The organism is Chryseobacterium sp. BGA-UO-ETr-SB22 (assembly GCF_059567885.1).
In genome coordinates this window covers 57,672-115,342 of record NZ_JCAQOV010000005.1, presented here as the reverse complement: position 1 = coordinate 115,342, position 57,671 = coordinate 57,672, and the positions used below count along the sequence as shown (strand labels likewise).

56 protein-coding genes and 4 tRNA genes (1 of these 60 only partly in view) are annotated in these 57,671 nt (G+C 35.6%); 21 read left to right on the top strand and 39 right to left on the bottom strand.

All coding sequences use genetic code 11. The features are described from left to right. From AC57AW_RS07770 to AC57AW_RS07640, 27 genes are all read right to left on the bottom strand, one after another. Positions 1–844: the 5' portion of a nucleotide sugar dehydrogenase gene (locus AC57AW_RS07770; protein ID WP_496351426.1), read on the bottom strand. 449 nt of this gene lie to the left of the window's left edge; 844 of the gene's 1,293 nt are visible here — the first part of the coding sequence; the start codon lies at positions 842–844; its stop codon lies beyond the left edge, outside the window. 21 nt (positions 845–865) lie between these two features. Next, a complete protein-coding gene (locus tag AC57AW_RS07765) occupies positions 866–1,834 on the bottom strand; it encodes an SDR family oxidoreductase (RefSeq protein ID WP_496351425.1) in 969 nt (322 codons plus the stop codon). Between the two features lie 2 nt (positions 1,835–1,836). Beyond that, a complete protein-coding gene (locus AC57AW_RS07760) occupies positions 1,837–4,173 on the bottom strand; it encodes a GumC family protein (protein WP_496351424.1) in 2,337 nt (778 codons plus the stop codon). Positions 4,174–4,176: 3 nt separating this feature from the next. Then, complete coding sequence (locus tag AC57AW_RS07755; protein WP_496351423.1) at positions 4,177–4,887, bottom strand: polysaccharide biosynthesis/export family protein; 711 nt, start codon at positions 4,885–4,887, stop codon at positions 4,177–4,179. A gap of 319 nt (positions 4,888–5,206) precedes the next feature. Continuing rightward, complete coding sequence (locus AC57AW_RS07750; RefSeq protein WP_496351422.1) at positions 5,207–7,120, bottom strand: polysaccharide biosynthesis protein; 1,914 nt, start codon at positions 7,118–7,120, stop codon at positions 5,207–5,209. A gap of 333 nt (positions 7,121–7,453) precedes the next feature. Further along, positions 7,454–7,527 (bottom strand) — tRNA-Asp (locus tag AC57AW_RS07745). A 33-nt stretch (positions 7,528–7,560) separates the two neighbouring features. Next, positions 7,561–7,634, bottom strand: a tRNA-Asp gene (locus AC57AW_RS07740). A 33-nt stretch (positions 7,635–7,667) separates the two neighbouring features. Next, a tRNA-Asp gene (locus AC57AW_RS07735) sits at positions 7,668–7,741 on the bottom strand. A 124-nt stretch (positions 7,742–7,865) separates the two neighbouring features. Continuing rightward, positions 7,866–8,183 (bottom strand): thioredoxin, encoded by a 318-nt coding sequence (trxA, locus tag AC57AW_RS07730; protein ID WP_047380983.1) that lies wholly within the window; start codon positions 8,181–8,183, stop codon positions 7,866–7,868. An 84-nt stretch (positions 8,184–8,267) separates the two neighbouring features. Next, complete coding sequence (locus AC57AW_RS07725) at positions 8,268–9,443, bottom strand: cysteine desulfurase family protein (RefSeq protein ID WP_318848868.1); 1,176 nt, start codon at positions 9,441–9,443, stop codon at positions 8,268–8,270. A gap of 2 nt (positions 9,444–9,445) precedes the next feature. Further along, a complete protein-coding gene (locus tag AC57AW_RS07720; protein ID WP_496351421.1) occupies positions 9,446–9,913 on the bottom strand; it encodes a hypothetical protein in 468 nt (155 codons plus the stop codon). 24 nt (positions 9,914–9,937) lie between these two features. Then, a complete protein-coding gene (locus tag AC57AW_RS07715; protein ID WP_496351420.1) occupies positions 9,938–10,525 on the bottom strand; it encodes an HAD family hydrolase in 588 nt (195 codons plus the stop codon). 6 nt (positions 10,526–10,531) lie between these two features. Beyond that, a complete protein-coding gene (locus AC57AW_RS07710) occupies positions 10,532–11,257 on the bottom strand; it encodes an SDR family NAD(P)-dependent oxidoreductase (protein WP_077415689.1) in 726 nt (241 codons plus the stop codon). Beyond that, a complete protein-coding gene (locus AC57AW_RS07705) occupies positions 11,257–12,576 on the bottom strand; it encodes an FAD-binding oxidoreductase (protein ID WP_496351419.1) in 1,320 nt (439 codons plus the stop codon). Before AC57AW_RS07705 ends, AC57AW_RS07710 begins: the two co-directional genes overlap by 1 nt. After that, positions 12,573–13,460 (bottom strand): decaprenyl-phosphate phosphoribosyltransferase, encoded by an 888-nt coding sequence (locus AC57AW_RS07700; RefSeq protein ID WP_318848873.1) that lies wholly within the window; start codon positions 13,458–13,460, stop codon positions 12,573–12,575. The genes AC57AW_RS07705 and AC57AW_RS07700 overlap by 4 nt, the downstream gene beginning before the upstream one ends. A gap of 107 nt (positions 13,461–13,567) precedes the next feature. Then, on the bottom strand, positions 13,568–14,257 hold the full coding sequence (locus AC57AW_RS07695; protein ID WP_318848874.1) for a YiaD family glycine zipper/OmpA-like lipoprotein: 690 nt from the start codon (positions 14,255–14,257) through the stop codon (positions 13,568–13,570). Positions 14,258–14,282: 25 nt separating this feature from the next. After that, complete coding sequence (locus AC57AW_RS07690; protein WP_318848875.1) at positions 14,283–14,774, bottom strand: lipocalin family protein; 492 nt, start codon at positions 14,772–14,774, stop codon at positions 14,283–14,285. A gap of 125 nt (positions 14,775–14,899) precedes the next feature. Beyond that, positions 14,900–16,582: a S8 family serine peptidase gene (locus AC57AW_RS07685; RefSeq protein ID WP_496351418.1), complete on the bottom strand. Its 1,683-nt coding sequence runs from the start codon at positions 16,580–16,582 to the stop codon at positions 14,900–14,902. Positions 16,583–16,671: 89 nt separating this feature from the next. Continuing rightward, complete coding sequence (locus tag AC57AW_RS07680; RefSeq protein ID WP_496351417.1) at positions 16,672–17,295, bottom strand: WbqC family protein; 624 nt, start codon at positions 17,293–17,295, stop codon at positions 16,672–16,674. Between the two features lie 60 nt (positions 17,296–17,355). Next, complete coding sequence (gene lepB / locus AC57AW_RS07675) at positions 17,356–19,002, bottom strand: signal peptidase I (RefSeq protein ID WP_496351416.1); 1,647 nt, start codon at positions 19,000–19,002, stop codon at positions 17,356–17,358. A 135-nt stretch (positions 19,003–19,137) separates the two neighbouring features. Then, positions 19,138–19,839, bottom strand: coding sequence for a 4-hydroxy-tetrahydrodipicolinate reductase (dapB, locus tag AC57AW_RS07670; RefSeq protein WP_496351415.1), 702 nt, complete (start codon positions 19,837–19,839; stop codon positions 19,138–19,140). Positions 19,840–19,917: 78 nt separating this feature from the next. Next, on the bottom strand, positions 19,918–20,556 hold the full coding sequence (locus AC57AW_RS07665) for a DUF5683 domain-containing protein (RefSeq protein ID WP_496351414.1): 639 nt from the start codon (positions 20,554–20,556) through the stop codon (positions 19,918–19,920). Further along, entirely contained in the window at positions 20,556–21,446 is an 891-nt protein-coding gene (locus AC57AW_RS07660) for a ParB/RepB/Spo0J family partition protein (protein WP_496351413.1), read from the bottom strand. The genes AC57AW_RS07665 and AC57AW_RS07660 overlap by 1 nt, the downstream gene beginning before the upstream one ends. A 69-nt stretch (positions 21,447–21,515) precedes the next feature. Further along, positions 21,516–22,289, bottom strand: a complete 774-nt coding sequence (locus tag AC57AW_RS07655; protein ID WP_103231733.1) for a ParA family protein — start codon at positions 22,287–22,289, stop codon at positions 21,516–21,518. Between the two features lie 164 nt (positions 22,290–22,453). Next, positions 22,454–23,299 carry an energy transducer TonB gene (locus AC57AW_RS07650; RefSeq protein WP_496351412.1) on the bottom strand — a complete coding sequence of 282 codons (846 nt, stop codon included), beginning with the start codon at positions 23,297–23,299 and terminating at the stop codon, positions 22,454–22,456. A gap of 253 nt (positions 23,300–23,552) precedes the next feature. After that, positions 23,553–23,873, bottom strand: a complete 321-nt coding sequence (locus AC57AW_RS07645; RefSeq protein WP_496351411.1) for a hypothetical protein — start codon at positions 23,871–23,873, stop codon at positions 23,553–23,555. A 138-nt stretch (positions 23,874–24,011) separates the two neighbouring features. Beyond that, positions 24,012–25,298 (bottom strand): adenylosuccinate synthase, encoded by a 1,287-nt coding sequence (locus tag AC57AW_RS07640; RefSeq protein WP_318848885.1) that lies wholly within the window; start codon positions 25,296–25,298, stop codon positions 24,012–24,014. 152 nt (positions 25,299–25,450) lie between these two features. Between AC57AW_RS07640 and AC57AW_RS07635 the strand changes: the two genes are divergently transcribed. The 6 genes from AC57AW_RS07635 to AC57AW_RS07610 all read left to right on the top strand — a co-directional run bounded on the left by AC57AW_RS07635 (position 25,451) and on the right by AC57AW_RS07610 (position 29,331). Further along, positions 25,451–25,852 (top strand): hypothetical protein, encoded by a 402-nt coding sequence (locus AC57AW_RS07635; RefSeq protein ID WP_496351410.1) that lies wholly within the window; start codon positions 25,451–25,453, stop codon positions 25,850–25,852. A gap of 2 nt (positions 25,853–25,854) precedes the next feature. Then, a complete protein-coding gene (locus tag AC57AW_RS07630; RefSeq protein ID WP_496351409.1) occupies positions 25,855–26,529 on the top strand; it encodes a hypothetical protein in 675 nt (224 codons plus the stop codon). 215 nt (positions 26,530–26,744) lie between these two features. Further along, a complete protein-coding gene (locus AC57AW_RS07625; protein WP_496351408.1) occupies positions 26,745–27,143 on the top strand; it encodes a hypothetical protein in 399 nt (132 codons plus the stop codon). 61 nt (positions 27,144–27,204) lie between these two features. After that, entirely contained in the window at positions 27,205–28,131 is a 927-nt protein-coding gene (locus tag AC57AW_RS07620; RefSeq protein WP_496351407.1) for an alpha/beta fold hydrolase, read from the top strand. Between the two features lie 32 nt (positions 28,132–28,163). Continuing rightward, a complete protein-coding gene (locus AC57AW_RS07615) occupies positions 28,164–28,721 on the top strand; it encodes an AAA family ATPase (RefSeq protein ID WP_496351406.1) in 558 nt (185 codons plus the stop codon). Between the two features lie 91 nt (positions 28,722–28,812). Continuing rightward, positions 28,813–29,331, top strand: coding sequence for a HEAT repeat domain-containing protein (locus AC57AW_RS07610; protein WP_496351405.1), 519 nt, complete (start codon positions 28,813–28,815; stop codon positions 29,329–29,331). A gap of 149 nt (positions 29,332–29,480) precedes the next feature. Here the strand turns inward: AC57AW_RS07610 and AC57AW_RS07605 are convergent, their stop codons facing one another. Next, the gene (locus AC57AW_RS07605) at positions 29,481–31,070 is read right to left on the bottom strand and encodes an ABC-F family ATP-binding cassette domain-containing protein (RefSeq protein ID WP_496351404.1); all 1,590 of its coding nucleotides are present in this window, start codon (positions 31,068–31,070) and stop codon (positions 29,481–29,483) included. A gap of 398 nt (positions 31,071–31,468) precedes the next feature. Here AC57AW_RS07605 and AC57AW_RS07600 point away from each other — a divergent pair, with 398 nt between their 5' ends. The 6 genes from AC57AW_RS07600 to AC57AW_RS07575 all read left to right on the top strand — a co-directional run bounded on the left by AC57AW_RS07600 (position 31,469) and on the right by AC57AW_RS07575 (position 36,745). Next, the gene (locus AC57AW_RS07600) at positions 31,469–32,023 is read left to right on the top strand and encodes a phosphoribosyltransferase (RefSeq protein ID WP_496351403.1); all 555 of its coding nucleotides are present in this window, start codon (positions 31,469–31,471) and stop codon (positions 32,021–32,023) included. Between the two features lie 137 nt (positions 32,024–32,160). Beyond that, entirely contained in the window at positions 32,161–32,739 is a 579-nt protein-coding gene (locus AC57AW_RS07595; RefSeq protein ID WP_318848892.1) for an adenylate kinase, read from the top strand. 62 nt (positions 32,740–32,801) lie between these two features. Beyond that, a complete protein-coding gene (obgE, locus tag AC57AW_RS07590; protein WP_318848893.1) occupies positions 32,802–33,785 on the top strand; it encodes a GTPase ObgE in 984 nt (327 codons plus the stop codon). 261 nt (positions 33,786–34,046) lie between these two features. Continuing rightward, on the top strand, positions 34,047–34,535 hold the full coding sequence (locus AC57AW_RS07585) for a DUF6438 domain-containing protein (protein ID WP_496351402.1): 489 nt from the start codon (positions 34,047–34,049) through the stop codon (positions 34,533–34,535). A 96-nt stretch (positions 34,536–34,631) separates the two neighbouring features. Further along, positions 34,632–35,270 (top strand): porin family protein, encoded by a 639-nt coding sequence (locus AC57AW_RS07580; protein WP_496351401.1) that lies wholly within the window; start codon positions 34,632–34,634, stop codon positions 35,268–35,270. A gap of 179 nt (positions 35,271–35,449) precedes the next feature. After that, positions 35,450–36,745 carry a DEAD/DEAH box helicase gene (locus tag AC57AW_RS07575; protein ID WP_496351400.1) on the top strand — a complete coding sequence of 432 codons (1,296 nt, stop codon included), beginning with the start codon at positions 35,450–35,452 and terminating at the stop codon, positions 36,743–36,745. Between the two features lie 57 nt (positions 36,746–36,802). Here AC57AW_RS07575 and AC57AW_RS07570 read toward each other — a convergent pair whose 3' ends face one another. The 7 genes from AC57AW_RS07570 to AC57AW_RS07540 all read right to left on the bottom strand — a co-directional run bounded on the left by AC57AW_RS07570 (position 36,803) and on the right by AC57AW_RS07540 (position 43,862). Next, the gene (locus tag AC57AW_RS07570; protein ID WP_496351399.1) at positions 36,803–37,567 is read right to left on the bottom strand and encodes a TatD family hydrolase; all 765 of its coding nucleotides are present in this window, start codon (positions 37,565–37,567) and stop codon (positions 36,803–36,805) included. Positions 37,568–37,572: 5 nt separating this feature from the next. After that, on the bottom strand, positions 37,573–38,094 hold the full coding sequence (locus tag AC57AW_RS07565) for a DUF4269 domain-containing protein (RefSeq protein WP_496351398.1): 522 nt from the start codon (positions 38,092–38,094) through the stop codon (positions 37,573–37,575). Further along, entirely contained in the window at positions 38,095–39,045 is a 951-nt protein-coding gene (locus tag AC57AW_RS07560; RefSeq protein WP_496351397.1) for a GSCFA domain-containing protein, read from the bottom strand. A 76-nt stretch (positions 39,046–39,121) separates the two neighbouring features. Beyond that, positions 39,122–40,093: a polyprenyl synthetase family protein gene (locus AC57AW_RS07555; RefSeq protein ID WP_047374128.1), complete on the bottom strand. Its 972-nt coding sequence runs from the start codon at positions 40,091–40,093 to the stop codon at positions 39,122–39,124. Between the two features lie 100 nt (positions 40,094–40,193). After that, positions 40,194–41,336 (bottom strand): inorganic phosphate transporter, encoded by a 1,143-nt coding sequence (locus AC57AW_RS07550; RefSeq protein WP_318848900.1) that lies wholly within the window; start codon positions 41,334–41,336, stop codon positions 40,194–40,196. Between the two features lie 20 nt (positions 41,337–41,356). After that, on the bottom strand, positions 41,357–41,995 hold the full coding sequence (locus tag AC57AW_RS07545; protein WP_042723220.1) for a DUF47 domain-containing protein: 639 nt from the start codon (positions 41,993–41,995) through the stop codon (positions 41,357–41,359). A gap of 151 nt (positions 41,996–42,146) precedes the next feature. Then, entirely contained in the window at positions 42,147–43,862 is a 1,716-nt protein-coding gene (locus tag AC57AW_RS07540; RefSeq protein ID WP_318848901.1) for a DEAD/DEAH box helicase, read from the bottom strand. 227 nt (positions 43,863–44,089) lie between these two features. Between AC57AW_RS07540 and AC57AW_RS07535 the strand changes: the two genes are divergently transcribed. The 8 genes from AC57AW_RS07535 to AC57AW_RS07500 all read left to right on the top strand — a co-directional run bounded on the left by AC57AW_RS07535 (position 44,090) and on the right by AC57AW_RS07500 (position 52,864). Then, positions 44,090–45,400: a TolC family protein gene (locus AC57AW_RS07535; protein WP_496351396.1), complete on the top strand. Its 1,311-nt coding sequence runs from the start codon at positions 44,090–44,092 to the stop codon at positions 45,398–45,400. 3 nt (positions 45,401–45,403) lie between these two features. Then, a complete protein-coding gene (locus tag AC57AW_RS07530; RefSeq protein ID WP_496351395.1) occupies positions 45,404–46,669 on the top strand; it encodes an efflux RND transporter periplasmic adaptor subunit in 1,266 nt (421 codons plus the stop codon). A gap of 94 nt (positions 46,670–46,763) precedes the next feature. Then, the gene (locus AC57AW_RS07525) at positions 46,764–47,513 is read left to right on the top strand and encodes an ABC transporter ATP-binding protein (RefSeq protein ID WP_496351394.1); all 750 of its coding nucleotides are present in this window, start codon (positions 46,764–46,766) and stop codon (positions 47,511–47,513) included. A gap of 23 nt (positions 47,514–47,536) precedes the next feature. Beyond that, the gene (locus tag AC57AW_RS07520) at positions 47,537–48,766 is read left to right on the top strand and encodes an ABC transporter permease (RefSeq protein WP_496351393.1); all 1,230 of its coding nucleotides are present in this window, start codon (positions 47,537–47,539) and stop codon (positions 48,764–48,766) included. 96 nt (positions 48,767–48,862) lie between these two features. Next, a complete protein-coding gene (locus AC57AW_RS07515) occupies positions 48,863–49,528 on the top strand; it encodes a DUF2461 domain-containing protein (protein WP_318848906.1) in 666 nt (221 codons plus the stop codon). Between the two features lie 285 nt (positions 49,529–49,813). Beyond that, a complete protein-coding gene (locus AC57AW_RS07510; RefSeq protein ID WP_496351392.1) occupies positions 49,814–50,608 on the top strand; it encodes an FkbM family methyltransferase in 795 nt (264 codons plus the stop codon). 8 nt (positions 50,609–50,616) lie between these two features. Further along, positions 50,617–52,116, top strand: a complete 1,500-nt coding sequence (locus AC57AW_RS07505; RefSeq protein ID WP_496351391.1) for a lipopolysaccharide biosynthesis protein — start codon at positions 50,617–50,619, stop codon at positions 52,114–52,116. A gap of 67 nt (positions 52,117–52,183) precedes the next feature. Then, a complete protein-coding gene (locus AC57AW_RS07500; RefSeq protein WP_496351390.1) occupies positions 52,184–52,864 on the top strand; it encodes a TMEM175 family protein in 681 nt (226 codons plus the stop codon). On the opposite strand, the gene AC57AW_RS07495 is transcribed toward AC57AW_RS07500, so the two are convergent. From AC57AW_RS07495 to AC57AW_RS07480, 4 genes are all read right to left on the bottom strand, one after another. Continuing rightward, complete coding sequence (locus AC57AW_RS07495) at positions 52,865–53,908, bottom strand: hypothetical protein (RefSeq protein ID WP_496351389.1); 1,044 nt, start codon at positions 53,906–53,908, stop codon at positions 52,865–52,867. A 92-nt stretch (positions 53,909–54,000) separates the two neighbouring features. Then, a complete protein-coding gene (locus AC57AW_RS07490; protein WP_496351388.1) occupies positions 54,001–54,855 on the bottom strand; it encodes a glycosyltransferase family 2 protein in 855 nt (284 codons plus the stop codon). Between the two features lie 81 nt (positions 54,856–54,936). Further along, positions 54,937–56,337, bottom strand: a complete 1,401-nt coding sequence (aspA, locus tag AC57AW_RS07485; protein ID WP_496351387.1) for an aspartate ammonia-lyase — start codon at positions 56,335–56,337, stop codon at positions 54,937–54,939. A gap of 72 nt (positions 56,338–56,409) precedes the next feature. Then, positions 56,410–57,435: an N-acetylmuramoyl-L-alanine amidase gene (locus AC57AW_RS07480; RefSeq protein WP_318848913.1), complete on the bottom strand. Its 1,026-nt coding sequence runs from the start codon at positions 57,433–57,435 to the stop codon at positions 56,410–56,412. Positions 57,436–57,570: 135 nt separating this feature from the next. On the opposite strand from AC57AW_RS07480, the gene AC57AW_RS07475 reads away from it, so the two are divergent. Further along, a tRNA-Ser gene (locus tag AC57AW_RS07475) sits at positions 57,571–57,655 on the top strand. Positions 57,656–57,671: the final 16 nt, after the last annotated feature.

Genomic DNA, 57,671 nt, shown 5'->3' with positions numbered 1-57,671 from the left:
TCTGAGCAAGGTAATATGGATCTACTCCAATACAGTGGCCACCTACCAATCCTGGTTTGAACGGTAAAAAGTTCCATTTGGTTCCTGCTGCTTCCAATACAGCATGCGTATCAATTTCCAAAAGGTTAAAAATCTTAGCCAGCTCATTCACAAAAGCAATATTGATATCTCTCTGTGAGTTTTCAATTACTTTGGCAGCTTCTGCAATTTTGATGGTCGGAGCCAGATGGGTTCCTGCCACAATCACAGATTTATACAGACTATCTACTACTTTTCCAATTTCCGGTGTAGAACCTGCGGTAACTTTCAGAATTTTCTCTACGGTATGCTCTTTATCACCTGGATTGATTCTTTCAGGCGAATACCCTGCAAAGAAATCCTGATTGAATTTCAGTCCTGAAACCTGTTCCAGAACAGGGATACATTCTTCTTCAGTAGCTCCGGGATATACAGTAGATTCGTAAATCACAATATCTCCTTTGGATAATACTTTCCCTACAGTTCCTGAAGATTTATATAATGGGGTCAGATCTGGACGGTTATGTTTATCAACAGGTGTGGGAACCGTTACGATATAGATGTTTGCATCTTGAATATCATTGATATCCGCAGAGCAGTACAATCCGTTCTCAGTAATCTGATTAAAAGGGTTCTGGTGCTTTAAGACCGCCTTTAGTATATCGTTTTCTACTTCCAGGGTACTATCTGTTCCTGTATTTAATTCCTCAATCCTTTTCTGATTGATATCGAAACCTACAACTGGATATTTTGTTGCAAATAATCGTGCTAATGGCAGACCTACATATCCTAATCCAATTACGGCAATTTTATATTGTTTTTCCACAAAGAATTGATTTAAACTTGTTTATTTTAAATTTTCCCAATACCAGTTGATAGCTTCTTTTAATCCTTTTTCTATCGTATGGCTTGGCTGATAACCTAATAATTTTCCGGCTTTTTCAACGGATGCTAGTGAGTGAGGAATATCTCCTACACGGTTCGGACCATAGATAACATCTACTTCGCCAATCTTTTCATCGAATTCGCTTAAATATTTTTTAAGATATCCCACCAGATCATTCAATGTGGTGCGGTCTCCTACTGCTGTATTATAAACGGTATTCACTGCATCAGGGTTTTCAGTAAGCATAGCCAGCTCATTCATCTGAATAACATTGTCAATATATGTAAAATCACGTGAATAATCGCCTGTTCCGTTTATTACAGGAGATTCATGGTTGATTAACTGTTTTACAAATAAAGGAATTACAGCAGCATAAGCTCCGTTTGGATCCTGTCTGCGACCGAATACATTAAAGTACCTCAGACCAACACACTTCATTCCATAAGTTTTCCCAAATACGTCAGCATATAATTCATTTACATACTTAGTGATAGCATAAGGCGACAATGGCTTTCCAATCACGTCTTCCACTTTAGGTAATGACTCAGAGTCTCCATAAGTAGAAGATGAAGCAGCGTATACAAAACGTTTTACGTTAGCATCACGAGCTGCGACAAGCATGTTCAGAAATCCTGACACATTCACTTCATTACTTGTAATAGGGTCCTTAATAGATCTTGGAACTGAGCCAAGTGCAGCCTGATGCAGAATATAATCTACATTTTCCACTGCCTTCTGACAAACTTCCAAATCACGGATATCTCCTTCAATGAGTTTATAGTTTGGGTTTTCAAGGAAAGATGCAATATTATGACGGTGTCCTGTTGCAAAGTTGTCTAAGCACACTACATTATAACCTTTACTCAAAAAATACTCCGTTAAGTTAGAGCCAATAAAGCCCGCTCCACCTGTAATTAAAATTCTATTCATTTTTATGATTTGAAAATTTTGCTCCACCAACTTTTCTTTTCCTTCGTTTGGCTGTAACCATAACCATAGCTATAGTTGTATCCATATCCACCTGCACGTCTTGAAACATCATTAATAACAAAGGATACATTGGAAAGTTTTGAATCTCTCACCAGATCATTGGCGAAATCTATCAGTATATTTTTAGACACTCCTGATCTTACCACATACAGTGCCGCATCTGCCGTATCTGCAATACTTAATGTATCCGAAACCAGCATCAGTGGCGCAGAGTCAATAATAATATAGGTATATTGAGAAGACATTTGCTCAATAAGCTTTTGGTAACGTCCGTTAGACAACAACTCCTGAGGATTGGGAGGAATAGCTCCGGCATAGATAACGTCACATGAAGGGTTGGTTGTTGAGGTATGAATAAGCTCTTCTACCTTTACTGACTCATCATATAAAAACTCTGTAAGACCTTTTCTTTTAACAGGTTCACTGTCATATCTCTGAATCTGAGGGTTCCTGATATCTGAACCAATCAGAAGCGCTCTAGCATTTTTATTGGCAATGGTAAGAGCAAGATTTACTGATACCAGGGTTTTTCCTTCTCCTTTTACGGAAGAGGTAACCATAACCACTTTAGCTGTATCCTTTACTGGTAATACAAATTTCAAATTGGAAACAAGTACTCTAAAGGCTTCTGCCAACTCAGAGAAGTCATTTTTCTGTACCAAATGATTTTCCGAATCTGTAAGTGAAGGGATATCTACCAATACACCCAGTCCGGAACGTTCTTTAATATCCTCTCTGCTATATATTTTATCATCAAGAAGGAACAACAGATAGAAAATGGCAAAAGGAATTAATATTCCCAGCAATAAAGCACCGGGAAGAATGATCTCCTTTTTAGGCGATACAGCGATATCTTCTGTAAATGCAGGGTTTACAATTTTGGCTTTCGGAACATCTACTGAAAGATTGATCGCATTTTCCTCTCTTTTTTGAAGAAGGAATAAGAATAACTGTTCTTTAAGATTCTGCTGACGTTCAATTCCTCTGTATACTTTAGACTGCCCCGGAACCTTTTCAATTACATTATTATTAGTCTTGATTTGACTCTGGAGTTGAGAAATACCAGTCTGTACCGTTTGTTTCTGTTCGCGGATATTATCACGGATTACTTCCTTCAAAGAAGCAATTTCCCTGTTCATTTCTATAATAGCAGGGTTTTCATTAGTAGCTTGCTTAAGCGTTTTATTTCTACTAATAATCAATGAATTATACTGAGAAATAGTTTGTTCAAGTGAAGGATTCAGCCCAAGATTGGATGGCATAAGCTGATTATTACCTTTTGAAGCCTCCCCTGAAAGGGAATTCAGAAGATCCAGCTGAGCCTGTTGCTGAAGAAGAACTTTAGTATTTTCACTTGTATTCTGCAATGCCAGTTCTGCCTGCGCCTGCAAATCTACAATACGGTTACGATTCTGAAAATCCTCTTTCTGGTTTTCTACCCCGGAAAGATCTTTGGTAATCACTTCAAGTCTTTTATCAATGAATTCCTGCGTATTCTGAGCCTGTAAATTTTTATCTCTCTGACCATCCAGGTTATACTGCTTGGTTACTTCATTAAGAATAGCTTCAGATTTTTCAGGAAGAGATCCTATAAGACTGATTTCCATCAACATCGCTTTTTCATCCGGAATATTGATTTGGATCGTTTTCTCAAGTTTTTTTACTCTTTCAATTGGACTCCAAAAAATAATTTTATATTTCGCCCCCAAAGCAAGAGCAGGATTTCTCTGTAATATCACTGTTCCAAATTCCAGCTTTAAAGGAGTATTAAATTTTCCGACAATTTCTTTTTTCTTCCCACTGTGAAGGGTAAACTGATCTCCCTTTAAATCTCCTAAAATGTATTCAACAGAAACAAATTTTTCTCTAGTATAATCCAGAACTTTTGCAGTAATAGGAGTTAAGCCAAATAGTTGTGAATCTTTAATATCACCAGCACTGAAATATTCTACATTAAGGTTAAGATTTTGCACCACCTGCATCAATAATGGCCGCGAATTAACAATTGCGGCTTCACCTTTCAGTTCATCAGAATTACCCAAACCTATCCCCAAATTATCTAGATCAGCAAGAGCAGAAGTAAGGTCATTTTGTTTTTTATCGAATTTAAGGGTAGTTTTTGACTGATATTTAGGAATACTATATCTTAGATAAATAAAAGCAACGGCTACACAAATTATAATGGAGGCTACAAACCATGGCCATTTGTAAAGGTATTTTAAAATAGCTTTCTTTAAATTTAATTTTTCCTCCTTTGGTTGAAGTTCTTTCTGCTGCATATTTTATCGTCGTGTTAAAGCAATAATAAGTGTACCAGCTGTCAGTAATGCACCAATGATCTGGAATGTAAGGGCTCTGTTTGGATTCGAGTTAGCCTGGACCTGTTTATTTTTGTCTGGTTGTACATATAATATGTCGTTCTGCTTCATATAATAGTATGGTGAACTTACGATATCTGATCTGGTAAGGTCTATCTGAACAATCTGGTCTGTCCCATCACCATCAGTACGTATGAGCTTTACATTTGTACGGTCTCCAAAATCTGTCATATCACCTGCAAGGCCAAGAGCCTGAAAAATATTGATTTTCTGAGAAACACTTTCTTTCTGTCCTGGTACCTTTACTTCACCTAAAATGCTTACGTTGAAATTCTTCAGAGTAATAGTCACCAATGGGTCTGTAAGATATCGCTTCAGACGGGATTCAAGCTCCTGTTTTAGCTGTATCTGAGTCATTCCTTTAGTATATATATTCCCTAAAACCGGAAAAGAAATATATCCTTCTTCATTCACAAGATATTCACTTGGCTGAGAATACTGATTAGACCCGGTATTGGACACACTTCCTACTTTATTTACAGTATTGAGATTGAAAGGTTTTACGGCAATTTCGTCAAGTGCAGAAACAAGAATTAGAAGTACATCTCCTTCCTGAATATGTAATCCCTGAAACTTTGCTTTAGCAACTTCCTCTTCCATATTATGTTTTGACATATATACCATATTCTGCTTCGGTCTGCATGATAATAAAATAACCGATAACAGTACTATATATGTAATAATAGTTTTATTCATATGTTATTTGTTCTAAGTCTACTTGTGTTAATTTCAATTTTATTTGTGATACTTATTATAAGAAAGTTAGCTACCCATATTTTTCTATATTATTAGAAGTTTTTATTTATGTGAAGCGTATTTTAATCCCTATATTTTAGATCAATCCTTTTTCTAGCAATTTTCATTCCGTTTGAAATCAAAATAGCGAAAAATTATTATTTTCAACTAACTTTTTTATTAATTTCATTCATGTACTTTACTCATATACTTCATGTTCAGATATTTTATCTAAAATTTCAAATTCTGAATTATTACTTATAAATTCCGGTACAATGGTTTTTAATATTTTCACAATTTGTAAACTGTCTTTATTCATTGCCGACAAAATAATTTGCTGACACAAAATTTCTATATCTTCAAACTCCATCAATGGATCTCTCGATATCATAATTTTCTCATGATGGGTAGGAATCGTCGTTGAATTATCCGTTAAAAGTTCTTCATATAATTTCTCACCAGGTCTTAAACCTATAAAATCGATTTTAATATCAACACCTGGAGTATATCCTGATAATTTTATCATTCTTTCAGCCAGATCCAGGATTTTAACTGGTTTACCCATATCAAAAACATAGATCTCACCCCCTTGTCCCATTGTTCCTGCCTGAAGCACTAATTCGCAAGCTTCCGGAATAGTCATAAAATAACGAATAATATCAGGATGAGTAATTGTAACCGGACCTCCTTTTTCAATTTGTTTTTTAAAATGTGGTATTACAGAACCGTTAGAGCCCAGTACATTTCCAAAACGTGTAGTAATAAATTTTGTTGTGTTCTCGGGGGAATTTTGTAAAGACTGCACAAAGAGTTCAGCAGCCCGTTTGGAAGCTCCCATTACGTTGGTAGGGTTTACAGCTTTATCTGTAGATACCATAACAAAACGATTAACGTTATATCTTTTTGATAAAAGAGCTAAATTTTTAGTTCCTCCAATATTCACAAATATAGCTTCATGTGGATTATCTTCTATTAAAGGTACATGTTTGTATGCCGCAGCATGATAAACTATTGAAAACTGATGATTATCAAACAGCTTTTCAATCCTGGAATAGTTTGAAATATCCGCTAATACAAATTTAAACTTTTGATATGGAAATTTCTCTAATAACTCCAGCTGTAGTTCATATAAAGGAGATTCAGCCTGATCAACTATAACAATAAGCGATGAATTCAATTGAGCAACCTGCCTTACAATTTCGCTTCCTATAGACCCGGCCCCTCCGGTTACCAAAATAGTTTTATTAACATGGTAACTTTTCACCTCCTCGCCTTCTATTTTAATGGCCGGACGATTAAGTAAATCTTCAATCTTAAGCGGGCGAATACCCCTTACAACATCATCTTCTTTTATGATACTGGCTATAGGTGCTTTTAATACTTTCAATCCATTATCCAATGCGAGAGCCGTCCATTCTTCCATTTCCCGCTTTGTCATCATATCCTTGATCAAAACTGCATCAAACTGTTCTCTGAGAGTATCACTTTTAAGAAACTGCTTTTTATTATAAATTTTATGACCTAGCAGCATAGCTTTCTTAGAATCTGACCTGGCACTAAGAAATCCTGCCAACTGGTAAGGATGATCGGGATTATGAATAATAGCATTCGCTAATGAAATAGAAACACCCTCTACTCCTACAACTGCAACCCTTGCTTTAGTTGAAACATCCTTAGGATTCGTAAGTATACCAAAAATTTGTTTGGTTATCATTCTGAAAAAGAACATCAGAAAAATAGAAATCAAAAAAAATAAAAAAAGAACAGGGTATAAAAAAACAGGCTTACCCAATGTCAAATCTGAGATAAAATTGAGTACTAACAATGCAATAAGAGTACTACCCGAAGACCACATAATTTTACAAAAATCAAAAAAACTTGAGTGTCTTATAATTCCTGCATATGTTTTGAACAAGAGTATAAACAGAATATTAACAATAATGACTGAAAATATTTTTTCATTCTGATACTCAATAAAGTTAAGTTTTACCTCCAGACTTTTTAAGAACAAGTATGAAACTAAAACAGAAAAGAAAATAACTGAAATGTCGATAAAAAAAACCGACCACCTGGGTATATACCTTAACTCCCTGATTTTAAAAATGTCCCCCATAATACAAATAGCCTAAAATATCATTTTCATTAATTCAACATTCAGTGGCTTTTATTATTGGGCGAAGGTAACAATTATTATTAATATTTTTAGTACCACATATTAATTTTTATTCAAAATATAAATTAACATATCGGAAACATTTTAAAACAAAATCCCCAAATTAAAACTATTAAAAGGCCAAAAAATCAGTTGGAATATGCGGATTTTATTTCCACCTTCAACTGTTCTGCTTATTAATTTTGTGTATTTTTTTTGAAATACGATAAACAAAAAAAAATACTGTAAAACATATATTTTACAGTATTCTATACTACTCTCCTATAGTAGTTGCGATCCGGACGGGACTCGAACCCGCGACCTCCGCCGTGACAGGGCGGCATTCTAACCAGCTGAACTACCGGATCAATTTTTTTAAAGTAAATTGAGAAAAACTTCTGCGATCCGGACGGGACTCGAACCCGCGACCTCCGCCGTGACAGGGCGGCATTCTAACCAGCTGAACTACCGGATCAATTTTTTTAAAGTAAATTGAGAAAAACTTCTGCGATCCGGACGGGACTCGAACCCGCGACCTCCGCCGTGACAGGGCGGCATTCTAACCAGCTGAACTACCGGATCATTTTTTAAAGAACGTCGTTTCTTTTTCGTGGTTGCAAAATTACACCTTTTTTTGTTATCTGCAAATTATTTTAGAAAAAATGCCTCCCAATACTGGAAGGCATTCATTATCAAACTTATTTTTTTATAAGTGAGCGCTTAATTTTTCAGCGATTACCTCTTTTGGAGCCACACCTACTAATTTATCTACTACTTCTCCGTTCTTAAAAATAAGAACTGTAGGGATATTTCTGATACCATACTGCATAGAAATCTCCTGGTTGTTATCAACATCCACTTTCCCAACGATTGCTTTTCCTTCAAAATCTGATGCTACTTCTTCGATGATTGGTCCCAACGTTCTGCAAGGTCCGCACCATACTGCCCAGAAGTCTACTAATACCGGTTTGTCAGATTTTAAAACCGTATCCTGAAATGAGCTGTCTGTAATTTCTAAAGCCATTTTTGTTTCTTTTATTTTAATTAATATTATTTTCTTTTTAATCCTCTATTGGATGTTCAAAATTACGATTTTTAGAGCACAAGACTATCTATGCTCAACATTAGTTTTTTCTATAGTATAGTCACTTGAAATTTCTTTCAAAGCATTTGCCAATGCGTCTATATCGGATTTTGTCGTTAAATGGCTGAAAGAGATGCGTAATGGTGTACAGTGATCCATTTCATCTTCAGAAAGCACCATCATCATCACCATTGAAGGTTTTGAAGCTCCTGATGAGCATGCGCTTCCCTGAGAGATTGCAATTCCTTTCATATCCAGCTGAAGTCCTATCAATGGATTTTTGTATGGAAGCAATACGCTTAAAACACTGTCAACACTATTCTCCATTTCCCCGCTTCTTCCATTAAACTTAATATTAGGAACCTCTGCAGATAATTTTTCAATAGCGTATTCTTTAATTTCTCTGATATGGGCAGCATAAGACTCCATATTGTTGATGCAAAGTTCTAAAGCCTTACCTAAACCTACGATACCGGCAACATTTTCAGTTCCTGCTCTTAGGCTTCTTTCCTGAGGTCCACCAGTGATGATCCCTTTCAAGCCCGTAGCTTTTCTAATAAAAGCAAAACCTACTCCTTTTGGACCGTGGAATTTATGAGCACTGCAAGAAGCAAAATCTACCAGAGTATCTGAGAAATCAAATTTCATGTGGGCCATTGTCTTCACAGTATCGGAATGGTAAAGAGCATTGTGCGCTTTACATATTGCTGCAATTTTTTTAATATCAACAATATTTCCGATTTCGTTATTGGCATGCATTAAGCTTACCAGTGTTTTTTTATCTGAAGCTTTTAACAGCTCTTCTAATTTTGTAAGGTCAATATCTCCTTTTTCATTCGGACGGATGTAGTTTACTTCTACTCCTTTTCTGCTTTTCATGTCCAGAATACTTTCGGAAACACATTTATGTTCCAGAGGAGAGCTGATGATTCTTTCTACTCCAAGGTGTTCTACCGAGGATTTGATGATCATATTGTTGGATTCGGTTCCACAGGAAGTGAAAATAATTTCAGCAGGAGTTACATGAAGATAGTCTGCAACCTGTCTTCTTACATTTTCAATAAGTATTTTTGCTTCCTGGCCAAAGCTGTGCGTTGAAGAAGGGTTTCCGAAATTCATCTTCATAGTGCCTACCATTGCATCTATAACTTCATCTGCAAGCGGAGTGGTTGCGGCATTATCTAAATATACTTTATCCATTATTATTTTGAATATTTTAATTCTACGGAGGTAAATTGGTAATCTGTGGGAACAGTAAAAATAAACCACGGACTGGACATCACCTGAATTTCCATTCCACCAGAAGGTTCTCCGGCCGGAACTTCTACATAGAGAATCTGATTTTTCACAGATACTCCTTTAACTTCTTCAATTTTGTGACTTCCTGATCTGAAGGTTCCCAAATTGTATAAAACGACTTTCTTATTTTTCGGGAATTGAGGGTATTTGATATAAGATTCTTTTCCCAGATCTGCGATGCCAAAACTTCCTCTGATAATAGTACGAAATTCTTTTTCGTCTTCAATTATCTTAAAGCCAGGTTGATCAGTTCCTCCCTGAGATTCAGAAACAAGGAGTTCCGCATTTCCCTGTACGGCAGAAGACTTCTGAGATGGTGCGCTAGCACAGCTCATGAAGATTACCGCACATGCAATTAACAGGCTTTTCATTTTTTACAATTTTATCTCCCAAAATTAATGAAAAAATTGGTAATGTCCCTCATTTGCCCATTTCAACATTGGCCGATCTCCTGAAGTATCCCCAAATGCAATAATTTTATCGTATCTGGAATCGCTAATTTCCGCTTTAATTCTTACCAATTTTTCTTTCCCATTGCAGTTTTTTCCCACAAAATTTCCTGTGAAAATACCGTTCTTAAACTCTGCCCGCGTAGAAATAAGCTCCATTTTAAGTTCCTCAGCGAAAGGCTTTACCCAGATATCCAGAGAAGCCGTCACCAATAAACTCTGTGTATTATTCCTATCGATATTTTTTATAAAGTCTAATGCATTTTCCCTCACAATTTTAGGATAATGCAGCTCAAAAAATTGTTTAGACTTCATTTCGATCTTTTCCTGAGTCTGTCCTTTTAAAATAGACCCAATAAAACTTTTCTTTACTTTTTCCGTTTCGGCCAGCTTCAGTTTCAACAGAATAAAGAGGGGTACATGTCTTAAAAATTGTATCCGGTATTTTGTAGAATCGTAGAATTTAAGATACATAAACATCGTATCCTTATAGGTCAAAGTTCCGTCAAAATCAAAACAATACAATTTTTTCATTTCTCTTTAAAGCTTTAATTTTTTGAATATAAATTCAGGGATATTCCTGATAATCATCATGATAATACTCCAAACTGGCAAAACATATGCCACATTTTTCTCCTTTTTGAAGGCTTTATAAATACAGGCAGCTGCTTGTTTCGGTGTTGCTGTCAGTTTCGGATTTAAAGGCAGACCTTCTGTCATTTTGGTTGCCATAAACCCAGGTTTTATGGTAAGAACATGTACTTTTTTATCAAAAAGGTAGTTTCTCAGACCACTCAAATAGGCTGTAAACGCTGCTTTTGCACTTCCGTAGATAAAATTACTCTGTCTTCCTCTGTCTCCTGCTACCGATGAAAGCCCAATGATCGTTCCTGATCTTCTGTTTTCAAATTTATGAGCAAAATAGTTCATTACAGGAACCAGTTTTGAATAATTAATGTCTATGATGCGCTCCGTATTCCTATTATCATACAATCCTTCTTCTGTTCCTTCACCTAAATATCCTACGGCACAAAATAATACATTTGAATTGATATTATCAAATCTATTGTAATCAATTTCTTTAGTCAGATCCAGTTCAATGACTTCCGCCTGCTGCAGAAACTTTACATCAATGTGTCTTGCAAACCGTTCTGTAGTTTCTTTATTTGAGGTAAAAAGGTAGATTTTTTCAAACTTTTCTCCTTCCTGAAGTGCTTTTTCCACAAAAGCCTGTGCCACTTCAGATGTGCTTCCCAGAACTATCATTATGAGTTGTTGTTTATGATTCTTTTGTGCTGTAAAGACACAAATTTAGGATTTTGAATATTTTTCAGATAATTGGTAAGTGATGATCTGCTCATACTATCTTTGGTAAGATAAATTCTTCCTCCGAACTCCTGAACAATTGCATCAAGCTGATCTACCAGTTTTTTCAGTTTTGAATTGACTTTAAAATCCAGGGCCAGCGTATACCCTTCCACCGGGAATGAGTTGTAAGCCTCCGGGTTGTGTTTTCCAAAAAGTTTTAAAACCGCCAGGAATGATCCGTTTCCGCTTTTCGCAATCGTTTCAAGGATTCTTTTCATCCCATCTTTTCCTGCTTCCTTAGGGATTACCATCTGATACTGTATAAACCCGGATTTCCCGTAGATTTTGTTCCAATTATTAATAGCGTCCAAAGGATAGAAAAATGTTTCGTAATCAATAAAATTCTTAACTTCCTTCTTAGATTGCTTTTTATAGTATAACCAGTTGAATATTTTTACGGTAAGTGCATTCAGTACAAATCCCGGAAAATAAAAAGGAACTGTAGGTGATAATTTTTTCTTTAATCTTAAAGGAGTCTTCGAAAAACTCTGGGGAAGCTCATGCTGGAAGGCATGCTCTCCTCTCATCAGAATACTTCTTCCAATGTTTTTCCCTTTCTGAAGGCAATCGATCCATGCAACGGTATAAGTCCAGTTTTCACTTTCGTCAAACAGCTTAAAGATTTCGTCCAGATTTTCTGCTTTGATGCTCTCCTGACGAATGTATGCAGATTCTATATTTTTAAGCTTAAATTTTGCTGTAAGAATAATTCCAGTAAGTCCCATTCCACCAATGGTAGCCCAGAACTTCTCTGAATTCTCTTCTCTGGAACAGGTAATAATTTCCCCGCTCTCAGTCATTAGCTTAAATTCAATCACATATTCTGAAAAGCACCCTTCTGCATGATGATTTTTTCCGTGAACATCAGAAGCAATAGCTCCTCCTACGGATATAAATTTTGTACCAGGAGTAACGTACAGAAAGTATCCCTGCGGAACAGCAATTTCCAGAACATCTGAAAGCAGTACTCCGGATTCGCATTCTATCACTCCGTTTAAACGGTCAAAATTGATGAATTTATTTAGTTTTTTTGTTGAAAATATAGATTCTCCCAACGAAGCATCTCCATAACATCTCCCGTTTCCTCTGGCAATAATCTCGTTGTGATTGAGTACAAATTCTTTTATTTTTTTGAAACTGTCCTCTGATCTCATTTCTTTCTCCACTACCGGGAAATTACCCCAGTTTGTAACTTTCTGTGTGAAATTCGGCTTCATTTCTTAAAATAAATTTGAATTAAAAATGCAGCTACCCAAAGCAATAGGGTAACCTGTATGTAGCGGTCTCTGTAGACAATTTTTGTAGGAGATTCCGTTCTGTTGTAAACCAAGGTCTGCTGAAGGTATCTCAATAAGGCAAAAACCACGAAGATAACCGTATAAAAAACCCTTTCATGAAATCTTTCCTGAACTTCCGGTGACAGGGTAAACATTAGGTAGCACACAATAGCCAGTGTAATAGAAATGGATAGTGCAATATCTGCAAACTGAACGTTATACCCATCCAATGCCTTTCTTGTTTTTCCTGAAACCTGTGCATTGATCAATTCTCCCCTTCTTTTTCCAATTGCCAGTACGAGTGCCAATACAAACGTTAAGAGAATAGCCCATTGTGAGATACTAATTCCTGTAATATAGCCTCCAGCCAATACACGAAGAACAAATCCTATAGCAATAATAAAAATATCGATGATGGGAACATGTTTCAATCTAAATGTATATGCCAGATTCATCACCACATAGAAACCTATGATGATGGCAAACTTCCAAAGCAATTCATGGAAATAGAATCGTGTAAAAAATACAAGAACAATATCTGTGATGATCAGACCGATAAGAATTCCTATAGCTGTTGCTTTTGAAATAGCTCCACTGGCTAAGGGTCTTCTCCTTTTTTCAGGATGTTTTCTGTCTGCTTCAATATCATTGTAATCATTCAGAATATACACAACACTTGCCGCAAGCGAAAATATGACAAATGCGAAGATGCTTTTGGTAAGCAGATCTATGTTGGTAATATTACCTGAAAAGAAAAGAGGGACAAATACAAAAAGGTTTTTCACCCATTGCTCTACACGGAGCAGCTTTAAATATTTCTTCATTTATGTTATTTCAAGTACAAAAATAATAAATTCAAAATTCCTAGCATAAAAATACAAAAAAAACCGCCGGGGCGGTCTTTTACGAAAATATTTATATGTAAAATTAATTACTGCCCTTGCTTGGCATCATTAATCATTTTTTCATTTGCAGTGATAGCAAACTCAACTCTTCTGTTTTTAGCTCTTCCTTCATCTGTATCATTGCTTGCAACCGGCATATTTTTACCTTCTCCTTTTGAGAACATTCTGCTTGATGCAATTCCTTTCCCTACTAAGTAAGCTTTTACAGCATCAGCTCTTCTTTGAGAAAGTGCCATATTATAAGCATCTTTACCTACGCTGTCTGTATATCCGTAGATATTGATATTTGTATCTGCGTTATTCACCAATACTGTAGCTAATTTATCTAAGTTTGTCTGTGCAACAGAAGTAAGGTTTGAAGAGTCAAATGCAAAGTTAACAATACTTTCATTCATTGTTACTTTAATACCATCTCCTACTCTTTCTACCTGAGCTCCTGGTAAAGTTTCTTTAATATCTTTAGCCTGCTTATCCATTTTGTTACCGATAACATTACCAGCTACACCACCGATAATACCTCCCAATACAGCCCCAATAGCTCCATTTCCTCCTTTTCCTACATTGTTACCCAAGATACCTCCAAGTACTGCTCCTGAAGCAACACCTACTGCTGTACCTCTTTGTTGGTGATTTGAATTCTGAACCGCTTCACAGCTTGTCAATAATAATGCTGATGACAAGAAAAGGGCTCCTACGTATGTTTTATTAAAATTCATTTTTTTGATCTTTTATGTTGATAAATTATTTCATTCCCGCTCTCTGGAAGTTGTAAACTACTTTTACATTACCTCCTTCAAAAGGAACATCTTGCTGAAGTGAAAACTGGTCAGTAGTCTGACTCATTAATGTCATTGTATAACCGGCTGTATTTTGTTTTGCTTTAGTACCTTGAGCAATTTTTTTAAACATAAACGTGTTACCGTCTTTTACTTCAAACTTGATAGGTTGTGTAATTGCCGGGCAATCTCCACCTCCATTCAAAGTATACGCTCCTGTCCAGTTGTTAGGAATCAGTCTCCAGTGGCTTCCTACGAAACACTGTGCATCTGCCCCTTCGTCAAAAGGTTTGATTTTATAGCCTTTTTCGTAATCTACGCTCACGATCTGCCAATCTCCTTTTAATTTAAGGAAGTCTGCTCTTTGATTTTGAGATGTAGCTGCTTTGTTAACAGAGGAACACGACACTGCAAAAAGTGATGTTCCCAACATCCCTGCAAGTAGTAACTTTTTCATTTTGTTGTTTATTATTTTGTTATTATAAAGTTACAAAAAACCGTGCCAAAATTTAAAATAAAAAATAAAAAGTCCGAAAAAAATTCGGACTCTTTATGGTTTCTCCTTAAACACAGGGAGATAAATTATTTTTTAACAGCCTTTTTTACGGATTTCGAAGGCTTAGCAGTACTTGACGGCTTTCCTTTGTAGAAATTGGTATAAGCGTATTCTGCTGCCTTTTTCAAGTCTATAACTCCTCCTGCCTGCGATTGATCAGTAAATCCGTTTATAGTACTTGGATTACTGCTTTTCACAAGCGCTTCAATGATCTGATAAGGTTTCAGATCTGGCATATATGCTAATAAAACAGCGGCTCCTCCAGCTACCACAGGGGAAGCCATAGAAGTTCCCTGAAGGTATTTGTATTCATTTTTAGGAACGGTAGAATAAATTTCTTCTCCCGGAGCAAAAACATTCACCATTTTTTTATTGTAGTTAGAAAAATCGGCTCTCAATGCGCTATTCTTATTGGTACTTGCTCCTACTACAAGAACGTTGCTTACAAATGGTTTTTCATCAGTAACGTTTTTAAAGTTGGTAGGAAATGCCAAATGTTCTGCTACATCTTCATTTTCATTACCTGCAGCTTTTACTAAAAGAACACCTTTATCTTCGGCATATTTAAAAGCATCCCAAACCACATTCTTACCTGGGGAAACAGGTTTCCCGAAGCTCATATTTAACACTTTAGCCCCGTTATCTACGGCATATCTGATGGCATTGGCTACATCTTTATCTCTTTCATCCCCGTTTGGAACTGTTCTTACAGACATGATTTTAGCCACTTTGGAGGCTACACCATACTGAATTTCTTTTCCTTGCGGAAGTCCTGCGATAATTCCTGCTACGTGAGTTCCGTGTTCTGCATCTGCGCCTTCATAATGATTGTTACCATAACTCTTTTCAGAATAGTCATCATAATTATCTCCTACAATTTCTTTTCTAGGGTCATATGAAAGATCATATTGTTTTGCTGCCGGAGCAAAATGGTCTATTGCTTCCTTCATCTCTTCCTTCATCTTTTTTTCAAATTCAGCGGAAGATTTCCCTTTGAATTCAGGGCTTTGAGAAATCTGACCCAGAAACTCCAATGCAATTGCATCTTTCTGATCTGTAGGTGCTTTAATTGCTGAAATAGTTTCACCAGTAACTGGCTTACCTCCCAATAATTTTACCATATTAGGAATCAGCTCATTCAGCATAGAATAGGTTTTGAAATTCTGCTGAGCCTCGATACTTTTTTTATTGAACATATCTTTGGCCTTCATATACATATCAAACTCGTCTTTCATTTGAGCCTGATTTGCTTTATTCTTAGTAGAATCACTTCCTTCGAAAACAGGTTTATATTTGGCAACCACTCTTGTCACTTCCATGTTATCGATATCAATATCACCGTTTTTACCTCCTATGAAGTTCCAGCCGTGTATATCGTCAATATATCCGTTTCCATCATCATCTTTTCCATTTCCTGGAATTTCGTTAGGGTTTGACCAAAGGTTTTTTACCAACCCAGGGTGGTCTACCTGTACTCCACTATCCAAAACTCCTACCACAACGGTTTTAGGCTTCAGTCCTTTAGATTCTAAATATTTATAAGCATTTGCCGTATTTACTCCATATACTTTTGAAGTTGCAAAATCCTTATGATACCATGTCATAAGATCTTTATCTTCGTTTGGATCAATATTTTTAACTTTAGATTCCTGTGCAAAAGAGAAACTAAAACCTGCTAAAAAAACTGCAGCTAATAATACCTTTTTCATATGTTGAAATTTATTTTTTTTTAAAGACATATACCAATCGCCAGATTCATCTGCTGTATGCTGAAAATTTCATTAATAGCGATTGTATGCTAATATGATTGTTTTATATTTTTCATATATACCAGTGATTCGGGACCTTTGTTGCAAATAAGATCCAAAACCGACAAGTCTTCTAAAAACCCGAATTTATCAGAAAACGTCTGGTAATATTCTTCCATTTGAAATTCAGAAGGAAGCTTTGCCGAAAACTTTTCTCTGAAATTGATGCCTTCAGGATTTTTGATATATTCTTCATTCAAAGAGTGTGCCTTTTCTGTTTTCAATATCTGTTGGATCACTTCTATCCCTTTAAGGTTAAAATCAAGAAGGTACTTTTCCTGAAGTTCAAATATTTTTCTGAACTTATCTTCATAGTATTCAAAATAAGGAGAACTCTGGTATGCTGTCTTGATTGATTTCCAATGAAGAGCTCTCCAATCTTCACGGTAAGAGATCTCAACATCTTTAAATTCTCTTTTTCCATTATGATGGATAGGGATTATTAAGGACAATTTTCCGTTGGCTCCATAGATGTTTGTTCTGTTTCTATAGGTTTGCTTGGGAAAGCTCTCAAATTGTTCCAATGTAATTTCATTCTCAGGATTTAAAAACACTGAAAACCATGAAATTGGGGGCAAATAAAATGCCGGCAATAATACATTCTTCATATTCATAATACAAAAATGAAGTATTTTTTCAAATACTTCATTCTATTTTAAGTTTAATTTTATTTATTAATCGTCTTCAGTTTTTTTCTTTCTGAACAATTTCACGAAATATTCCCATCCAAAGAACAGTATCAGAATCATCGCTGCAATCCACCAGTAAGAGGTTTTATTGGCTTCTCCTGTATTGGTTGCTTTAAACATCCTGTCCCAACGGATTTTGAACGGTGCCTGATAGGTAGAGCTGCTGTCCGCAAAAGCACCCTGAAGGCTCATCCATGTAAACATCGGTTTTCCTACAATATTTTCTTCCGGAACGAAACCAAAGAATCTTGCGTCTAATGAAGCATCTCTGTTGTCCCCTATCATCATATAATAATCCTGTTGAATAGTATACTGAGTTGCTTCTTTTCCGTTGATAAAGATTTTTCCGTTCTTTTTCTCTAAGCTGTTGTGCTCATATTCAGAAATGATCCACTGATAGGTTGGAAGTGTTTCTTGATTGATGGCTACCACATCTCCTTTTTTAGGAATTCTTAGTGGGCCATACCAATCCTGATTCCAAGGTTTGTTGATTGGGAAGATAGATTGTGTGGTATCAATTTTCGTTTTTGCTTCGTCTCTGTAATATACTGCAGCTTCACCTTTTGTTGAAACCTCTTCTTTCATATCAAGAACATGAGGAAGTTCTTTAATTTCTTTAGCAGTCTTATCTGTTAAGCCCTGAAAACCATAAATAAATCCTCCGTTATCCTGTTGAAACTCCTGAACCGGTAAAAATCCATAAGCTTTGTATAAAGTTGGGATATCTAATTGAGCATCCGTTGTTACAATATATCTGTGCTGTACTTCCTGATCTCCTAAAACAGCTTCAGGTTTTCCGTTTACGAAAAGTCTTCCGGCTCTCATTTCAAAAGTATCACCTGCTGTAGCAACACAACGTTTTACGTAAGGATCTTTTCTATCGATTGCTGTATGTACGGAATCCTGAGGATAGTTGAAAACAACTACATCATTTTTCTGTGGCTTGTTGAATTGTAAAATTCTTGTGTAAGGAAGCTTTACTCCATCTACGTAAGATTTTGGATCATCTTTTGGATTTCCCTTCTGTCCTGTATCCATAATTGTCCCCTGAAGGAAAGGTATTGCTACCGGACGCATCGGAAGTCTGTAACCGTAGCTCCATTTGTTTACAAAAAGGAAGTCACCCACCAGTAATGTTCTTTCCATGGATCCTGTAGGAATCCCGAACGGCTGTGTTATAAAAACGTGGATGATAGTGGCAAAAACTACCGCGAAGGTAATTGAACCCACAAATGTATCTTTCTTTTTATCATTCTTTTCTTCGTCTGTAAGAAAGAGATCATTTGCATTTTCATCTTCTAACTCTACATCTTTAGAATAGTTGATCACTGCCATATAGATAAACGGCAAAATCACGGTAAGAATCTGATCTTTGAAAAGGGTTTTCCCAAACTTTTTCACCAAATAAAGGTGGAAAACAGACATCATGATTGGCCCTACAATCGGAAGATAAGATAGGATCGCCCACCATTTCGGATATTTTGTTTCTTTCAGAATGATGAAATAGTTGTAGAAAGGGATAAAAGCAAATAAAGGGCTATAGCCCATTTTCTTGAACAGTTTCCAAGATGAAATCCCCATCAATACGGATAGTATGAGGACATATACTGTATAAGTTAAAAAATAATTCATAAATTTTTGTGCCTATTCTTATGATATAAATGATAAAAATGATGAGTAATAAATGATAAAAGCAGTCCGCTGTTTACAATTCACTATTCATCATTTTCTGTTTATTTGTCTGCAATTTACAGAATTTGTTACAAATTAAAGCCCCAAAACGTCTTTCATTGCGAAGTTTCCTTTTTTATCTTTAATCCATTCGGCAGCTACTACAGCTCCCAATGCAAAACCGTTTCTGTTGAAAGCGGTATGTTTGATCTCGATTTCGTCTACTTCACTTTTGTAATATACGCTGTGGGTTCCCGGAACTTCATCTTCACGTACTGCAAAAATTCCAAGCTGTTTACCTTCTGTTTCTTCCAGTTTCCAGGCATCGAACTTAGGATTATTTTGAATGATTCCTTCTGCAATGGAAATAGCGGTTCCACTTGGAGCATCTATTTTATGAATGTGGTGAATCTCTTCCAACTGGCAAGAGTATTCATCTACATTTTTCATCAGATCCGCAAGTTTTTCGTTTAAAGCAAAAAATAAATTAACTCCTAAACTAAAGTTAGAACCATATAGAAATGCTGTTCCGTTTTCTACAGCCAGTTTTTCTATTTCATCTTTTTGATCCAGCCAGCCTGTAGTTCCACAGATCACCGGGATTTTATTTTCAAGACAAGCTTTGATATTCTCAAATGCAACTTCCGGCAATGAGAATTCAATCACAACATCCGGATTATTAAGATTCTCAGCAGTTGGGGTTTCTTTAAGGCGGGCAACTACTTCATGACCTCTTTTCTGTGCGATCTCATCAATGATCTTACCCATTTTACCATAACCAACTAATGCTATTTTCATATAATCTTTTTTATTTTCATATAATCTTTTTTATTTTTAAATACTGCCTTCAACCGGAGTCTTTTGCAGATATATTGTCTAAAATCTATAACTTAAACTGAACCCGGTTTTTGGAGCACTATAGCCATACTGATCCTGAATAACTGATGGTTTAAAAACCAAATCCGGGTCATGGCGGCTTTCATAAAGGTGTGCATCTACTACAGCATCTACAATATTCAGAATATAAATAAGTCCTGTAATTGCAATAGCGTAATCCCTTTGTCTCTTTGCCCTGTCCTGAGCGTTCCCCAATGCTTTTTTATCTAAAAACGGGTGGCTGTCCACAAATTCGTTTGGAGTACCGTTAAGTTTAGCGATATAGTATTCACGATATTTCTTGTATTGATTATCATTCCATACAGCAATCCCCACTCCGGCTCCTACCGCTCCCCAAACAATGGGAATCTTCCAGTATTTTTTGTTGTAAAACTGTCCTAATCCCGGTAAAACAGCAGAATACAAACCTGCTCTGGTAGGATTCAGCTTTATGGTTTTTACGGTGGGACCATTGGCTTTTTCGAGATCTTCAATGATCTTTGCTTCTGTTTTGCCTGGTTTTACCACACGGGATTCCTCTTTCGGAAGAGTCTGCATCCGAACGGTATCAATAGGTTTTACTTGTGAATAGGCCAGTGCAGCGATACACAAGAAAAATGTGAAAAATATTTTCTTCATTATTTAATATGGGATAAAATATATTCCAGCTCTTCTTCGTTTTTGAAATCCAGAACAATTTTACCTTTTTTACCATTTCCAGAAGCTTTAATCTCCACCTTTATGTCTAAAATATCAGCGATGGTCTTCTGGGCTTTTTTATAGTTATTGGAAAGCTCTACATTTGCTTTTTTAGCAGCGGGAGACTTTGGATTCTTCAATGCAGCAGCAGCCTGCTCTGCCTGACGAACGTTTAATTTTTCTTTGATGATAAGGTCAAATAAAACCTGCTGATCTTCTTCACCTTCAAGACTGATGATTGCTCTACCGTGTCCTGCAGAAATCTCACCGCTTCTGATGGCATTCTGAATATCCGGGTTTAATCTTAACAGCCTGATAGAATTGGTAATGGTACTTCTGTCTTTTCCTATTCTCTGGCTCAGGTTTTCCTGTGTAAGACCTATTTCCTCTAAAAGCCTATGGTAAGTAAGTGCAATTTCGATGGCATCAAGATCTTCTCTCTGAATATTTTCAACAAGAGCCATCTCAAGAAGCTCCTGATCATTTACTAAACGAATATAAGCCGGAATAGTCGTTAACCCGGCAATTTTAGTTGCTCTGTAACGTCTTTCCCCGGAAATGATTTCAAACCTTTCACCGTCTTTCCTCAGGGTAATCGGTTGAATTACGCCTAAGTTTTTGATTGACTGCGCGAGTTCATTTAATGCTTTTTCATCAAAATAAGTTCTCGGCTGCGTCGGGTTCGGATAAATATCTTCAAGTGCAACTTCCACAATATTTCCCACAAACTTATCAGCCCCTTCGTCAGTGGCTGAATTTACAGTTGCTTTAGATTCTGCACTTAAAATGGCGCCCAAGCCGCGTCCCATAGCTCTTTTTTTGTCCTTCATAGATATAATTGATAAATGATGTTTGATAAGTGGTGGCTAGCATCCACCTATTGGCCATTTATTATTAATTTAATTCTTTATTAAGTTTTCATTTCTCAAAAGAACTTCTTCAGCTAATTGAATATACTGAACAGCTCCTTTACTTTCTGCATCATAGTTCAGGATACTTTCCCCAAAACTTGGTGCTTCACTCAATCTTACGTTTCTGCTAATAATGGTTTCAAAAACCATTTCCGGGAAATGTAGGTTTACTTCCTCCACTACCTGATTGGATAATCTCAATCGGCTGTCATACATCGTAAGAAGAAGACCTTCAATTCCAAGGTCTTTATTGTGGATCTTCTGAACATTTTTAACGGTATTCAAGAGTTTCCCAAGTCCTTCTAATGCAAAATATTCACATTGAATCGGAATGATTACAGAGTCTGCTGCTGTAAGTGCATTGACTGTAATAAGTCCTAAACTCGGTGCACAGTCGATGATAATATAGTCATAATCATCTCTTACACTGGCTAATGCTTTTTTCAGCATATACTCACGGTCTTCCTTGTCTACCAATTCAATTTCCGCAGCTACCAGGTCAATATGTGACGGGATAATATCCAGGTTCGGAGTTGCTGTCCTTTTGATACAGACTCTTGTGTCTGCACTATGCTCCAGTAGATTATATGTAGAATACTGAACATCTTCAACACCCAGACCAGATGTAGCATTCGCCTGAGGATCAGCATCAATGATTAATATTTTTTTTTCCAATACTCCTAATGCTGCCGCCAAATTTACAGCGGTGGTAGTTTTACCAACACCTCCTTTTTGATTAGCAATACCTATGATTTTTGCCATTATTAGAACTTTAAGTTTCAAAAATACACTTTTTTCTTTGCTCTCGGTGAGTGGGGAAAATCAAAATTGAGTTAAAATATTGTTAATAAGCAATTTAGCAATAAAAAAAATTATCCACAAAAAAAAATCTTTGTGGATAACTATTTGAAATGTGTCTTTCCGTATTAATTATCAAACTTCATTGAGATAGGAAATTTGAAATAACTTCTTACGAATTCTCCTTTTTTGTTTTTGGCTGGGACCCATTTTCCTTTACTTGAGATGTTTTTAATTGTTCTCATGGCTTCACTGTTAAAGTCGGCATTGGTTCCATTAGCTTTTACCCCTGAGATGGTTCCGTCCATTTCTACAATAAAGGTAACTGTCGTTTTTACTACATCTTCTGATTCAAATCCTGAACCGTCGAAATTGTTCATTACTTTATTTCTGAAGGAGTCTATTCCTCCTGTGAAATTAGCTTCTACTCCAAGTTCCCCAGACTCTGCAATTTTATTTTTATCTACAGGATCAGAAATTACTGGCGGAGGCGTATTAATTACAGGACCTGTACCTACTGATACATTGGGAACATTTGGTGTATTAGGTATCACCGTTTCTCCTTTAAAGTTGTTTGCAAAACCTGCGACAGCATCATCAGGAACGGGATCTTTTTTCACATTATCCTGAGCTGTACTCGATGGTGTAGGCACTGTGCTGTCAAATGTTTTCGCATTTGAAGCGACTTCAGGCTTTACCGGAGTAATTTTCACCGGAGGATTCACTGGTTCATCAGGAATTATCATTGGTGGTGGAAGTTCCCATGTCTTACCTATTGTTTCTGCAGGTTTAAGTGCAGAAATCACAAACGGCGTAATAGATACTGCAGCCATTAAACTTGCTCCGATAAAAAGCGCTTTGGTTAATATTCTATCTGATTCGTTTCTTAATGCATAGGCACCATATTCTTTATTGCGGTGCTCAAAGAGAACTTCGTTAAAACGAAATTCCTGGTTTTGATTATGTTGTTTCATCACTACTACTTTTTTAAACTGTTAAAAATTTTGATTATTAGTTTTGTTAGCTCTTATCGATAAGCAATGTTGTAATATCAAAACATCTGCCAAAATTTTAACAAAACAACATAATATTAGAAAATTTTATGACAATGTTTTAATTTCAACATTTTTAAATAGAAAATTCACACAGGAAAACACAACTATTTCCTATGAAAATAAATAAAAACAGCAAACTACAAATAACGGAGTGATAGCTTAGTAGGGAAGATTACATAAGCAGGAGAAGAAGTGTAAGCGGTATCAATAATCCCAGAGAATTGATAATAATTAAAATAACAGAACTGATCTTTGTTTTCGAATAACTTTTAGCCGCAAAATAAATCGCGCCTATACTAAACACCAAACTGCAGACTATAAAGAGGATCAGTAAAAAATCTGAACTGACCTCTATAGGCATACCTAAATAAACAATCAGAAGAACTGCATAAGCTATTGTAAAGTATAAGCTGATTACAATATTATCCAGAAAACGCTGGGGTATTTTATTTTCTTCCATATGATTGATTTCCCTGTTTATACTTCGTTTCAAGACAAAAGTATACAAAAATTTAAAATTGGAATAATAAGCATTATCCTTGTCAAGATTTAAAACCTTGACAAGGATAATAAAAAACAAAAAAAGAGACCATCCAATGATAGTCTCTTTTTATTTTATAGTCTAAGAATATTAGAATAATTCTTTTCTGATGATGTTCTGACTTCTTTCAGGACCTACAGAAACCAAGTATACATTGATTCCTAAATATTTCTCAATAAACTCGATGTATTTCTGAGCAGTGTCAGGAAGTTCATCATAGCTTCTTGCTTTTGTAATATCTTCGTTCCAACCTGGTAAATCCTGATAGATTGGTTCGTAGTTGTATAATTTCTCTGTTGAAGAAGTGAAATAATCAATGATTTTTCCGTCTTCAGTTTTGTAGTGGGTTACTACTTTCAGGTTTTCAATTCCTGTAAGAACGTCAAGCTTAGTGATCACAAGATTGTTGATCCCGTTGATCATACAAGCATGCTTTAAAGAAACAAGGTCTAACCAGCCTGTTCTTCTTGGTCTTCCTGTAGTTGCTCCGAATTCACCACCAATCTGTCTGATTTTTTCACCCAGTTCGTTATCTAATTCAGAAGGGAAAGGTCCGTTTCCTACTCTTGTACAGTATGCTTTCGCTACTCCGATTAAGTTCTGAAGTGAAGTTGGTGGTACACCAGCTCCTGAACAAACACCTCCTGTAGATGGAGAAGATGAAGTTACGTATGGATACGTTCCGAAGTCGATATCAAGCATTAACGCCTGAGCTCCTTCGAATAAAACGTTTTTACCATCTCTGATTGCTTCGTTCAATTCTAATTCAGTATCAACGATTCTGTCCTGAAGTTGTTTTCCGATCTCTAAATATTCGTTATAGATTTCTTCAACGTCTAGAGTTGGTTTTCCGTAATATTTTTCAAAAAGAGAATTTTTAACTTTTAAGTTTTTCTCAATTTTATCTCTTAAAATTTCAGGATTTAAAAGGTCTACCATTCTGATCCCGACTCTTGCAATTTTATCTTCATAACAAGGTCCGATTCCTTTTTTGGTAGTTCCGATCTGAGTTCCTCCGTGTTCCTCTTCACGGTAAGTATCCAAAAGGATGTGGTAAGGCATGATTACATGCGCTCTTCTGCTGATAAAGATATGATCTGTTCTCAAGCCTTTGCTCTCAATCTGACCAACTTCTCTAATAAAAGACTTAGGGTTTACCACTACTCCATTCGCAATGATACATTTCCCTTTGCATTGAAGAACTCCTGAAGGAAGAAGGTGCAAAACGAATTTTTCTTCACCCACATAAACCGTGTGACCAGCGTTGTCTCCACCCTGGAAACGTACTACATAGTCCGATTTAGCCGATAAAACATCCGTGATTTTTCCTTTGCCTTCATCTCCGTACTGAAGACCTACAACTACATAAGTTGACATATTTTACTTTTGTTTTTAGATTCGTGCAAAATTACTTTTAAAAAATTGGGTGGGCAAATTTGAGGGGGATTTTATTTTGGGGTGGGGTGAAAATCATGGGGTTGAAATATTATTTTTATATTTGAAATCCATGAATACTAAAAATATATAAAATGGCTAAAATTAAATATGACTATTGTTTCTTCACAACAGAATTAGGAGATTTTTTTCTTCTAAACACAGAAAAAGATATTGAGAATATTGAAATTTTCAAAAACATTATCTATGTAAAACAACTTGAAAATAGCTTTACTACAGGTATTAAAATTCCCGAAGATAAAATGTACAAATTAATGGGTAATTTATTTAAAATTGATCATCAGGACATTTTCCAAGATGTTCTTAGATATAATTTAGTACAATATTATAAAACGTCAATTTATTTATGGTCAGCATTAGATACCTATCTAAACAAAGAAAATGTAACAGTTTTAGAAAGTTTAGTAGAATCCGGAAAATTTCCAGAATACAAGCTGTATGAAAATCCTTTTCTATTTAAAATATTTAATAGATAAATATGAATAATTCTAGTAATAAAAATATTGAAAAAAATTTAAATTCAATTGATTATAATTATATAAACTTCATTCATACTGAAACACAAACTTTAGGAAACTATCTAATTTGGATTTCTACTATAGTTATTCTTCTTAGTACGAATATAATTTCAATATCAGAAATAGAATTTAATGGTCTTAAAATAGAGATACAAAAAGAATATATTTCTTATATCCTTTTTGTAATTAACTCTTATTATTTTATACGCTTTTATTATCTTTTAAGTTTTGATAATTTAAATTTTAAAATGCCACAACAAGTTGATTTAATAATAAATGAAGCTAAAGAAAAGATAAAATATTATTCTTTATTTATTTTACAATATAAAAATGATATTACTAGAATTACAAATCAAGCAATCAATATTCATGACGAGGAAATAAATGAAAATATAAAAAATGCTAAATTAGAAGTTTTAAAAAATGAGATTACAAACTTACAGAATCAAGTAGAAGATAATTTCAGCTCTATTAACTATTTTTCAGAATTACTGGAAAAGACTGAAAGCAAATTAGTGATAGGAAATAAACATCTAAAAAACAACAATTTAATAAATAGTTACTTCCCAAAATTGATTTTTACAACATCTTTATTGGCAGTTTTATGGAGTTTATTTAAATTGATTTTCTATTGAAATACTATAAATCTATTTATTGCTTCAATCTCCTCCAAAAATACCCCATCATGCGAAATCACCACCAAAGTTCCATGATAATCTTTAGTAGAATTCGTCAGAATTTCCACATTTTGAAATTCTAAATTATTTGTCCGTTATCAATAAATAATTGTTTTGTAATCTTAGTGATTTTATACTTAATAAAATGGCTTAATCTAAAATTTTAATTTCGAATGAAAAGCACATGTTTATCTATTTTTATATTTTCTCTGATTATTCCTTTGAGTTTTCCACCCAACAGAATTGAAAGCCGAAAATATAAACTGACCGGAAAAATAGTAAATGATATTTCTCTTCCTCCTGGTTGTGGATATATTGCTTATGCTACTATGATAGAGTTTGAAATTATTAATTCAAATATAAATAACTACCCAGATAAAAAAATTCCTATTATCGTAAAATGTCCTGAGTTTTATGGAGATCACTTTTTTGAAAAAGATAAGATTTATACATTATGTCTCATGGATAAAAGCCAGACTGATTTTGGTTGGACCATTACAAATTTAAGTGTAGAAAAGAAATATAATCTGGATAAAAGATTATGGGCAATATCAATTAAAAAAGAGGAATAGTTTCTGTTCATTCAAAACCTTTTTTATTCCCTATCTTTGATTAGCATCTAAACAAGTTCCTATGCCATTATCCAAAACATCAGCATACTTACCATCAAATATAAACAGCGAATCCCAACTTTATTACACTCTATTTTCGCCCGAAACAATAAAAGCTACCTTATTAATTGTTCATGGCATGCAGGAACACAGCGGAAGATATGCTGAGATTGCAGAATATTTTGCCAGTCATGGAATTGCTGTATTGACTTATGATCATTTGGGACATGGAAAATCGGTGAAAGAGAAAAAGGACATTGGTTTCTTCCAGCTTGAAAAACCGGATGAAAGGCTTGTAGCCGATGCAGAAATGATGGCTGATTATCTTGCAAAGCAATATCCGGATGTTCCGCATTTTATTTTAGGACATTCGATGGGATCTTTTATTACCCGTTGTCTTCTTCAAAAGGCAAGCAGTAAGTTTGCAGGAGCTATCATTACAGGAACCGGCGGACCTTTACCAGGAATTGACTTGTTAAGAGGTTATTTGTTATTAGCTACAGCTATTGCACCTCGTCACCGTACTTTTTTGAATTCTGTTTTCACAAACGTTAATAACAAACATTTTAAAAAGGATAAAGATTTCAGCGATACCAGCTGGCTCAGTGTAAATCCTAACAACAGAAAAGCCTTTGAACAGGATGAACTTTGTGGAATTCCATTTACCCATAATGCTTTTTATACTTTATTTACCATTTATAAAAGGGCTACAGCAAGAAACTGGGCTGCTTCTATTTCCCAATCTTTTCCCTTCCTTTTTGTAAGCGGGCAAAATGATCCGATTGGTGATTTTGGAAAAGGGGTTATGCATACTGTTGACCATTTAAAAGCTGATGGTTTCCAAAATGTTGATGTAAAAATTTATCCAGAGATGCGCCATGAGATTCTTAATGAAGAAATACGGGAAGAGGTACTGAATGAAATCTATCATTGGATATTAAAGAATTAAAAACTCTCGCAGATTCATAAACTAATAAAGTCATGAGAATACACATTTTCGGAGCTTCAGGTTCCGGGGTTACCACTTTAGGAAAAGCATTGTCTGAGGAACTCAATCTTGAATATTTCGACAGTGATGATTTTTTCTGGCTTCCAACACCAATTCCTTTTACAGAAAGACAAAACCCTGAAATAAGAAATTCAACCGTTTCGGACACTCTTCATGCTGCTGAAAACTGGATTTTTGGAGGTTCAATCATTCATTGGGGTGAAAATATATTTCCTGAATTTGACCTGATTATTTTCCTCTATCTCCCTCCTGACGTAAGATTGCAAAGGCTGCGAAAAAGGGAGCATGAAAGGTATGGTGATGAAATTATCATCAATCCGGAAAGAGTAAAAAAATTCCAGGAGTTTATGGGTTGGGCTAAAGATTATGATCACAACACAGGTATTGCCAACAGAACATTAAAAGCCCACCTTGAATGGTTATCTGAGATGAATATCCCTTTGATAGAACTTTCAGGTGATTATGATCTGTCTCAAAAGATGAATATTGTTCTGAATACAATAAAACAGGGAAACTTACAGGCTAAATAGAGATTGCTTCGCTTTGCTCGCAATGACAAAGGTTATGTTACTTTCAGAAGAATTGTTATTTTAGAACACTGAAAAAATAAAATCAATCACCGTGACTCTAGAAGAACTTATAAAAGATAAGGCAGTAAAATCAAAAGAAAAAGTTGAGATCATTAGTAAGTGGATTATCGACACTTCCTTACCTGTTGATGAACTGATTGCTTTCGCTGAAAAATCCAAAGATCCCGTAAAAGCAACCTGCATTGAAGCAATAGAATATGCAACAAAACAGAATGCTAGCCTTGCGGATGAAACCGTATTTTCATTTGTCACCCAAACGCTTACCGAAAAAGCACCGAGAATAAAATGGGAAAGTGCCAAAGTAATAGGTAACACCGCTCATTTGTTCACAGAAAATCTGGATCAGACAATTGGCAACCTTTTGGGGAATACAAAACATGAAGGAACTGTGGTACGTTGGAGCGCAGCATTTGCATTGGGCGAAATTTTAAAACTGAAAACCCCACACAACTCTACCCTGCTTCCAGCTCTTGAAGATATCAGTGAGAAAGAAGAGAAAAACAGTATCAAGAAGATTTATTTGGATGCGATTAAGAAGACAAAGAAATAATTCTTTTCATATAAAAATCCCGGATAATGATTCCGGGATTTTGTTTTATAAGTTTTGGCTGAAGCCAATGGATTTTCACTGATATTAAAAGACGGGCTGAAGCCCGTCTCTATTGAATATTTCCCACACTATACATTATAAAAAATCTCTTAGCTAAGCATCAATTCCCGATCAATCCCAATCTCCTCCAGAAAAATTTTATCATGGGAAATAACTAACAGCATTCCCTGATAATCTTTAATGGAATGGGTGAGAATTTCCACATTCTGAAGATCAAGGTTATTCGTTGGTTCATCAAGGATTATGATATCCGGAGCTTTATTACTAATAGAAAGTCCGCAGAGAAGCAACCGCAAACGCTCGCCTCCACTCAGCATACCACATTTTTTATCCCAGGTATCTTTACCAAACAAAAATCTGGACAGTAATGTTTTCACCTCAAATTCCTGCAGCTCATTATCATTAAAGGTCTGGACAAAATCATAAAGAGTAGAGTCATTATCAATCAGAGAATATTCCTGATCAATATAAATGCTGTTAAACTCTGCTCTGTCTATTTTCCCTTCGGAAGGTTCGGTATTTCCCAGCAGAAGCTTTATGAGAGTGGTTTTTCCTGAGCCATTCGAACCTTTGATTGAGATTCTTTCTCCACTTCGGATATCAATATTGAGATTTTCTTTCCACAGATTTCCATTCCCATAATTGAAGTTTATATCTTCAGCCGTCATTAAAATCTTTCCTGAATGCAGATTGGAATCATTGAAATTCACCTTCATCTGCTCAGAATTCTTTACAGAGGAGCGCAGATCTCTCAAACCCTCTGAAATTCCACTGATTTTCTCTGCATGAACACTTTTCAGCTTTGAGCTATTTTTTTCAGCATTATTCCGAAGAGTGTTCATCATAATCCGAGCAACCCCGGATTTTTCCTGTTTGTTCTTTCCTTTTGCATCCAGTTTCTGCTTGCGTTCTAAAGTTTCTCTTTCTTTCTCCTTCGCTTTTTTCAGGGCTCGTTCTTTCGCGTGAATATCATTATGCAAAGCTTCTTCCTCCACTTCTTTTTGTGCTGCATAAAAATCATAATTCCCGCCATACGTGGCAATTCCCTGATTACTTAGTTCGAACAGGGTATCAATAAGATTAAGCAAAGTTCGGTCGTGGCTTACAATAACCACTGTTGCATCTGTTTTATCAATCAGATCATACAGTAACTTTCTTCCCTTAAGATCCAGATGATTGGTAGGTTCATCCAATATAATGATATCAGGCTGATTGATCTGAATTCCGGCAAGAAAAACCTTGGTTTTCTGACCACCGCTTAAGCCTTCCAGCTTTTGAGTCAATTCAAAATTGTCAAGTCCCCAATGCTCCAATGCCTGTCGGCAACGCTCTTCAATTTCCCAGTCGTCATTGAGAATTTCAAAATAAATTTCATCTACTTCCCCATTGGTTATTTTTTGGAGCGCATTCAGTTTCTGGTCTATTCTCAGACATTCAGCAATGGTAAGATCATTACAATTCCCAAACATCTGTGGAACATAAAAAACAGGTCCCGAAATAGTACTATTTCCGCTTAAAGGCTGTATTTCGCCTGCGATAATTTTCAGCAGGGTTGATTTCCCCATGCCGTTGCTTCCCACCAAAGCAGATTTGGTGTGAGAAGGTATTGTTAAATTGGTATAATTAAATAGAAGATCTCCTCCCGGAAACCCAAAGGATATATTTTGCAGTAAAATCATGATTTCTTTCTTAATAATGGTTAAACACCAGTAACATTTTAGCTACTGTTTTATTGAATCTGAAAGAAATACTATCCTACATGTCTGTATTTTGGGTTTTGAAAGTACAAAGGTACTCATTTTCCGGAATATTTATTTTTTTATAAATTATCAAGACATTTATCATCTCTTTTTCCTTCTGCATATCAAACAGCAGACCTTTACTATCTTTCAAAGAATTCATTTTTTTGAGGCTACACGTTCCTATATCGTTTAATGCTTTATACTTATTCTGATTTAAACAGCCTTCATCATGATACCTAAATCTGCCATTCTGAAACCATCAAACTTTCAAACTAATAAAAACAGGAAAGTATTTTAATCAAAAATCCGTAACTTTGCCTCCTACTAAAAATTTTATGGAAAGCATTAAAGTTCACGACAAAACTTTCGTTCCTTATTTAAAGGATGCCGAAATTCAGGAAATTGTAAAAGAGACAGCGTTAAGAATTTATGAAGATTACAAAGATGAAGTACCTGTTTTCATTGGCGTTTTAAATGGGGTGGTCATGTTCTTCTCAGATCTTTTAAAATATTACCCGGGGGAATGTGAAATTGCCTTCATTCAAATGAGTTCTTATGTAGGAACAGAATCTACAGGGATTGTTTATCAGAAAATGGAGCTTACTAAAGAAGTGAAAGACCGTCACATTATTCTTGTGGAAGATATCGTAGATACAGGAAATACTGTTGAAAGTCTTTTCAAATATTTTAAAGAAACACAACGTCCTAAATCTGTAAAACTGGCTAGTTTCTTACTGAAACCTGAGATTTACAAGAAAGATTTCAAACTGGATTATATTGGAAAAGAAATTCCAAACAAATTTGTACTTGGATACGGACTTGATTATGATGAATTGGGAAGAAACCTACCTAATTTATATCAACTGGCAGAAGGACAAATCAACCATTAAACGCTGTTGGCTATTAGCTGATAGCTTTTAGCTTAAAAATTATATAAAGAAATAAATTTAATAATAACTTAAAAAAGCTGAAAGCAAAGAGCAAACTGCCAAAAGCGAATGTCAATTGCTGAAAGCGTATCAAAATTATGATAAACATTGTTCTGTTCGGCCCTCCAGGAAGTGGAAAAGGAACACAAGCTCAGAATCTAATCGAGAAATTCAATTTAAAACAGGTTTCAACAGGTGATCTTTTCAGATATAATATGAAAAATGACACTGAACTTGGAAAACTGGCTAAGTCATACATCGATAAGGGAGAATTGGTTCCGGATCAGGTAACAACAGATATGCTGATCGATGAGGTCAAAAAACCTACTGATACCAACGGTTTTATTTTTGACGGATATCCAAGAACAACTGCTCAGACAGAAGCTTTGGAAACCATCGTTAAAGAAGTACTGAATGATAAGATAGACATCTGTCTTTCATTGGTAGTAGAGGACACAATTTTGGTTGAAAGACTTCTGAAAAGAGGCGAAACCAGCGGAAGATCAGACGACAGCAATGTAGAGATCATCGAAAACAGAATTAAAGAATATTATACTAAAACAGCAGAAGTTGCCGAGCTTTATAAGCAGCAGGGTAAATATGTAGAGGTAAACGGTGTTGGAGAAATTGATGAGATTTCCCAAAAACTTTTCGCTGAGGTAGAGAAAATTAAATAATCGAGATATGGGTGCAGGATACGAAATTTCGTTCCGTGCTCGCAACTCGCAACACAAACTATATGTCTAACTTTGTAGATTACGTAAAAATCCATTGTAAAAGCGGACACGGAGGTGCTGGTTCTGCCCACCTTCGCCGTGAAAAGTATATTCCTAAAGGAGGTCCTGACGGAGGTGACGGAGGTCGTGGCGGACACGTCATTATGAGAGGAAATGCTCAGGAATGGACTTTACTTCCACTTCGATACACCCGTCACATAAAAGCAGAACGAGGTGAAAACGGAGCAAAAAACCAGCTGACCGGAGCTGACGGTTCTGATATTTATATCGATGTTCCTATTGGGAGTATTGCTAAAAATGAAGAAGGTGAAATTATCGGAGAAATCCTTGAAGACAAACAGGAAATTATCCTGATGCAAGGTGGAAAAGGTGGAAAAGGAAACGAACACTTCAAATCTTCTACCAATCAGACTCCTAGATATGCTCAACCCGGAATGGATGGTGAGGAAGGCTATGTTGTCTTCGAACTTAAAATTTTGGCTGATGTAGGCCTTGTTGGGTTTCCAAATGCCGGAAAATCTACACTTTTAGCATCTGTTTCTGCAGCAAAACCAAAAATTGCTAATTACGCCTTTACCACCCTGACTCCTAACCTTGGAATCGTGGATTACAGAAATTACAAATCTTTTGTAATGGCTGATATTCCAGGAATTATTGAAGGAGCAGCAGAAGGAAAAGGATTAGGACACAGATTCCTGAGACATATTGAAAGAAACTCTATCTTGTTATTTTTAATTCCTTCTGATTCTGAAAATCACTTCCAGGAATTCAAAATTCTGGAAAATGAACTGAAGGAATATAATCCTGAACTTATGGATAAGGATTTAATTATTTCCGTTTCAAAATCTGACCTTTTGGATGATGAACTGAAAAAGGAAATTGCAGCAGAATTTCCTGAAAATAAGCAGCCTTTATTCTTCTCAGGGGTTACCGGAGAAGGTCTTATGGAGCTGAAAGATGCTATCTGGAAGCAATTACACGGATAGAAAAACATAGATTTATCAGTTATATTTTTTATAAAATGAAACTGCAATATAAAAGACAGCCTCAGGAGAACCTGAGGCTGTCTTCATTTTTTTCTTCCATTCAATATTTTAAATCATTAAGAAATAAAGTATAGTCAAGATTCATCATTTCAACAAAATAAAAATTTAAACAGGTTTTCTATTTTATATTTAACATAAAAACAAAAGAAGATTGCAGCTTTTGGAACAATTATTGGGAGACCATCCGAAATTGAAAAAACTATGAAATATTTACTGGGCCTTTGTGCATTTGTATTTTTATTTTCCTGTACTTCTCAGAAAGTAAACTCCCAATATTCTACCATTGAATATGAGGCTACTCCCTGTTTTGGATTCTGTCCTGTATTTAAAATGACAATCAGCCCGGACAGAACGGCTGTTTTTGAAGCAGAACATTTTAATTTTAATGATAAACCTTCAAAAGATGAATTTTCCAAGCCTCGTGAAGGAACTTTCAAAGGAACAATCAAAGAAGAGGATTACAATAAATTAATCAGTTTGCTAGACGGGCTCAATGTAAAAAGCTTAAACGACAAGTATGGTGAGAAAAATATCACCGATCTTCCCACTTCTTATTTAAGAATCAAATTCGCTGACGGAACTTCAAAAAATATTGAAGATTACGGAAAACACGGAAGTGAAAAACTTTCAGAAGTGTATCAGTTTTTTGAAAACTTAAGAAAAAATCAGCAATGGAGTAAAGTGAAATAGTTTCACTAAAAAAATATTTAAATTATCTTTGCAACAGTAATTCCTTCATTTGGAGGAATTATTTTTTTTGTAAACTATTAACCATTTAAAATAAATATGAAGAAGCACATTTTTTTCATTGCAGCATTTGCTTTCTCAGCAATATTTAATGCACAACAAAACACAAAAGATCCGGCATCTATGAGCTTTGGTGTAAAGGGAGGATATTCCTTATCCAATATGAAATTTTTTGGAACTGAGCTGGATTCAAAATCCTATTTCTATGCAGGTATCGTAGCAGAACAACCTTTATCTTCTAAATTGGGTTTGCAGGCTGAATTACTGTACACTCAACTGGGTGGTAAAGATGCTTATCCTTGGTACGAACTGGTAGGCAACGAGGTGGTAAACACGGGGAATATCAACTTTGATTACAAATTCAATCAGATACAGGTTCCTATTTCAGTAAAATATTATATTGTTCCAGAGCTATCTGCATCTGTAGGAATGAACTTAGGGTTTAACATATCATCCAAAGTAAAAATGAATACTCCTTTTGGTGAGATCCAAACCCACAATTACGAATCTGTAAAAACCTTGAGTTTATTTCCTTTCCTTGGCGCTGAATACAAGCTCAATGAGAAATTTTTTGTTGATGCCAGATACCATTTCAATTTTATAGAAATGAATAAAAGCAATTCAGTTCCTATAAAAATTGGATTTCTGCAGGCGGGTGTAGGATATAGGTTTAAATAAACTTCAGACTTTTAATAGAAATAAATGGCGGCTCATATTCGGGTGGCCATTTCTGTTTTTCAATAGTTACATAAGTCTAAAAAAGTGGAATAAGATACTTAAAAATATTTAGACTACCTTTGCAGAATGTAATTCTTTCAGACTGAAGGAATTTTTATTTAAATTTTAAAATAATTCATTTGAATTTTACAGACTTAAACTTAATAGAACCTATTGCAAAAGCAATCCAGGAGCAGGGATACACGACTCCTACTCCTATCCAGGAAAGATCTATTCCTGATATCCTAGAAGGCAGAGACTTTTTAGGCTGTGCACAGACGGGAACAGGAAAGACTGCTGCTTTTTCTATTCCTATTCTACAGAATTTATCCAAAAATAAAGTTCCCAATAAACATATAAAAGCGTTAATCCTTACACCTACCAGAGAATTGGCAATTCAAATTGAAGAAAACATCAATGCCTATGGTAAGTACCTTCCATTAAAGCAACTTGTTATCTTTGGAGGGGTAAAACAAGGGAATCAGGAAGCTGCTCTGAGAAAAGGAATTGATATTCTTGTTGCAACACCAGGAAGACTTCTTGATTTTATTGCCCAAGGCATCGTCAGCTTAAAAAATCTTGAAATATTTGTTCTTGATGAAGCAGACAGAATGCTTGACATGGGGTTTGTACACGACGTAAAAAGAATCATTAAGCTTTTACCACAGAGAAGACAGACTTTATTTTTCTCCGCAACAATGCCGGGAGAAATCCAGAAACTGGCCAATTCTATCCTTAATAATCCTGTAAAAGTAGAGGTAACTCCGGTTTCTTCTACAGCAGATACCATCAAACAGTCGGTTTATTTTGTTGAAAAAGAAAATAAACTGGATCTATTGACCCACATTCTTGAAAATGACATTTCAGATTCGGTACTGGTATTTTCAAGAACGAAACATGGTGCTGATAAAATTGCAAGAAAGCTTCAGAAAGATAACATTTCTGCTGAGGCCATTCACGGTAATAAATCTCAGAATGCGAGACAAAATGCTTTAAACAACTTTAAATCCGGAAAAACAAGAATTCTTGTTGCCACAGATATTGCTGCAAGAGGGATTGACATTGACGAATTGAAATTTGTGATCAATTTTGAGCTTTCTGATGTTTCGGAAACGTATGTACATAGAATTGGAAGAACAGGAAGAGCCGGAGCTGAAGGTAATTCTATCTCTTTTGTAGACGGACTTGATCTTTTAAATCTAAAGAATACTGAAAAACTGATTGGAAAGAAAATTCCTGTGATCAAAGAACATCCGTTCCATACTGATAATTTGATTGCTCAGAAAAGGGATTCTAATAACAGACCTGCTTCTTCAGGCGGTGATAGACCTAAAACATCTGGTAATAGTAACTCCAGACCTAATAAAAAGCCATCAGCGGGAGCTACGGCCGGGTTTAAAAAGCCTAAAAACAAGAATTTCACCAGAAAGAAATAAAAACAAAACCCTTTTCAAATTGAAAAGGGTTTTTATTTATCTTAAAGTTGAGAACTTTTATGATTGAAAAAGATTCTTTGCATTTTCTGTAGTGATACAGTCTATCTCAGATAAATCTTTCCCATAGATATCCACAAGTTTACCAGCTACCAGGTCAAGATAGGAGCTTTCATTTCTTTTTCCTCTGTGCGGAACGGGAGCAAGATAAGGAGAGTCTGTTTCCAGAACAATTTTATCCAGGGGAATTTCATTCAGAAACTGGTCTATTTTCCCGTTTTTAAAGGTTACTACTCCACCGATTCCTAAAATGAAATTAAGGCCTATAGCATGCTGTGCCTGCTCCAGGTTTCCAGAAAAACAATGGAAAATACCTCTCAGCTTCGGATGTTTTTTTCTTTCCAATACATCAAATGTCTCATCAAAGCTATCTCTTGTATGAATCACAATGGGAAGATCTTTTTCTATCGCCCAGTCAATCTGCTGTTCGAAGGCTTTCACCTGAATATCCAGCGTTGTTTTATCCCAATACAAGTCGATTCCGATCTCTCCTATTGCAGGAAAAGGTCTCTGATCAAGATATTTTTTTACAATTTCAAGTTCTTTTTCCCAAGATTCCTGTTTTACATAGCAAGGATGTAATCCCATCATTGAAAAAATTTGTCCCGGATATTCTGTTTCCAACTGCAGCATCTTCTCATGAGATTCGGAATCAATTGCAGGAAGATAGAATTCTGTAATTCCTTTGTCTAAAGCTCTCTGAATAGCTTCTTTTCTATCTTCATCAAATTCTTCTGCGTATAAATGTGTATGTGTGTCAATCATTTTTCTTAGTATTTTAACAGATCTTCATAGGGATTTTCAAGTCCCAGCAATATTCCGAAAGCCGGCTCAGTTTTTATTCCCTCTTTTTTAAGTTCTATTATTTTCTGTTTAAATTTTTCTCCTTTTTCCTGTAATATTTTGTATTCAGCAATCATATGAAGGTAAGCGTTTTGCTCTATTGTAGGCTTATTCTGAGCGAAAATCTCAATGGGAAATTCTTCCAGCATAAAATTTAATGTAATACATTTTTCACCGTTTATGATAGGATGTTCAACGTCTACATCATGAGGAATAAATCTGCTAAACATCAAATCATCCAGAAAGTCCTCTTCAAATCTTAAATCAACCTCAAAAATAATATCCAGATCACTTCCTTCAATATCAATTTCAATAGGAATGGTTCCCGCTAAAATGGGCGAATATTCCCTTAATTTTTCAAAAATCTGATGTTTTGCAAGAACTTCATACGCCCTTTTCTGTCTTTCATTCCCACTTTTCAGATAGTCAATTCTGGTGAAATCGAGCATTTAAAATATTTTATGTTTTACCTTTTTACGCTGCACTTCAATTCTTTGGTCTAATTTCTCCCGGAATTCTATAAACTTAGGATCTTTCTTGTCGCTGGTCTTATGTTCCAAGGCTCTGATAATCTTAAAGTTCTCTTTAATAAAACCCTGAGTATCTCCTGAAAAATAGGCATTCCCAAACTTCTCAAAAATATAATTAACCGCCTGTGTGCTGGGATGAATCATATCTTCTTTATAAAAACGATAATCGCGGAGATCATCCATCAAAATTTCATAGACCGGCAAATAATGGCAGTCTTCAAAGAGAGAAATAGATTCGTGAATGGCTGTAATTAATTTGGATTTACTCAATTGATTTTCTACCATTCCATCCTTGGTATGTCTTACGGGTGAAACAGTAAACAGGATCTGAACTCCTTCTTTACAGATGTCTTTAAGATCAAGAATAGTCTGGTAAATCGAGCTCGTTAGCTCCTGATGGGAAAGTAATCTTTTCTCAAAAAACTTCTGTGGAATTTTGTGACAGTTGGCCACCAGCTTGTTCTTAGGAAGAAATTCATAGATAAATGAGGAACCGTAGGTTATAATGATCCAGTCAGCTTCCTGAAGAAAGGCATTTCCGGCTTCGATTGCTCCATTTATTTTGTCTAAGGTCTGATGAATATAGCGGGTATCAAAACTGGTGTGGTGATCCAGAGAAATATATTCTTCATTGTAGGTAATCAGTTCTTCCTCTTCATAAAACGCAGAATCATGTAATCTATTGATTGCGCTGTTGATGGAAAAAGGATTAAAAATCGTCCCAAAAGGATTATTAAGGGTTTGAAGTTGTCCATCCTGAAGTAAATCAGTCATCTCAGAGGCAAAACATGAGCCTATTGAAAATATTTTATCTTCAATCTCAATTTTCTTATCTGATGCAGGAATATCAACTTCTGTTCTGAATTTCATTGTACAGGTATTAGGTGGCAGGAAACAGATAGCAGGTAAATTGCTGTTACCTGCTACCTACCTTCTGCTGCCTATATTAACTCTCTCTTCTCAACAAATAATTTGCCAGTTCGATAAAAGGTTTTTTCTTTTCTTCAGGAACATCTATTTTCTGAAGATAGCTTTGTCCAATTTCATTATGTTTTTCAATCAGACGTAAGGCTTTTTCATCCACTTTTGTTCTTCTGAATATCTTTTCTACTCCGTAAACTTTATCAACGTTTTCCGTCTTTTTAGAATACCAGTAGTCCAGTTCTTTTCTTTCTTCATCAGTAGCATGTTCTCTTGCTAACAAATACAGTACGGTTTTCTTGTTTTCGTAAATATCTCCTGCATGTTTTTTTCCAAACTGTGCCTGATCACCGAATACATCAAGATAATCATCCATAATCTGGAATGCAATTCCGATATGTTTTCCGAAATTGAAAATAGCTTTGGCATCTTTAAAATCTGCTCTTGCTATCAAAGCTCCGATCTCAAATGAAGAAGCACTCAAAACCCCTGTTTTATAAGTAATCATTCTGATATAGTCATCAAAAGTAACGTCTTTCTGAGTTTCAAAGTTGATATCATACTGTTGTCCTTCACAAAGCAGAAGTCCGGTGTGTGTAAATATTCTGATACATGCTTTAAAGATTTCAGGTTCAAGATCCTCAAAAAACTTATAGGCTTTAAGCATCAGTCCGTCTCCGGAAAGAATACCCACATTAAGACCGTGTAAAGTATGAATGGTAGGTTTATTTCTTCTTAAAGGAGCTTCATCCATAATATCATCATGAATCAGCGTGAAATTATGGAAAAACTCGATAGCCAATGCCGGCTTAATAGCCTGTTTAAGATCTCCGCCGAACATCTCACAAGCCATTAGTACCATAATAGGACGAAGACGCTTTCCACCATGGGAAATAATATAATTCATCGGGTCATACAGCTCCGAAGGTTTATCTTTAAAAGTATATTTAGTGATGGCGTCTGCAACAATCTGCTGGTATCTGTCTAAAAATTCCATAAAATCTTTTAATTTGAACAAAAATACGATTTTTCGAGGCTTTATAAAACAAAAAACTTTGCCCAAACGGACAAAGTTTATATAAATATTTTAATTTTTCTTATGATAAGAAAGAGACTACAAGATAAGTAGCACCTGCAACAATTGCAGAGATTGGAATAGTTAAAATCCAAGCCCAAAGAAGACTTACTGTGATTCCCCATCTTACAGCAGAAACTCTTTTTGTAAGACCAACCCCAATGATAGAACCTGTAATTGTATGTGTTGTAGAAACAGGAATACCAAAGTGATCTGTTATGAATAAAGTAATAGCTCCTGCAGTTTCAGCACTTACCCCTTCTAATGAAGTTACTTTTGTAATTTTAGTACCCATTGTTTTGATGATCTTCCAACCACCGCTCATTGTACCTAAAGCAATTGCAATAAACGAAACCAAAGGCACCCAGATATAATGCTGTGCAAAATAGTCAAAACGTCCTGCAGATGCAATATTTAAATATTCAGCATCCTGAAGCATATTAACATGATAATAAATAACTGCTGCTCCAATGATCCCCATTACCTTCTGAGCATCGTTTAAGCCGTGACCTAAACTAAATAATGCTGAAGAGGCCAGCTGTAATCTTTTGAAAGATTTATCAGCTTTGTATGGGTTTGATCTTTTATAAAGGTGAACAATAATTAATGTAATAATGATCGAGATAATCATCCCTATGATCGGTGCCATGAAAATGAACAGGAAGATAGGAATTACTTTATCAAATTTCACTACACTCTGATGAGTAACCTGGCTGGCTGCTGTTTTAAGCATATCCCAAGTTCCTAAGTTTGGCTGAGTTGCAGCAACATCATGAAAATCCAACATAAAAGCGTGCATCAAAGCCGCTCCAATGAAACCTCCGATCAGCGTATGTGAAGATGATGAAGGAATACCAAACCACCAAGTTAAAAGATTCCAGGCAATGGCCGCAACCAAACCTGAAAATATAACTTCGAGGGTAATAAAATTCTCGTTAACAGTTTTGGCAATTGTATTACCAATTTTGAATTCTCCAATAATATAAGCGGCAATAAAGAATGCTGCAAAGTTCCAAAGTGCTGCCCAAAGTACAGCCTGGAATGGAGTTAAAACTTTTGTAGAAACAATAGTCGCAATTGAATTGGCAGCATCATGGAAACCATTAATGTAGTCGAAAACCAAAGCCAAAGCAATAATAACTATAAGTAAAATAGGAAATTCCATTTGTTAATTATAATTATTAATTATGCGTATTTAATCATGATGTTCTCAATTGTATTGGCAACATCTTCTGCTTTGTCAGTTACTATTTCAAGATAATTAAGTACAGATGAAACTTTAATAATGTTTATCGCATCATTTGTTTCGAATAATTCTACCATAGAATTTGACAACAAATCATCAGCAATATTTTCGATAGAATTTACTTTGATACAAGCTTCTTTTACCTGTTCCATGTTTTTGAACCCTTTAAGGTTTTTCATAGCATTCTGAATTTCAAGACATGCTTTGTGGATCAATAAAGAGAAGTCTGAGTAAGCCTTCATCTCCGGTGATTTGTACAGGAAGATATATTTTGTGGAAGCGTAGATATAATCAGCGATATCATCCAGTCCTGTTGCCAATGTGTGGATATCCTCACGGTCAAAAGGTGTAATGAAGTTTTTCCCTAATTCTACGAAAATTTCGTGAGTAAGTTCATCATTCTTGTGTTCGAAGTCACTCATTTTCTTCAACATTGAATCGTCATTAAGATCGAAATCTTTGATTCCTGTGTTGAAATCTTCTGACATTGCAACTAGATTTTCAGTTACTTTTTCGAAAAGTACAAAGAAGATTTTATCTTTTGGTTGAAAAGCGTGGAAAATATTACCAATTCCCATTTTTTAGTATTTATAATTCGTGTGCAAATTTCCTAAAAAAGGATTGCACGTGAAACTATATGACATTAAGTTTTGTTAACATTCGCTTACCTCCTGATTATCAAATAAAAAAACCGGCATCAAAGCCGGTTTTATATAGTAATTGATAAGATTAGTTAGCTACTTCAGCTCTCATATCTTTTCCTTTGAACTTCATAGATTGAATATTGCTCAAGACATTGTCTTTAAACGATTTTTCAACTTCGAAGAAAGAGAATTTCTCTAAGATTTCGATATCTCCGATTTCAGCTCTTTTCTTGCTTTTTCCATCATCAGTAGCTTTATTGATAATATCTAAAACATCAAGCTTTTTCAAGTGGTCTTTTTTCCCAAGATTAAAGAAGAACCTTACCATGCTCTCATCTTTTCTTCTTGGTTTTCCACCACGGTCTCTATCTCTTCCGCGATCTCTGTCTCTGCTGTCTCTGTTATCTCTATCACGACCTCTATCTCTGTCTCTATCACGACCACGGTCTCTTCTTGAGTAATCATCATCTCTGCTGCTCAATTTCTGCTCAGTAAGATCGTGCTTGTCTTTGTAATATAAAGCAAGGTCTTTCAATTGGAACTGTAGCAACTGGTGCACCAATTCTTCTTTTGTAAATTTGCTTAGATCCGGAATCAGGCTGTCATCAAATTCGAAAAGATCCTCGTGCTCCGTCAATAATTTGTCGAATACACCTCCTACCTGAGCTTTGATAATATCTTCACCTGTAGGAATGAATTTTTCGTTAATTTCAATTTTTGTCGCAGATTTGATCTGTTTCAGTTTTCTGCTTTCTTCAGGCTTTATCAAAGCCATAGAAATACCATCTTTTCCAGCTCTACCTGTTCTTCCGCTTCTGTGAACGAATACTTCAGGATCATCTGGTAAAGAGAAGTGAATAACGTGCGTAAGAGAATTTACATCCAATCCTCTTGCTGCAACGTCTGTTGCTACAAGAATATCAATGTTTTTCAATCTGAATTTCTTCATTACCGTATCTCTTTGCGCTTGAGAAAGGTCACCATGAAGAGCATCAGCTGCATACCCGTTCTGCATTAGAAAATCTGCTACCTCCTGAGTTTCCATTCTCGTTCTACAGAAGATAATAGAGTACTGATTAGGGTTAGCATCAATTAATCTCTTCAATGCTTCTTTTTTCTGACGGTACCCTACTACATAGTATTCGTGAGTAATGTTCTTCTTCACTTCGTTGATAGAACCTACTGAAATACGGTGTGGTTTTGTAAGGTAATTTTTGGAAATTCTTTCCACTTCTTTATTCATCGTTGCAGAGAATAAGAAAGTTTGTTTAGTTTCCGGAGTTTCTCTTAAAATGGTTTCCAATTCGTCTTTGAATCCCATAGAAAGCATTTCATCGGCTTCATCTAATACCAACCAATGAATCGCAGAAAAGTCAAGTGCTTTTCTGTTGATAAGATCTATTACTCTTCCCGGAGTTCCCACAATAATCTGTGGTTTATCCTTCAAAGATCTCATCTGATCTACAATACTACTTCCACCATAAACTGCAGTAGTTTTGATGTCCTTCATGTACTTAGAGTAATTCTTTATGTCCTTCGAAATCTGAAGACATAATTCCCGTGTCGGACAAAGCACCAATAATTGGATTTTGCGACTCGTATCGTCAATCATATCCAAAATCGGAAGCGAAAACGCTGCTGTCTTGCCTGTCCCTGTTTGCGCAAGTGCGATCAAGTCGCGAATATCTGAAAGAATAAAAGGGATAGTCTGTTTTTGGATTTCTGTTGGGCTTTCGTAGCCCAGTTCGCCAATTGCCTTAAGGATATCAGGACTTAAATTGGTTTCCGTAAATAAATTCATTAACTATTTTAAAATTTTTGCAAAGATACAACAAATATTTGACTTGTTTTTGAATAAAGTTTTAAATATACAAACTTAAATTCAGAATCTTTTAATATATTTTTAATTTTTTGAAAATTAAATGTAAAAAAATAAGCTTTAGGTTAAATACTTGTTAAACATTATTTTTTTTTATTAAATTGGATTGATTTTTTCTGTGATATTTATGAATTTTCAAAAATAAAACCATGGAACGCAAATTTTTCTTTTTGATATTCTTATGCATAGCCTTTGAAATATTTGCTCAGACATCCAATTATCCATCCTCCTGGACATTGGAAAGTTGTATTGAATACGCAAAAGAGAATAATATTTCTATTAATTCTCTAAGGCTTTCAAAAAATTCAGCACAACAAGATCTTCTTCAGGCAAAAGATGCCAAATACCCAAATCTAAGTGGAACAATTTCACAAGGATTGTTTGCCCTCAACGGAAGTGACGGACTTCATATGACAGGTCTGCAATCTCAAAATATCGGAGCCAGCTCTTCCATGACCCTGTACCATGCCGATTACATTAAAAACAATGAAACATCCAAACATCTATTGTTACAAATGGCCGATCTCTCTGTACAGGAATCAGAAAATAATATTACCCTGAATATTACCCAGGCTTATCTGAATATTCTGATGAATCAGGAAAATATCATTTCTCTTGAAAATGTTCTGAAAACTACGCAAACTCAATTGAAACAAGGAGATCAGCTCTATAAAGCAGGAAGTCTTTCAAAATTAAATTATCTTCAGATTCAGTCGCAGGTAGCTCAGGATCAATATAATCTTACTTCTGCTCAAAATAATCTGCGGACTAATACGGTTAATTTAAAACAAATCCTTCAGCTTCCTTCCCAATATGATTTTCAGATTGTAAAACCCGACAGTATTATTGTAGAGGATCAGCTCAAGCCATTAGAGGATGTTCAAAATACAGCACAAAACCAACGTCCTGAAGTAAAATATGGTGAATTGAGCGTAGAAAACTCCAATACGAATCTGAAAATGGCTAAAGCATCTATTCAGCCCACACTAAGCCTGACAGGAAATATATCTACCAATTACTCAAACGGCAATGGAAATTATTTTAATCAGTTTGGAAACAATTTTTATATGCCTATCGGGTTAAGTCTCGGAATTCCGATTTATAATAACAGAATTTATAAAACACAGATTGAGAAGTCTAAAATTGCTATTGAACAAGCCAATCTTGATTTATTAAATACTAAAACCGTCCTTAATCAGCAGGTAGAACAGTCATATATCAATCTTCAGAATGCCTTATCTCAGTATGATTCCGCCTACAAACAGATGGACATCAGCAAACAGAGTTATGATATTGTGAATGCCCAGATGAAAATCGGAAGCATTGATTATGTACAGCTTCAGCAGCAGAGATTGCTTTATATACAGTCTGTTCAGAATTATCTGCAGGCTAAATACACTGCCGTTCTCAATAAACAGATCTATGAATTTTACGCAGGTAACCCTATAAATCTAAAGTAAGCTATGAAAACAAAGAATAAAAAATGGTTGTATTGGATAGTGGGTGGCATCATTGTTCTAGGTGCAGCCTGGTTTTTCTTCATCAGAGAGAAAGAAATAAAAATTCAGCTGGAAACAGTAAAACCTGAAATGGGAGAACTATCCAATTCCATTACTGCTACAGGAACTATTCAGCCTGTGGATACTGTTGCAGTAGGTACTCAGGTATCGGGAATTATTAAAAATATTTACGTTGACTTTAATTCTACCGTGAAAAAGGGACAATTGCTGGCAACTTTAGACCCTGATCTTCTTCAATTCCAGTCACAGCAGATCAAAGCTAATCTCCAGAATGCCAAAAGTAATCTGGCTTACAACGAAATCAATATCAACAGACAGTCACAGCTGTACAAAGTGGGAGCCATCAGCAAAGCAGATTATGATAATGCCACCAATCAGTACAATGCTGCAAAAGCACAGGTAGGTTCTGTAAATGCCCAGCTTTCTACAGCCAACAAAAACCTGTCTCTTACTAATATCTATTCCCCGATAGACGGAACGATACTCAACAGGAATGTAAGTGAGGGACAAACCGTAGCGTCAAGTTTCAGTACCCCCACCCTTTTTAGTATTGCTAAAGATCTTACTAAAATGAGGGTACGTGCTTCAGTGGATGAAGCAGATATCGGAAATGTAAAAGTAGGTCAGAAAGCAACATTTACAGTGGATGCTTTTCCAGATGAGACATTTGACGGCCAGGTTTCCGAAGTCCGCCTCCATCCTACCGTTTCATCGAATGTGGTGAATTATACAACCATCATCAACGCAGATAATTCAGGCTTAAAACTAAAGCCGGGAATGACTGCAAATATTACAATTTATACGCAGGTTTTAGAAAATGTCATGAAAATTCCGGCAGCAGCAACCAGCTTTAGACCGGATAGCCTGATTATCAAAAAATACAGAATAAATTCTCCATTTGCCAACGGTAAAAAACACGAAAAAGACCAATGGAAGCAACAAAATAAAGGAGCCGAAAAGAAAAATGAAGCTGCTGTCTGGGTTATTGCGAAAGACAGCACTATTTCCCGTAAAAAGATAAAAACCGGAATGGATAATGATACCGAAATACAGGTTGTTTCAGGATTAAATAAAAATGACAATATCATTACAGGCTATAAAGTACTTTCAAAAAAATCTTCTGGCGGACAGGCTAAAAGTCCATTCATGCCTCAAAGAAGAGGTGGTGGAAACAACAGGAACAGCGGCGGTGGCGGCGGACCGAGATAACATAAATTTTAGCCAATCAACCTAAATAAATTAACTAGCAACTAGCAACTAGCAACTAGCAACTAGCAACTAGCAAACCTAAAAACAAAAAGTCATGGCAGAAAAAATTCTGGAGATCATGGATCTGAAAAGGGAATTCAGGATGGGCGAAGAAGTTGTTCATGCACTGAAAGGTGTCACATTTACAGTAGAGAGAGGTGAATTCGTGACTATTATGGGAAGCAGCGGTTCCGGAAAATCAACTCTGCTTAATATCGTAGGCTGCCTAGATAAACCGTCTGGTGGAGATTATATTCTGGACGGTGTTAATATTAAGAATCTTGACCGTGATGAACTTGCGGTTCTGAGAAATCAAAAAATCGGCTTTGTATTTCAGTCTTATAACCTTCTTCCAAGAACTACAGCAAAAGAAAATGTAGAACTTCCGCTTCTCTATAACTCAAAAGTATCTACTGAAGAGCGCCATACAAGAGCTTTGAATGCATTGACCGCAGTAAAGCTTGAAAGCCGGGTTGACCACCTTCCTAACCAAATGTCCGGAGGACAACAGCAAAGAGTAGCTATTGCCAGAGCTTTAGTAAACGAACCTGTAATGATTCTCGCCGATGAAGCTACCGGAAATCTAGACACCAGAACATCCTATGAGATCATGGCTTTAATGCAAGACCTGAATAAACAAGGACGAACAATTGTTTTTGTAACTCATGAACCAGACATAGCCACTTTCAGCAGCAGAACAGTAACTCTTCGGGATGGAAAAGTCATTAAAGACGTTAAAAATGAAAATATAAAATCAGCCAAAGATGCCCTGGAAAATCTTCCAGTAAATGATGATTATAAATAGTTTTAAACTAAAAATCTATTGCAATGAACCTCTCTAATCTTTTTAGAATTGCCTGGAAAGCCCTGTTACGGAATAAGCTTCGTGCATTTTTAACCATGCTTGGTATCATTATCGGTGTGGCTTCAGTGATTGCAATGACCGCCATTGGAGAGGGTTCAAAAAAAAGCATCAGCGATCAGCTTTCTTCAATGGGCTCCAATATGATTACCATACGTCCGTCCAGCAATGTGAATGTTTCCGGAGGAGCCAGAATAGGAGCTTCAGGGTTACAGACACTGAGACCGCAGGATGCAGATGCTATTTCAAAGGGAGCACCTGATGTTTCTTATGTTTCTCCTGCTGTACAGACCAACGGGCAGTCGATCAATGGTCCCAACAACTGGCCTACCCAGCTGCAAGGTGTGAATGAAGAATATTTTAATATCAGAGACTGGAGCATTGCGGATGGCAACCTTTTCACCAGAAAAGATGTAACTTCTTCCAATAAAGTCTGCCTTTTAGGTCAAACTGTTTACAACAGTCTGTTTCCTAATGGTGAAGATCCTGTAGGAGCCGTTATCAGATTCAATAAAGTTCCTATGAAAGTTATCGGAATCCTTGCTCCCAAAGGTTCCAATGCATTCGGACAGGATCAGGATGATGTCATTATCGCTCCGTTCAACACTGTTCAGAGAAGGTTTTTAGGAATCACGTATGTCCAGACGATTTACGCCGCTTCTTCAAACGAGAATACTTCACAACAAGCCACAGACCAGGTGTCGGAGATTTTAAGAAAACAACATAAACTACCTTCTGATGGAAGCAATGATGATTTCAGTGTAAGAACTCAGGCTGAATTGATCTCTACCATGAGTTCTACCAGCCAGCTTTTAACGGTACTTTTATCAGCCATTGCAGGTATTTCTCTTATTGTAGGAGGAATCGGAATTATGAATATCATGTATGTATCTGTTACGGAACGTACCAAAGAAATTGGGCTGAGAATGTCTATTGGTGCCAGAGGAAAAGATATTTTGTACCAGTTTCTTATTGAAGCAGTGCTTATCAGTATCACCGGCGGAATTCTTGGGGTACTTTTGGGTATTTTATCTTCAGAACTGGTTACTTTTTTCCTTTCATGGCCTACTTTCATTACGGAATCATCTATTATTGTTTCCTTTATCGTGTGTGCTGTGACCGGAGTATTTTTCGGGTATTATCCTGCATTGAAAGCTTCAAAACTTGATCCTATTGAGGCATTAAGATACGAATAGTTTTTGTACATTTGAATTGTGATACAAGTCTCTGGATTCGGAACTTTGAGATTGAAAAATCGTTTCGCAACAACACTCAATAACACCTAACAAAATATGTCTGCAAGCATTTCTTCCCATACATTTGATTTTTTAAAAAAGTTAAATAAGAATAACAACCGTGAATGGTTTAACGAAAATAAAAACCTGTACACAGAATCTCAGCAAAATATTGTTTCATTTTTGGATGAACTGATTAAAGAGATGTCCGGTTTTGATGAAGAACTTGCTAAAATTGACAGTAAAAAAGCCCTGTTCAGAATTTACCGAGACACAAGATTTTCAAAAGACAAATCTCCTTATAAAACCAATTTCGGAGCTTCTCTGGGAATGGGAAAAGGCAATCAGAAAGGAGGTTACTATCTTCACATGGAACCTGGAAAATCTTTTTTAGCCGGAGGTATCTATATGCCTGAATCTTCTGTTTTGAAAGAAGTACGCAAAGAAATATCGTTGTATGGTAATGATTTCCTTACCATTCTCAACAATAAGGATTTCAAAAAACATTTCCCAGAACTGGATCAGGATGACAAACTGAAAAAAATCCCTCAAGGTTTCGAAAAAGAAGATCCTATGGGAGAATATCTGAAGCTTAAGAACTTTATTGTGGTATATCAACTGAAAGACGAAGAAGTACTGGATAAAAGTGCAGTGAAAAATATGACAAAAGTTTTTAAACTGATGAAACCTTTCAATGATTTTCTGAATACTCCTTTTCTCTAATAAACTTGACTATTAGAGCTAATGAAAACAGTTTTTGACCACAAATAACACTTTCCACTGGTGATTGGCCATATTTATGCTGAAGATATGTTGTATAGAATGTTTTGTACAAGATGTTCAAGATACATAGGAGTTTCTGTGACAAATTGAAAATACATTAGAATTCAGTATCATACAAAAACAGACACTGAGCATAATTATTGAAAATCAACGCATTATATTTAACATTTTTTAAGAAAAGTTTTACATTTTTGCTTATCTTTGCTGTTCGTCAAAAAGCTTACGATGTCTTTATACCAAAAAATCGCAGAAAAACTACAATATATAACTCCGAATTTCTATAAAAAAAGATATTTTAAAACGTTAAATAATCTTAATAAAAATAATTTTTCGGAACGCAATGTAGAACCGGAACTGGTATGGATCAAAGAATACCTTCCTAAAAATGCTGTCATACTGGACATTGGTGCGAATGTAGGAACTTTCCTATACCAGTTGGAAAATACATTGAAACACGACCATATTTATGGTTTTGAACCCAATAAAAAGCTGTACAGACGATTAAAAAGACTATTTCCAGCAATGCATATTTTTCCTCTGGCTCTTTCTGATGAAAACAGAATTGCCGAGTTCAAAGTACCTATTATTAACGGAAAAACAATTGCTTCCCGTGGTACTTTAAATACTTCTTACAAGGAAAAGGGGGAAGAAAAAAGCTATACCGAAAAAGTAAAAGTGATCAAACTGGATGAATGGGCTGCACTGGAACATTTCAAAAGGCTTGATTTCATCAAAATAGACGTTGAAGGAAACGAAATAAAAACACTTTCCGGAGCGAGAGAAACTATCAGACAATTCATGCCGACATTAATGGTCGAAATGGAACAAAGACACCACCAAACACCTATATGGAACGAAATATCTGAAGTAATAAACTGGGGGTATGAAGCGAAATATCTGAACAGAAACAGCTTTACGCTGGAAAATCTTACAGAGGATATCATAACACAAAATACAAACGACGAAAAAAATAAAACTCAGTACATCAACAATATTATTTTTATACCTAAAAACATCTAAAACGACTTATGAGTGTAGTAGCGAGACAAGGCTTCAAATATTCCATTATCGGTTATATTGGTTTTTTGCTGGGCACAGTTTCCGCAATATTCATATTTCCGAATGATTTTGAATTTTATGGAAAGCTGCGCTACATCCTCCCTACTGCAGAAATGCTGGTTCCTTTTGTAGTACTGGGAATTTCCTATTCTAATGTGAAATTTTTCCACACCGTAGAAAGAGACGGCAAAAAACAAAATATGCTGTCATTGTCGCTGCTTGCAGTTTTTATCAATTTTCTTGTTTTTACAGTTGTATTTTTTATACTTCCCTATTTTTATCCAAAGTTCAGGCACTCGGAAGCATGGAAGATCAAGGAAATGATTCTCCCGCTGATTTTAATCCTTTCATTCTGTGCTATTTTCAATAAATACACTTCCAATTATAAAAGAATCGTTGTTTCCAATATTTTCGACAATCTGTTTCCGAAAATAGCGAATTTGGGAGCTTTTTGTCTCTTTTTCTTTGCTTTGTCTCGGAATATTACTGCTCCAACATCGCAGAAAATTGCCTACATTTTCTTTTTTGGAATATTCTTTTTAATGCTTTTGGGGTATATTTATTACACCAATAAACTGGAAAAAATCAAGCTTGATTTTAATACGGATTATTTTAAGAAAAACAATTTCTGGAAAGAATTTTTCAATTACAGTTTCTTCGGATTCCTGGGAACTTTTGGAAATTACCTGGCGATCAACAGCTTTATGATTGGGGAATTTATGGGAATGGAAGAGGTAGGAATCTATTCTGTTTTATACGCCCTGATCTCATTAATCTCTATTCCACAACTCGGATTATTTAATATTTCCGCACCTATCATCAACAAGACTTTGGCAGACGGAGATATGGAAGAGCTGGACAGGTTTCACAAGAAAACATCTTTAACGTTATATTTCCTTGGAGCTGTTTTATTCTCCTGCATTATGGTTGGGTTCCCTTATCTGACACAATTTATGCCAAAGAACGGAACGATGCTGAGAGAATACGAACCTGTAGTCTGGATCTGGGGTTCTGCAGTATTGATAGATCTTGCAACAGGTTTCAACGGAAATATTATTTCGCTCTCAAAATATTACAGATTCAATATTCTGGTGATGCTTTTACTGGCGGGGCTGACTATTGGACTCAACTATTATTTTATTAAAAATACAGACCTTAAACTGATTGGAATTGCTTTATCTACAGCTATTTCTCTTTCCATCTACAATGTTGTGAAAATCGTTTTCAATTATTTTGTATTCAAAGTTTCACCGCTGAGTATTGAAATGATTTTTGTTTCTATTATCTGCACGCTGGCTATTACTGTCGCGATTGTTCTTCCGAACTTCAACAGCAATCTGATCAACCTGATTTACAAGCCAGCAGTTGTTTTGATATTGATCTATATTGGAAATTATTTCACCAAGATTTTCCCGGTTGAAGACTATCTGAATATGAAATTTATTAAGAGTATTTTTAAGTTTAAGTAAAAAAAATACTACATTCGTAAATATTATATAAACAGATTAACCGAGTACTATATAATATGAAATCGGTATGGCTCAGAAACAACAACACACAGCTGATAGTGATAAGCATCCTAAGCAAGATTTTCAAGTAGAACGCTTAGCCTTTTTTAGTGATGCAATTTTTGCTATTGCTATTACCCTTCTTATTATAGAGTTTAAAATTCCTCATATAACGAAAGAAACCACTTTTGATAATGCCTGGGAACAGTTAGTTGAACTTAAATATAATTTTTTTGCTCTTTTGTTGAGCTTTTTTCTCATTGTAACATATTGGATGCGTCATCATTTTCTATTTAAGCATATTCATAATTACAATAAGCAAATTGTAATAGCCAATATGATCATGCTGCTGCCCATCATCTTCTTTCCTTTTACTACTGCTTTTTTTGCTGAGAGTGTTGACAATAAAAATGTTGTTATATTAGCATTTAGATTTTTCTTGTTAAATCATATTCTTGCAGGAGTGGCTATCTACACCCTTTATTGGCTTGCAATTGTAAAACACAAAGAATATTCTTTCGAAATGACTTTAGAGGAAAGAAAAAAATTCACTTCTGACCTGTTATTCACAACAATTATTTTTTCAATTATATTTTTAGTAACGTTTTTGACGAACAATGTTCAGACCGTTTTATTAGTATTTCTTGTATGTGGATTATCAAAAAAAATATTTGATACATTCGTAAAAAAAACAATCAAAAAAGCGTAATTATCTAGTAAGATTATTCAACCTATTTTCCAGATCTTTTAAAATTTCCTTTTTACTATATTTTATTTGAAAATCAAAATCGATCCCCGCTAATCTCTCCCACTGAGTAAGAATGTTTTCTTCTTCCAGAAGAATAAATTTTAAATTTGACTGATAGTCTTTTGGAAAGATAACCAGTTTTCCATACTTAATGGCATCACCAAGGTTTCCTGTCATTTTAGTCAGTCCATACGTTTCTTTCATACTGAAAAATTCTGTATCCTTCTGAATCGGGCACCACAAGATATCCGCTTTCTGCATCCATTTTTCAAACTCTTCAGAAGAAACTCTTTCGGAAAAATAAATGATCTCAATATTTCCAAGCTGTTTTGCAGAAAGTTGTTCAATTTGTCTTAATTCATGTCCTTTTGCTTTTCCAAGGAAAACAAACGTATAAGACTTATCTGTATTTAGTTTTTGAATGGTTTCAAGAATATAGGCATAATCTCTTCTCTTCTGAGAAACCCCACCAGGAATAACGACAATCAGATTATCATTTTTAATTTTATCAAAATCCCGTGTATAAAACAGGGGTAAAAACTGATGCCTCTCCGAAATCAATGCTTCATCCAGTACGAAAAGAGATCTGGACGTCTGATAAACTTTAGTTTTGTAGAATAATCCTTCTTTCAGCCACAGTTTTAGCCTGAAGATAATATCTCCTTTGAAAACACTCTTCATCAGATCCAGCTTTGAAGCTTTTGTAAAATTAAGATTATGGGTAATGATTGCCGTATTGTACTTTTTTGTTATTGCTAAAAATGTATTAAAATAACGATGTACAGTCCCTATGATAACCAAATCATATCCTTTTCCTTTCAGCTGATCCAGAATCATAGAACTGTCTGACAGGAACACTGCTTCATTACCATGACGGATCTGATCTTTAATTTTTTTTGAAAAATAATAGTCTATGGTGAAATCCTGAGAACCTTCCATAACATCCATGAAAGCCTGAGCAATTTCTGCGTGAGTGTCTATTTCTATGTAAGCTATTTTTTTCACAGGTGAATGAGAGTTAAATCTTAAGTTTTGACTAAAGCCAATGGATTTTTATTTTTTTGTTTTTATTGATTAAAATATACAAAATTATTTACCTACATCTTCAACCACTTCTTCTTCAGCATCCTCCAGCGCTGATCATTAACAGCTTTTTGCTCTTCTTTCGTTATTTTAAGTTCCATTTTTTTGGACCTGCAATTTTCATAGGAACTGATAATATCAAAGAAAAATGATGGAGACTTGCTTTTCATCGCTTCTTTTGAAGAGGCTACATAAGCAAGAAACCTGTTCAGACCTAAAAAATAAAAGTATCTGCCATAATAATCTGCCGGCCGTATTGTATAATCCGCACCTTTTACTTTAATCAGTTTCACATGGAGCTCCGGAAGAACAACTTCCTTCCATCCCAGATTTTCCAACAGTATAGAATCTATATTATCCCAGCCCAATGTTTCTCTTAAACCGCCAATCTGAATAAAACATTCTCTACGATAAGCCTTCATAGGGCCTCTTACGTGATGTTTATTGGAATTTCCTTCATAGATCCAGTTTCCGTCTTTTTCTATGTACAGAAGACCTCCTACAAGCCCGTACTCCGGGTTGTTTACAAAAGCTGCTTCTACTGCTGTCAGATAGTTTTGCGGAAGGATGATATCGGCATCAAATTTACAGATGATATCAAATTCATCCATAGACTGAGTCTGAAGTCCGTTTTTAAAAGCATGAACGACTTTAGATCCTGGCTGATGTTCGGATTTCTGAAGATTAACGGTTTCAAAACGGGAATCAGTTTCTGTATATTTTCTGATAATCTCAGATGTCCTGTCTGTAGAACCGTCATTCACTACCACTACTTTAAAATCTTTGCTGCTTTGCTGCTGTAAAGAATCCAGCGTAAAGGAGAGATTGTCTTCTTCGTTATGGGCAGGAATTATGATTAAAAACCTCACGGGAATTATAAGTAATTAATAATGAATGATCAATGACACCCTAAAAGTTTCTTATCATTGATCATTCATCGTTTATAGAATTTATTTGTTATGCGGTTTCAGCATATTTTTCGGATCAAGGATTTCGTCCAGTTTCTCCTGAGAAAGAATTCCTTTTTCAAGAACAAGGTTGTAAACGCTTTTTCCTGTTTCCAATGCTTCTTTAGCAATCTGTGTAGACTGTTTGTACCCGATATAAGGGTTCAATGCTGTTACAATACCGATACTGTGCTTTACCATATTCAGGCAAATTTCTTTATTGGCAGTAATTCCAACCACACATTTGTCACGAAGGGTATCTAAAGCATTGCAAAGGAAGTTGATATTTTCCATGATGGCATGAGAAAGTACCGGCTCCATTACATTCAGCTGTAACTGTCCTGCCTCTGCCGCAAAAGTCACGGTAAGATCATTTCCAAATACTTTGAAACAAACCTGGTTTACCACTTCCGGAATTACCGGATTTACTTTACCCGGCATGATAGAAGATCCCGGCTGCATCGGCGGAAGGTTAATTTCAAAAAGACCTGCTCTTGGACCTGATGAAAGCAATCTTAAATCGTTGCAGATCTTTGATAATTTCACCGCAAGGCGTTTCGTAGCTGAAGAGTAGATTACATAAGATCCTGTATCAGGAGTTGCTTCCACTAAATTCGGTGCTGAAACAATCGGGAATCCTGTAATCTGAGCTAAGTTTTTAGCACAAAGAACGGCATATCCTACGGGAGCGTTTAATCCTGTTCCGATAGCTGTTGCTCCCATATTCACTTCTACGAAAAGGTCTGCATTATTATTCAGTTTGGAAATATCCTCTTCCAACGTAGCTGCATAGGCTTCAAATTCCTGTCCCAAAGTCATTGGAACTGCATCCTGAAGCTGAGTACGTCCCATTTTGATAACATCATGAAACTCTTGTCCTTTTGCACGGAATGCGGCAATAATTTTTTCAAGCTTTTCTACCAGTCCGATGTTCATCTGCAGCAATCCCATTTTGATGGCTGTAGGATAAGCGTCGTTGGTTGACTGTGAAAGGTTGATATGATCATTAGGTGAACAGAATTCATATTCTCCTTTATTTTTCCCTAATTTCTCCAACACAATATTGGCGATCACTTCATTTGCATTCATGTTGATGGAAGTTCCTGCCCCACCCTGAATCATATCTACCGGAAACTGCTCATGATATTTCCCGTCTACAATTTCATCACATGCTTCTGCTATTTTAAAATATAGGTTTTCGTCTAGAAGTCCTAATTCATAATTGGTTTTTGCGGCTGCTTTTTTTACAAAAGCCAACCCTTTTATGAAATCCGGATATGAAGACAAAAGCTGCCCTGAAATTTTAAAATTGTTGATAGCTCTTTGTGTCTGAACCCCATAATAAGCATCTAAAGGCACATTCAGTTCGCCTAATAGATCACTTTCTTTCCTGAAATTTTCCATTACAGATATTTTACTGTTTTTGATCGTTTAAAGATAACAAAAACGCATCTAACCGATGCGCTTTAATTTGAATTATTTTACTGGATATTTTTGATTTAAAGCTTGCAGTATTGCCCATGTTTCAGCATCCATGATTCCATCATAATTCTGTGGACGGAAGTGGTACTGGAATGCTTCAATTGTTTTCTTGGTGGCATCATCCCATTTCCCGCTAAGATCCAATCCGTATCCAAATTTCTGTAATGAAGTCTGAATAAGGAAAATAAAGCTGGAATCATTATACTTTGCAGTAATGTCTGCCTGTGCTGCTTCAAGATAAGTCTGCTTGGCTGCGTCATCATACCACATCCCAATCTGGTATTCGTCATATAACTTTTTCCATGGGAACATAGGTCCCGGATCCTGTTTTCTTGTAGGAGCAATATCTGAATGAGCAAGTACATAAGTAGGCTGAATCTGATATCTTGCCACAATATCTTTAACCAATGCTGCCACTTTTTTTACCTGATCATCACTAAAAGGAGCAAATGTTCTTTTACCTGTAGCATCTGTAGTATAGCCGGCGTTTACAATTTCAATACCGATAGACGTATCATTGAGGTTTTTGTCATTTCTCCAAGAGCTTACACCTGCATGGTATGCTCTTTTGTTTTCGTCTACCAACTGATAAATCTCGTTATCTCCTATATTGTTTACCAGATAATGGGCGCTCACTGCCTGCTGGGTAAGAACAGTAATTGATTTATCGTCTGGAATGGCTGTATAGTGTAATATTAAGTAGCGCTGTCTGAAGTTTTGGGCGACTGCAGGGAAATAAGTCTTTACCACTTTATATCCACCTGGTTTTGCAGAAACAATAGAACCATAACTTACCGTATTATCATTTTTTGTTGGGTCTGCTATATTAGTAGTAAAAAAGTCTACTCCATGATCAGATACAACTTTTGGTTTTGGAGCAACCGGAGGTGTTGTCTGAACCGTCGGTTTCGCCTGTGTTATCGGGGTTTTTGGTTTGTATGTATTTTTTTTTACATTTTGTTGAGAAGTACATGAAAAAACAAAAGTGCTTAATCCGATGATATATAATGTTTTACGCATCAGTTTGGTTTTTGGATGATTTATTACTTCAAAAATACACAAATTTTTCTTGAATTTTATTTGGTAAATAAAGAAATCTATTCTATATTTGCACTCGCAATAACGGAACAACGATCATTAAAAAATAAACAAAAAGGAGGGTTGCCAGAGTGGTTAATGGAGCAGTTTGCTAAACTGTCGACGCGAAAGTGTCGCAAGGGTTCGAATCCCTTACCCTCCGCTCATTTATATATTCT

Coding starts and splice junctions, on each gene's coding strand:
- AC57AW_RS07710 (WP_077415689.1), bottom strand. CDS start 11,257: ATGATAGTTCTGGGAAGCACATCTGAAGTGGCACAGGCTTTTGTGGAA.
- AC57AW_RS07760 (WP_496351424.1), bottom strand. CDS start 4,173: ATGCAGCAGAAAGAACTTCAACCAAAGGAGGAAAAATTAAATTTAAAG.
- AC57AW_RS07510 (WP_496351392.1), top strand. CDS start 49,814: ATGTCTTTATACCAAAAAATCGCAGAAAAACTACAATATATAACTCCG.
- AC57AW_RS07540 (WP_318848901.1), bottom strand. CDS start 43,862: ATGAATTTATTTACGGAAACCAATTTAAGTCCTGATATCCTTAAGGCA.
- AC57AW_RS07750 (WP_496351422.1), bottom strand. CDS start 7,120: ATGGGGGACATTTTTAAAATCAGGGAGTTAAGGTATATACCCAGGTGG.
- AC57AW_RS07505 (WP_496351391.1), top strand. CDS start 50,617: ATGAGTGTAGTAGCGAGACAAGGCTTCAAATATTCCATTATCGGTTAT.
- AC57AW_RS07605 (WP_496351404.1), bottom strand. CDS start 31,070: ATGATTTTACTGCAAAATATATCCTTTGGGTTTCCGGGAGGAGATCTT.
- AC57AW_RS07635 (WP_496351410.1), top strand. CDS start 25,451: ATGGCTAAAATTAAATATGACTATTGTTTCTTCACAACAGAATTAGGA.
- AC57AW_RS07580 (WP_496351401.1), top strand. CDS start 34,632: ATGAAGAAGCACATTTTTTTCATTGCAGCATTTGCTTTCTCAGCAATA.
- AC57AW_RS07620 (WP_496351407.1), top strand. CDS start 27,205: ATGCCATTATCCAAAACATCAGCATACTTACCATCAAATATAAACAGC.
- AC57AW_RS07650 (WP_496351412.1), bottom strand. CDS start 23,299: ATGAAACAACATAATCAAAACCAGGAATTTCGTTTTAACGAAGTTCTC.
- AC57AW_RS07655 (WP_103231733.1), bottom strand. CDS start 22,289: ATGGCAAAAATCATAGGTATTGCTAATCAAAAAGGAGGTGTTGGTAAA.
- AC57AW_RS07550 (WP_318848900.1), bottom strand. CDS start 41,336: ATGGAATTTCCTATTTTACTTATAGTTATTATTGCTTTGGCTTTGGTT.
- AC57AW_RS07595 (WP_318848892.1), top strand. CDS start 32,161: ATGATAAACATTGTTCTGTTCGGCCCTCCAGGAAGTGGAAAAGGAACA.
- lepB (WP_496351416.1), bottom strand. CDS start 19,002: ATGAATTATTTTTTAACTTATACAGTATATGTCCTCATACTATCCGTA.
- AC57AW_RS07535 (WP_496351396.1), top strand. CDS start 44,090: ATGGAACGCAAATTTTTCTTTTTGATATTCTTATGCATAGCCTTTGAA.
- AC57AW_RS07520 (WP_496351393.1), top strand. CDS start 47,537: ATGAACCTCTCTAATCTTTTTAGAATTGCCTGGAAAGCCCTGTTACGG.
- AC57AW_RS07555 (WP_047374128.1), bottom strand. CDS start 40,093: ATGGAATTTTTAGACAGATACCAGCAGATTGTTGCAGACGCCATCACT.
- AC57AW_RS07700 (WP_318848873.1), bottom strand. CDS start 13,460: ATGAAGAAATATTTAAAGCTGCTCCGTGTAGAGCAATGGGTGAAAAAC.
- AC57AW_RS07640 (WP_318848885.1), bottom strand. CDS start 25,298: ATGTCAACTTATGTAGTTGTAGGTCTTCAGTACGGAGATGAAGGCAAA.
- AC57AW_RS07480 (WP_318848913.1), bottom strand. CDS start 57,435: ATGCGTAAAACATTATATATCATCGGATTAAGCACTTTTGTTTTTTCA.
- AC57AW_RS07600 (WP_496351403.1), top strand. CDS start 31,469: ATGGAAAGCATTAAAGTTCACGACAAAACTTTCGTTCCTTATTTAAAG.
- aspA (WP_496351387.1), bottom strand. CDS start 56,337: ATGGAAAATTTCAGGAAAGAAAGTGATCTATTAGGCGAACTGAATGTG.
- dapB (WP_496351415.1), bottom strand. CDS start 19,839: ATGAAAATAGCATTAGTTGGTTATGGTAAAATGGGTAAGATCATTGAT.
- trxA (WP_047380983.1), bottom strand. CDS start 8,183: ATGGCTTTAGAAATTACAGACAGCTCATTTCAGGATACGGTTTTAAAA.
- AC57AW_RS07725 (WP_318848868.1), bottom strand. CDS start 9,443: ATGGATAAAGTATATTTAGATAATGCCGCAACCACTCCGCTTGCAGAT.
- AC57AW_RS07615 (WP_496351406.1), top strand. CDS start 28,164: ATGAGAATACACATTTTCGGAGCTTCAGGTTCCGGGGTTACCACTTTA.
- AC57AW_RS07585 (WP_496351402.1), top strand. CDS start 34,047: ATGAAATATTTACTGGGCCTTTGTGCATTTGTATTTTTATTTTCCTGT.
- AC57AW_RS07765 (WP_496351425.1), bottom strand. CDS start 1,834: ATGAATAGAATTTTAATTACAGGTGGAGCGGGCTTTATTGGCTCTAAC.
- AC57AW_RS07530 (WP_496351395.1), top strand. CDS start 45,404: ATGAAAACAAAGAATAAAAAATGGTTGTATTGGATAGTGGGTGGCATC.
- AC57AW_RS07695 (WP_318848874.1), bottom strand. CDS start 14,257: ATGAATTTTAATAAAACATACGTAGGAGCCCTTTTCTTGTCATCAGCA.
- obgE (WP_318848893.1), top strand. CDS start 32,802: ATGTCTAACTTTGTAGATTACGTAAAAATCCATTGTAAAAGCGGACAC.
- AC57AW_RS07755 (WP_496351423.1), bottom strand. CDS start 4,887: ATGTCAAAACATAATATGGAAGAGGAAGTTGCTAAAGCAAAGTTTCAG.
- AC57AW_RS07715 (WP_496351420.1), bottom strand. CDS start 10,525: ATGAAAAAATTGTATTGTTTTGATTTTGACGGAACTTTGACCTATAAG.
- AC57AW_RS07500 (WP_496351390.1), top strand. CDS start 52,184: ATGGCTCAGAAACAACAACACACAGCTGATAGTGATAAGCATCCTAAG.
- AC57AW_RS07680 (WP_496351417.1), bottom strand. CDS start 17,295: ATGAATATGAAGAATGTATTATTGCCGGCATTTTATTTGCCCCCAATT.
- AC57AW_RS07685 (WP_496351418.1), bottom strand. CDS start 16,582: ATGAAAAAGGTATTATTAGCTGCAGTTTTTTTAGCAGGTTTTAGTTTC.
- AC57AW_RS07720 (WP_496351421.1), bottom strand. CDS start 9,913: ATGAAAAGCCTGTTAATTGCATGTGCGGTAATCTTCATGAGCTGTGCT.
- AC57AW_RS07660 (WP_496351413.1), bottom strand. CDS start 21,446: ATGAAGGACAAAAAAAGAGCTATGGGACGCGGCTTGGGCGCCATTTTA.
- AC57AW_RS07690 (WP_318848875.1), bottom strand. CDS start 14,774: ATGAAAAAGTTACTACTTGCAGGGATGTTGGGAACATCACTTTTTGCA.
- AC57AW_RS07625 (WP_496351408.1), top strand. CDS start 26,745: ATGAAAAGCACATGTTTATCTATTTTTATATTTTCTCTGATTATTCCT.
- AC57AW_RS07560 (WP_496351397.1), bottom strand. CDS start 39,045: ATGAAATTCAGAACAGAAGTTGATATTCCTGCATCAGATAAGAAAATT.
- AC57AW_RS07525 (WP_496351394.1), top strand. CDS start 46,764: ATGGCAGAAAAAATTCTGGAGATCATGGATCTGAAAAGGGAATTCAGG.
- AC57AW_RS07570 (WP_496351399.1), bottom strand. CDS start 37,567: ATGATTGACACACATACACATTTATACGCAGAAGAATTTGATGAAGAT.
- AC57AW_RS07630 (WP_496351409.1), top strand. CDS start 25,855: ATGAATAATTCTAGTAATAAAAATATTGAAAAAAATTTAAATTCAATT.
- AC57AW_RS07565 (WP_496351398.1), bottom strand. CDS start 38,094: ATGCTCGATTTCACCAGAATTGACTATCTGAAAAGTGGGAATGAAAGA.
- AC57AW_RS07545 (WP_042723220.1), bottom strand. CDS start 41,995: ATGGGAATTGGTAATATTTTCCACGCTTTTCAACCAAAAGATAAAATC.
- AC57AW_RS07665 (WP_496351414.1), bottom strand. CDS start 20,556: ATGAAGAAAATATTTTTCACATTTTTCTTGTGTATCGCTGCACTGGCC.
- AC57AW_RS07705 (WP_496351419.1), bottom strand. CDS start 12,576: ATGAAGCCGAATTTCACACAGAAAGTTACAAACTGGGGTAATTTCCCG.
- AC57AW_RS07515 (WP_318848906.1), top strand. CDS start 48,863: ATGTCTGCAAGCATTTCTTCCCATACATTTGATTTTTTAAAAAAGTTA.